General features: G+C 60.0%; 41 protein-coding genes (1 of these 41 only partly in view). 17 read left to right on the forward strand and 24 right to left on the reverse strand.

Going from position 1 to position 47,448, the window contains the following annotated elements:
- Positions 1-861 carry the 3' portion of a lipoyl synthase gene (lipA, locus tag G5179_RS06105; RefSeq protein ID WP_139740976.1) on the forward strand. The gene continues 105 nt to the left of window position 1, outside the view, so the window shows 861 of its 966 coding nt (coding positions 106-966); its start codon lies off the left edge, out of view; it ends in the stop codon at positions 859-861.
- A 106-nt stretch (positions 862-967) separates the two neighbouring features.
- On the opposite strand, the gene G5179_RS06110 is transcribed toward lipA, so the two are convergent.
- The gene (locus G5179_RS06110; protein WP_216953012.1) at positions 968-1,528 is read right to left on the reverse strand and encodes an NUDIX hydrolase; all 561 of its coding nucleotides are present in this window, start codon (positions 1,526-1,528) and stop codon (positions 968-970) included.
- A 7-nt stretch (positions 1,529-1,535) separates the two neighbouring features.
- Positions 1,536-2,336 (reverse strand): DUF2989 domain-containing protein, encoded by an 801-nt coding sequence (locus tag G5179_RS06115; RefSeq protein ID WP_216953011.1) that lies wholly within the window; start codon positions 2,334-2,336, stop codon positions 1,536-1,538.
- A gap of 211 nt (positions 2,337-2,547) precedes the next feature.
- Here G5179_RS06115 and G5179_RS06120 point away from each other — a divergent pair, with 211 nt between their 5' ends.
- Both G5179_RS06120 and G5179_RS06125 read left to right on the forward strand, forming a co-directional pair.
- Positions 2,548-3,981 (forward strand): glyceraldehyde-3-phosphate dehydrogenase, encoded by a 1,434-nt coding sequence (locus G5179_RS06120; RefSeq protein ID WP_421258052.1) that lies wholly within the window; start codon positions 2,548-2,550, stop codon positions 3,979-3,981.
- 72 nt (positions 3,982-4,053) lie between these two features.
- Entirely contained in the window at positions 4,054-4,347 is a 294-nt protein-coding gene (locus G5179_RS06125; protein WP_005335194.1) for a YeaC family protein, read from the forward strand.
- Between the two features lie 135 nt (positions 4,348-4,482).
- On the opposite strand, the gene ansA is transcribed toward G5179_RS06125, so the two are convergent.
- Positions 4,483-5,490 carry an asparaginase gene (gene ansA, locus G5179_RS06130; protein ID WP_005335195.1) on the reverse strand — a complete coding sequence of 336 codons (1,008 nt, stop codon included), beginning with the start codon at positions 5,488-5,490 and terminating at the stop codon, positions 4,483-4,485.
- Positions 5,491-5,936: 446 nt separating this feature from the next.
- Here ansA and gltS point away from each other — a divergent pair, with 446 nt between their 5' ends.
- Positions 5,937-7,136 (forward strand): sodium/glutamate symporter, encoded by a 1,200-nt coding sequence (gltS, locus tag G5179_RS06135; RefSeq protein ID WP_108614086.1) that lies wholly within the window; start codon positions 5,937-5,939, stop codon positions 7,134-7,136.
- A 240-nt stretch (positions 7,137-7,376) separates the two neighbouring features.
- Here gltS and G5179_RS06140 read toward each other — a convergent pair whose 3' ends face one another.
- A complete protein-coding gene (locus tag G5179_RS06140; protein ID WP_421258071.1) occupies positions 7,377-9,248 on the reverse strand; it encodes a methyl-accepting chemotaxis protein in 1,872 nt (623 codons plus the stop codon).
- Positions 9,249-9,504: 256 nt separating this feature from the next.
- Here G5179_RS06140 and prfB point away from each other — a divergent pair.
- Together prfB and lysS are read left to right on the forward strand one after the other, a co-directional pair.
- Positions 9,505-10,603 (forward strand): peptide chain release factor 2 gene (gene prfB, locus G5179_RS06145; protein ID WP_100645262.1). Its coding sequence is split into 2 segments (ribosomal slippage): positions 9,505-9,579 and positions 9,581-10,603, totalling 1,098 coding nucleotides; the frame shifts between segments, so codons are not numbered across the junction.
- Between the two features lie 16 nt (positions 10,604-10,619).
- Entirely contained in the window at positions 10,620-12,155 is a 1,536-nt protein-coding gene (gene lysS, locus G5179_RS06150; RefSeq protein ID WP_005335201.1) for a lysine--tRNA ligase, read from the forward strand.
- 120 nt (positions 12,156-12,275) lie between these two features.
- On the opposite strand, the gene G5179_RS06155 is transcribed toward lysS, so the two are convergent.
- Positions 12,276-13,082, reverse strand: a complete 807-nt coding sequence (locus G5179_RS06155) for a PhzF family phenazine biosynthesis protein (protein ID WP_421258053.1) — start codon at positions 13,080-13,082, stop codon at positions 12,276-12,278.
- Between the two features lie 189 nt (positions 13,083-13,271).
- On the opposite strand from G5179_RS06155, the gene G5179_RS06160 reads away from it, so the two are divergent.
- The 3 genes from G5179_RS06160 to G5179_RS06170 are packed head-to-tail and all read left to right on the forward strand — an operon-like array spanning position 13,272 to position 17,570.
- Positions 13,272-15,062: an assimilatory sulfite reductase (NADPH) flavoprotein subunit gene (locus G5179_RS06160; protein ID WP_421258054.1), complete on the forward strand. Its 1,791-nt coding sequence runs from the start codon at positions 13,272-13,274 to the stop codon at positions 15,060-15,062.
- On the forward strand, positions 15,062-16,786 hold the full coding sequence (gene cysI / locus G5179_RS06165; RefSeq protein ID WP_421258055.1) for an assimilatory sulfite reductase (NADPH) hemoprotein subunit: 1,725 nt from the start codon (positions 15,062-15,064) through the stop codon (positions 16,784-16,786). The genes G5179_RS06160 and cysI overlap by 1 nt, the downstream gene beginning before the upstream one ends.
- Positions 16,776-17,570: a phosphoadenylyl-sulfate reductase gene (locus G5179_RS06170; protein ID WP_421258056.1), complete on the forward strand. Its 795-nt coding sequence runs from the start codon at positions 16,776-16,778 to the stop codon at positions 17,568-17,570. Before cysI ends, G5179_RS06170 begins: the two co-directional genes overlap by 11 nt.
- A gap of 93 nt (positions 17,571-17,663) precedes the next feature.
- On the opposite strand, the gene proX is transcribed toward G5179_RS06170, so the two are convergent.
- From proX to G5179_RS06205, 7 genes are all read right to left on the reverse strand, one after another.
- The gene (gene proX, locus G5179_RS06175; RefSeq protein ID WP_227342055.1) at positions 17,664-18,662 is read right to left on the reverse strand and encodes a glycine betaine/L-proline ABC transporter substrate-binding protein ProX; all 999 of its coding nucleotides are present in this window, start codon (positions 18,660-18,662) and stop codon (positions 17,664-17,666) included.
- Positions 18,659-19,813 (reverse strand): glycine betaine/L-proline ABC transporter permease ProW, encoded by a 1,155-nt coding sequence (gene proW / locus G5179_RS06180; RefSeq protein ID WP_421258057.1) that lies wholly within the window; start codon positions 19,811-19,813, stop codon positions 18,659-18,661. The genes proX and proW overlap by 4 nt, the downstream gene beginning before the upstream one ends.
- Complete coding sequence (proV, locus tag G5179_RS06185) at positions 19,810-21,006, reverse strand: glycine betaine/L-proline ABC transporter ATP-binding protein ProV (protein ID WP_421258058.1); 1,197 nt, start codon at positions 21,004-21,006, stop codon at positions 19,810-19,812. Before proV ends, proW begins: the two co-directional genes overlap by 4 nt.
- Positions 21,007-21,561: 555 nt before the next feature.
- Positions 21,562-22,053: a type 3 dihydrofolate reductase gene (gene folA / locus G5179_RS06190; protein ID WP_421205079.1), complete on the reverse strand. Its 492-nt coding sequence runs from the start codon at positions 22,051-22,053 to the stop codon at positions 21,562-21,564.
- Between the two features lie 18 nt (positions 22,054-22,071).
- Positions 22,072-22,539: a threonine/serine exporter family protein gene (locus tag G5179_RS06195; RefSeq protein ID WP_026035076.1), complete on the reverse strand. Its 468-nt coding sequence runs from the start codon at positions 22,537-22,539 to the stop codon at positions 22,072-22,074.
- A complete protein-coding gene (locus G5179_RS06200) occupies positions 22,536-23,333 on the reverse strand; it encodes a threonine/serine exporter family protein (RefSeq protein WP_421258059.1) in 798 nt (265 codons plus the stop codon). The genes G5179_RS06195 and G5179_RS06200 overlap by 4 nt, the downstream gene beginning before the upstream one ends.
- 235 nt (positions 23,334-23,568) lie before the next feature.
- Positions 23,569-23,904 (reverse strand): DUF3135 domain-containing protein, encoded by a 336-nt coding sequence (locus tag G5179_RS06205; protein ID WP_421205075.1) that lies wholly within the window; start codon positions 23,902-23,904, stop codon positions 23,569-23,571.
- A 393-nt stretch (positions 23,905-24,297) separates the two neighbouring features.
- Here G5179_RS06205 and mog point away from each other — a divergent pair, with 393 nt between their 5' ends.
- Entirely contained in the window at positions 24,298-24,828 is a 531-nt protein-coding gene (gene mog / locus G5179_RS06210) for a molybdopterin adenylyltransferase (protein WP_005354170.1), read from the forward strand.
- 83 nt (positions 24,829-24,911) lie between these two features.
- On the opposite strand, the gene G5179_RS06215 is transcribed toward mog, so the two are convergent.
- The 7 genes from G5179_RS06215 to trmB all read right to left on the reverse strand — a co-directional run bounded on the left by G5179_RS06215 (position 24,912) and on the right by trmB (position 30,570).
- Positions 24,912-25,313 carry a DUF2541 family protein gene (locus G5179_RS06215; protein ID WP_129503427.1) on the reverse strand — a complete coding sequence of 134 codons (402 nt, stop codon included), beginning with the start codon at positions 25,311-25,313 and terminating at the stop codon, positions 24,912-24,914.
- A 169-nt stretch (positions 25,314-25,482) separates the two neighbouring features.
- Complete coding sequence (locus tag G5179_RS06220; protein ID WP_129503426.1) at positions 25,483-25,692, reverse strand: YgdI/YgdR family lipoprotein; 210 nt, start codon at positions 25,690-25,692, stop codon at positions 25,483-25,485.
- Between the two features lie 113 nt (positions 25,693-25,805).
- Positions 25,806-26,981, reverse strand: a complete 1,176-nt coding sequence (locus G5179_RS06225) for a S8 family peptidase (protein ID WP_421258060.1) — start codon at positions 26,979-26,981, stop codon at positions 25,806-25,808.
- A gap of 126 nt (positions 26,982-27,107) precedes the next feature.
- Positions 27,108-28,403, reverse strand: a complete 1,296-nt coding sequence (locus tag G5179_RS06230; RefSeq protein ID WP_421258061.1) for a sulfurtransferase — start codon at positions 28,401-28,403, stop codon at positions 27,108-27,110.
- A 29-nt stretch (positions 28,404-28,432) separates the two neighbouring features.
- On the reverse strand, positions 28,433-29,353 hold the full coding sequence (gene glsB, locus G5179_RS06235; protein ID WP_421258062.1) for a glutaminase B: 921 nt from the start codon (positions 29,351-29,353) through the stop codon (positions 28,433-28,435).
- A gap of 122 nt (positions 29,354-29,475) precedes the next feature.
- Positions 29,476-29,808 (reverse strand): YggL family protein, encoded by a 333-nt coding sequence (locus tag G5179_RS06240; protein ID WP_005348158.1) that lies wholly within the window; start codon positions 29,806-29,808, stop codon positions 29,476-29,478.
- A 48-nt stretch (positions 29,809-29,856) separates the two neighbouring features.
- Entirely contained in the window at positions 29,857-30,570 is a 714-nt protein-coding gene (gene trmB / locus G5179_RS06245) for a tRNA (guanosine(46)-N7)-methyltransferase TrmB (protein ID WP_005335228.1), read from the reverse strand.
- A 274-nt stretch (positions 30,571-30,844) separates the two neighbouring features.
- On the opposite strand from trmB, the gene G5179_RS06250 reads away from it, so the two are divergent.
- Both G5179_RS06250 and G5179_RS06255 read left to right on the forward strand, forming a co-directional pair.
- Positions 30,845-31,912, forward strand: a complete 1,068-nt coding sequence (locus G5179_RS06250; protein WP_216953001.1) for a M28 family metallopeptidase — start codon at positions 30,845-30,847, stop codon at positions 31,910-31,912.
- Between the two features lie 206 nt (positions 31,913-32,118).
- Positions 32,119-33,300: a PLP-dependent aminotransferase family protein gene (locus tag G5179_RS06255; RefSeq protein WP_144714308.1), complete on the forward strand. Its 1,182-nt coding sequence runs from the start codon at positions 32,119-32,121 to the stop codon at positions 33,298-33,300.
- Positions 33,301-33,375: 75 nt separating this feature from the next.
- On the opposite strand, the gene G5179_RS06260 is transcribed toward G5179_RS06255, so the two are convergent.
- Positions 33,376-34,905 carry an EAL domain-containing protein gene (locus G5179_RS06260; protein ID WP_144714306.1) on the reverse strand — a complete coding sequence of 510 codons (1,530 nt, stop codon included), beginning with the start codon at positions 34,903-34,905 and terminating at the stop codon, positions 33,376-33,378.
- Positions 34,906-35,157: 252 nt separating this feature from the next.
- On the opposite strand from G5179_RS06260, the gene G5179_RS06265 reads away from it, so the two are divergent.
- Complete coding sequence (locus tag G5179_RS06265; protein WP_421258063.1) at positions 35,158-36,063, forward strand: TIGR01777 family oxidoreductase; 906 nt, start codon at positions 35,158-35,160, stop codon at positions 36,061-36,063.
- Between the two features lie 129 nt (positions 36,064-36,192).
- Here the strand turns inward: G5179_RS06265 and G5179_RS06270 are convergent, their stop codons facing one another.
- Both G5179_RS06270 and G5179_RS06275 read right to left on the reverse strand, forming a co-directional pair.
- On the reverse strand, positions 36,193-38,640 hold the full coding sequence (locus tag G5179_RS06270; protein WP_421258064.1) for an ABC transporter permease: 2,448 nt from the start codon (positions 38,638-38,640) through the stop codon (positions 36,193-36,195).
- 36 nt (positions 38,641-38,676) lie between these two features.
- Positions 38,677-39,372, reverse strand: a complete 696-nt coding sequence (locus G5179_RS06275) for an ABC transporter ATP-binding protein (protein ID WP_216952998.1) — start codon at positions 39,370-39,372, stop codon at positions 38,677-38,679.
- Positions 39,373-39,428: 56 nt separating this feature from the next.
- Here G5179_RS06275 and G5179_RS06280 point away from each other — a divergent pair, with 56 nt between their 5' ends.
- A complete protein-coding gene (locus tag G5179_RS06280; protein ID WP_216952997.1) occupies positions 39,429-40,040 on the forward strand; it encodes an arylesterase in 612 nt (203 codons plus the stop codon).
- Between the two features lie 17 nt (positions 40,041-40,057).
- Here the strand turns inward: G5179_RS06280 and G5179_RS06285 are convergent, their stop codons facing one another.
- Positions 40,058-43,513, reverse strand: a complete 3,456-nt coding sequence (locus G5179_RS06285) for a NahK/ErcS family hybrid sensor histidine kinase/response regulator (RefSeq protein WP_421258065.1) — start codon at positions 43,511-43,513, stop codon at positions 40,058-40,060.
- A gap of 344 nt (positions 43,514-43,857) precedes the next feature.
- Here G5179_RS06285 and G5179_RS06290 point away from each other — a divergent pair, with 344 nt between their 5' ends.
- From G5179_RS06290 to G5179_RS06300, 3 genes are read left to right on the forward strand one after another with little or no spacing between them, the layout of a single operon-like run.
- Positions 43,858-44,469, forward strand: a complete 612-nt coding sequence (locus G5179_RS06290; RefSeq protein WP_421258066.1) for a DUF2975 domain-containing protein — start codon at positions 43,858-43,860, stop codon at positions 44,467-44,469.
- A gap of 7 nt (positions 44,470-44,476) precedes the next feature.
- A complete protein-coding gene (locus G5179_RS06295; protein ID WP_005335250.1) occupies positions 44,477-44,686 on the forward strand; it encodes a helix-turn-helix domain-containing protein in 210 nt (69 codons plus the stop codon).
- A 7-nt stretch (positions 44,687-44,693) separates the two neighbouring features.
- Positions 44,694-45,911: a hypothetical protein gene (locus G5179_RS06300; RefSeq protein WP_421258067.1), complete on the forward strand. Its 1,218-nt coding sequence runs from the start codon at positions 44,694-44,696 to the stop codon at positions 45,909-45,911.
- 77 nt (positions 45,912-45,988) lie between these two features.
- Here the strand turns inward: G5179_RS06300 and G5179_RS06305 are convergent, their stop codons facing one another.
- Entirely contained in the window at positions 45,989-47,134 is a 1,146-nt protein-coding gene (locus tag G5179_RS06305) for a 3-phenylpropionate MFS transporter (protein ID WP_421258068.1), read from the reverse strand.
- Between the last annotated feature and the right edge of the window lie 314 nt (positions 47,135-47,448).

Consider the following 47,448-nt stretch of genomic DNA (forward strand, 5'->3'; position numbering starts at 1 on the left):
CGCAAGCCGGACTGGATGCGGATCAAACTCCCCCCTTCCAGCCAGAAGATCGAACACATCAAGAGCACCTTGCGCAAGAACAAGCTGCACTCGGTCTGTGAAGAGGCTTCCTGCCCCAACCTGGCGGAGTGTTTCAACCACGGCACGGCCACCTTCATGATCATGGGCGCGATCTGCACCCGTCGCTGCCCCTTCTGCGACGTGGCCCACGGCCGCCCGCTGGCACTCGATCCGGAAGAACCGAAGAAGCTGGCGCTGACCATCAAGGAGATGAACCTCAAGTATGTGGTGATCACCTCGGTGGACCGCGACGATCTGCGCGACGGCGGTGCCCAGCACTTCGCCGACTGCATCCGCGAGATCCGCGAGCACAGCCCGCAGACCCGCATCGAGATCCTGACCCCGGACTTCCGTGGCCGGATGGAGCAGGCCCTTGAGGTGTTCCGCGAAACGCCGCCGGACGTCTTCAACCACAACCTGGAAACTGCGCCGCGCATGTATCGCGTCGCTCGCCCGGGTGCCGACTACAAGTGGTCGCTGGAGCTGCTGCGCCGTATCAAGGAGATGCACCCCCATGTACCGACCAAGTCCGGTCTGATGATGGGCCTTGGCGAGACCAACGAAGAGATCGTCGAGGTGCTCAAGGATCTACGCGCTCACGGCGTCAACATGCTGACCCTGGGTCAGTATCTGCAGCCAAGCCGCCACCACCTGCCGGTCAAGCGCTACGTGCCGCCAGCAGAGTTTGACGAGCTGAAAGATGTCGCCATGGAGCTGGGCTTTACCCACGCCGCCTGCGGTCCTTTCGTGCGCTCCTCCTATCACGCGGATCTGCAAGCCAAGGGCGAAGAGGTCAAGTAACCTCGCACGATAGAGCGGCCAGTAACCGCCACCCTCGCAATGAGAAAGAGCGCCTATTGGCGCTCTTTCTGTTGGTGTCACTGACCGTTGCAGCTTGATCTACTCATCAGCCGTGGTCGAAGACCCCCTGCTGATGCCAGCGTTGCAACTGGGCCAGCACCCGGGTCTCTCGCGCCGTCCACTGGGGACAGGGCCCCGCCAGCTGGGTCTTGTTGGTCTGCAGCGCTTCGTCGAGGGCAAACCAGCCGGGCACGAAGCCAAGGCGGATCTCGTAGGGCTGTGGCTGTGGCTCCACCAGTTGATCACCAATCCGGCACAAGTAGTAGAGCGAGCGGATGCAGTAGGCATCGAACCCCGGCTCGCGGGCGGCGCGGTATTCCCGGGTCTCGCCAAGCAGGGTCCCTACTTCCAGCAACTCGGCACCACACTCCTCCTTCAGCTCGCGGGCCAGCGCCACATGGTGGTTTTCCCCCGCTTCAACGCCGCCGCCAGGAAACATCAGATCACCGTTGACCCGGGAGTGAACCAGCAGCAACTCGTCGCCACGGAGTACTACGGCACGTACCGTAAGGCGTTCCAGGGTATGGCCATCGGTGATCACCTCGCCATGGACAAACGAGAGGGAAAAAGGTGCGGGCCAGCAGCTGGCCGGGGATAGTGCAATCATCAGAGCCTCAGTGCCGATAGCTGCCATGTTTCAGTTGATCGACTATTTCAGCCGCTCGCACGTCGTAGGCATCCTGATCTGTTTTGCTCAGGGTGTGATAAATACCAAAACGCCTGGCAGAGACCTCTGGCGCATCCTGAAAAGACTCACTCACCTTGCCCCACAGATAGGCCAGCCCGTACTGCTTCTGGCCCATATAGAGGGTGCTGAGGGAGGTGAGCAGGCGGCTGTTTATCTTGTCACCTTCCCGATAGAGGGAGAGACCGTGATGCATGATGGAAATAGCTTTCTCGGGGTCGCTCTTGGCGTAGGCTCCGCCTAGGGCCAGCTGAAGTTCCGGTTCGTCGAGCACCTTGTTACCTTCCAGCGCCATAAACTGCTGACGGGCCAGCTCGTTGGTGTTGTTGGTCCAGTGCCAGAGCAGCAAGTAGGGATCCTGCGAGTTGCGGGTGGCCACATCGAGCTGGGCCAGCTGTTCGCCAGCCGCCAGCATCCCCTCCACCCGTGGGCTCTTCTGCTCGCGGGCATTCTTATACTCGATGTTGGTAGAGCGCTCGGCACACTTAAGATAGCGCTCAAGGTTGCGCATCAGCTCGTACTTGCGCCGATCCGTTCTCTCCTCCTTGAGATAGAAGCGGCTGCGGATCACATCGGTACGCTCGTAGCGACACCAGCCATCGTCCACCAGATCCTGACAGAGCTCGGCATGGTTGCTGCAGATATTGTGGATCCGATCGTCATTGCAGCCAGCTACGGCAAGGCCGACTGAAAGCATGATGAAGGTCTGTCGCAGGAGGAAATTGGCCATGATTCACATCTTGTTGGTAACGCGGGTTGGTAACAACTGAAGCCTCTGTCGGCCACCACCGGCTAGCAAACCGCTTACATATCCATTACAATGCGCGCGCCATATAAGGCCGCGATTGCAGAATAATATAACGAAATATAGACCCCTACACTGATCTGCATTCGACGAATTTTCTATTTACACCAACAACGTGAAATAAAGGATCTGGTCAATGACCCACGAGCACTACTTGCAAGCGTGGCAGGAGAGCCAGGAGCTCGCCGAAGCCATGCAGCCCTTGATTGGTCGCCTCTACCGACAACAAGGGGTCGAGATCACCCTCTACGGCCGCCCGCTGCAAAACGCCTCCACCATCGATATCCTCAAGGCCCACCGGGTCGTCCGCCGCCACCAGGGCGCGCCCCTCCCCATCCAGCAAAGCTTCCCCCTGCTTCAGGCCATCGTGGCCCTCAAACCCACCTCCGCCGAGGTTGACCTTGGCAAGCTGGCAGTCGGCTACTGGCAGGATCATCAGGATGAAGCGGGGATCGAGGACTATATGCAAGCGCGACTGGCACCGGCCCTTGGCCGCAACCAGATGCCGCAACCGACCGACGTGGTGCTCTACGGCTTTGGCCGTATCGGCCGCCTGCTAGCCCGCCTGCTGATCGAGCGCACCGGCGCTGCCAATCCGCTGCGTCTGCGCGCCATCGTGGTACGCGGTGGTCGCAACGGGGATCTGGAGAAACGCGCCAGCCTGCTGCGCCGCGACTCGGTGCACGGCCCCTTCAACGGCTCCATCGAGGTGGATGTGGAGCGCAGCGCCATCATCGCCAACGGCACCTTCATTCAGGTGATCTACGCCAATAGCCCGGCCGACATCGACTACACCGCCTACGGCATTCACGATGCGCTGATCGTCGACAACACCGGCGTCTGGCGTGACGAGGCAGGCCTCTCCGAGCACCTGAAAGCGCGCGGTGCCGGCAAGGTGTTGCTGACCGCCCCCGGCAAAGGGGAGATGAAGAACGTGGTGTTCGGGGTCAACCATGAGGTGATAGGCCCGGATGACAGGATCATCTCCGCCGCCTCCTGCACCACCAATGCCATCACTCCGGTACTCAAGGTGATGCAGGAGCGTTACGGCATTCGCCACGGCCACGTGGAGACGGTCCACTCCTACACCAACGATCAGAACCTCATCGACAACTACCACAAAGGCGAGCGCCGCGGTCGCAGCGCGGCCCTCAATATGGTGATGACCAGCACCGGCGCCGCCAAGGCGGTGGCCAAGGCGCTGCCGGAACTCAAGGGCAAGCTGACCGGCAACGCCATCCGGGTGCCGACCCCCAATGTCTCGCTGGCCATCATCAACCTGTCGCTGGAGCAGGCCACCGATCGGGAGAGCCTCAACGCCTATCTGCAGCAGATGGCGCTAAGCTCGGCCCTCCATCGCCAGATCGACTTCAGCGCCAGTACCGAGCTGGTCTCCTCCGACATGGTGGGTTCCCGCTATGCGGGCATCGTCGACTCCCAGGCGACCATCGCCGAGGGGGATCACTGTGTGCTCTACGTATGGTATGACAACGAGTTCGGGTACAGTTGTCAGGTAGTGCGGGTGATGGAGCAGATGGCTGGCGTAGTCCGCCAGGATCTGCCGGCATAGACCGATAGAGTCTACCTGCATGACCCGTCAGATCCCGCAGTTTATGGCTCAATAGTTCAAGGAGAAGGCCGGATGTCGTTTCAACAGGGTGAGTTTTTGCAAGCAATCAGGCAGATGCCCGAAGAGGTGTACGAGCGGCTCAAGACCGCAGTCGAGCTGGGCAAGTGGCCCGATGGCAAGCCCCTCACCGACGAGCAGAAGGCCACCTCCCTGCAAGCCGTGATGGCCTGGCAGGCGATGCACCTCGACAACCCGGAGCACATGAACATCGGCCGCGACGGCGAGATCGTGATGAAGAGCAAGAGCGAGCTCAAGCGCCAGTATCGCGATGAGGAAGAGATAGTGCGGGTCGACCTCAACCACTGAACCTGACCCGGCAGGCCGTTCGCGGCGGCCACAACAGAGACGGGAGCCATGATGGCTCCCCTCTTTTTTCCTAACTTATCACCCCTCGTCACCGGTGCAATGCGCTGCGCTTATTGCCCCCGACCGCGAGGGTTATCAGGGAGTCAGCTCCCCACGCAGGGACTGCTGCATCAACTCGCGAATTCTGTGGGAGGGCAAGTCCTGACTCAGCAGGAAGTGGAGCTTGGTGAGCGCCGCTTCGGCGGTCATGTCAAAGCCCGAGATCACCCCGGCCCGCGACAGGGCATTGCCGGTGGCATAGCCCCCCATATTGACCTTGCCGTGCAGGCACTGGCTCAGGTTGACGATGATGACGCCGCGGGCCGAAGCCTCGGAGAGCAGCGCCAGCATGGCCGGGTTTTGCGGCGCATTGCCGACCCCGAATGACAGCAGGATCAGCGCCTTCACCGGCTGTTGCAGGATGTTGGCGATCACCTCGCTGGAGATCCCCGGATAGAGGGTCACCACGCCGATGGGCTGGGGGGTGATGTCGTGCAGCACCAGCGGCCGCTCGGAGGGCACGCCCAGCTCGCCCGCCTCCAGGGAGATGGCGATCCCGGCATTGAGCAGCGGCGGATAGTTGGGGGAGTCGAAGGCGTGGAAGCCGTCTGCATGCACCTTCTTGCTGCGGTTGCCGCGATAGAGCTGGTTGTTGAAAAAGAGCGTCACCTCGTGGATCGGGTAGTTGGCCGCGATATAGAGGGCGTTGAGCAGATTCTGCTGACCGTCGGAGCGCAACTCGGCCAGCGGGATCTGGGAGCCGGTGATGATGACCGGCTTGTGCAGATCTTCCAGCATGAAGGAGAGCGCCGAGGCGGTGAACGACATGGTGTCGGTGCCGTGCAGGATCACGAAACCATCGTATTTCTCGTAGTTGTCGCGAATATCCTCGGCGATGCGCTGCCAATCCGCCGGGGTCATGTCGGAGGAGTCGATGAGGGGCGCATATTCGTGGATATGGTAATCCGGCATCTCGGGGCGGTGGAACTCGGGCATCCGCGCCAGACAGTCTTCCATAAAGCCCGCCATCGGCACGTAGCCGTGATCGGAACGCTGCATCCCAATGGTGCCGCCTGTGTAGGCAATGTAGATAGACTTCTTCACACCCTCTCCTCTTGATGAAGTGAACACCGCCGGAACATGAACCATGTCGGGGTGAACCACAATGTCAACGCCCGCCAGCGCCTCTGCGTGCAGCGGAAACCGGCGAATTATAGAGACTGGCGCCCCAAATGACAGCCGTTCCATGCACCCTTTTCGGCTTTTCTGCCCTCTACCTACATAGTGTTAAATGTCACAATAAACCACTAAAACGAGCATTAATACGACAAAGATGGAATTAAACGATGCTTTTTGCTACAATCCGCCGGATTTTACTAAAATCTCATCTGGATGCCTGAGCATTTCAGGCCCGCACAAGCCCCATCTTTCCTGGGGCGGGGAGATGTTTCCCCTTCTTTGTTGGCGCATGAGCCACACTGTTTTCATCCCGGCTGAATCTGTAAGTCTTTTGCTATGAAAGACACAGCCAATCAACATGGGAGTACTGAATGTTACAACTTGATTCCTACGCAACGCTGGTCGCTGCCACTCTGGTATTGCTGCTTGGCCGGGTGTTGGTTACCCGAGTCGGGCTGCTGCGTACCTTCAACATCCCCAAACCGGTAGCCGGCGGCCTGGTGGTCGCGCTGGTACTGCTGCTGCTGCGCTCCACCCTGCAGATGGAGCTGCAATTCGATACCAGCCTGCAAACCCCGCTGATGCTGGCCTTCTTCGCCTCCATCGGTCTCTCCGCCGATCTCGCCAGCCTGAAACGCGGCGGCAAGGCGGTGGTTACCTTCCTAATGGTGGTCACCGGCCTGCTGCTGGTGCAGAACAGTCTGGGTGTCGGTCTGGCGACCCTGCTCGGTCTGGATCCCCATATGGGGCTGCTGGCCGGCTCCATCACTCTCTCCGGCGGCCACGGCACCGGGGCGGCCTGGAGTGCCACCTTCTCCGAGAAATACGGCGTGCAATCCGCTGCCGAACTCGCCATCGCCTGCGCCACCTTCGGTCTGGTGCTGGGCGGCCTGATCGGTGGCCCGGTCGCCCGCTATCTGGTGAAGAAAGTGCAAGTGCCCGGTGAGGAGCACAATCAGGATGAGGCCCCCCAGGGCTTCGAAATGCCAGATATGGAGCGCCCCCTCACCACTTTCAGCGTTATCGAAACGCTGGCATTGATAGCCATCAGCCTCAAGGGTGGCGAGCTGCTCTCCGCCTCGCTCAAAGGGGGCGCCTTCGAGCTGCCGATCTTTGTCTGCGTGCTGTTTGTCGGCGTGCTGTTGCGCAACGTCCTGACCCTGCTGAACTGGCATGAGGTGAGCGATCGCGAGGTCTCCCTGCTGGGCAACGTCAGCCTGTCGCTGTTCCTCGCCATGGCACTGATGAGCCTGAAATTGTGGGATCTGGCCAGCCTGGCCCTGCCCATCTTCATTCTGCTGGCCGCCCAGACCGTGGCAATGGCGCTCTACGCCATCTTCGTCACCTTCCGGGTCATGGGCAGCAACTATGATGCAGCCGTGCTGGCGGCAGGTCACTGCGGCTTTGGCCTCGGGGCCACCCCGACCGCCATCGCCAACATGCAGGCCATCACCCAGCGCTTCGGTCCCTCCCACCTGGCGTTTCTGGTGGTGCCCATGGTGGGCGCCTTCTTTATCGACATCATCAACGCCATGGTGATCAAGCTGTTTATGGCGATGCCATTCCTGTAATTCTCTTTCCGTCAGACGTATATGATCAGAGCCCACCTTTCGGTGGGCTCTTTGTTTGTTATCGACTCGCCAGGTGACGCAGGCAGAGCCGGGGCTCGTATCCGCCACCAGGGTGACCCGCGAGCAACCTAGACAGCCCGAAATCACCAAGCCCGCACTCCCCCCGAACAACAAAAAGCCCCGCACTCGACAGAGGGCGGGGCTTGTTTATCTCAGCCGGAACAGGCCGGGACGTGCACTTTACAGGATAAAGGTCGACACCTGCTGGTTCAGGTCAGCAGCACGCCCTTTGAGGCTGTGGGCCTGATCCAGATCGCGCATGGCGGCGGCGGTGATCTCGTCACTCACATCCTTGATGGCGGTGGTGTTCTGGGTGATCTCGCCGGTCACCTGAGTCTGCTCCTCGGCGGCAGTGGCGATCTGACCCGCCATGTCGGAGATGAGGGAGATGGCGCTGGTGATCTCTTCCAGCGCACGCACCGCCTGATCGGCATCCTGCACGCTGTTGTCCGCCAGCCCCTGACTGGTCTGCATCAGGCTCACCGCGCGGGCAGTGGTCTGTTGCAGGGTCTCGATGGTGGACTGGATCTGCTGGGTGGAGTCCTGAGTACGGCGCGACAGCACCCGCACCTCATCAGCCACCACCGCAAAACCACGACCCTGCTCACCGGCGCGGGCCGCTTCAATGGCTGCGTTCAGCGCCAGCAGGTTGGTCTGCTCGGCAATCCCCTGAATGGTGGAAAGGATACTGGTGATCGCCTGCGCGTGGCGGCTCAGCTCGCCGATCACCTCGGTCGCCTGCCCCACCTCTTCGGCCAGACCATTGATGGACTGGCGGGTCTTGTTGACCAGCATCTTGCCCTGCTCACTGCTCTGGGCAGATTGCTGGGCAGCGGCGGCGGTGTTCTCGGCGTTACCGGCGATCTCCATGGTGGCGCTCGCCATCTCGGTGACCGCAGTGGCGACCATGGTCACCTCCTGCTGCTGACGCTGCAGCTCGTCCACCGCAGCCTGGTTGGTCACCAGACTGCGCTCGGCATCGGCGTTCAACTCGTTGGCCAGCTGGCGGATATTGCCGATCAGCTGATGCTGACTACCGACGAAACGGTTGAAGCTGTTGGCCAGTTGGCCCACTTCGTCGTTGGCGTCGATCTTGATGCGCTGGGTCAGATCGCCATTACCATCGGCAATACGAGCCAGTGCCTGGGAGACCTTCGTGAGCGGGCCAAGCAGCATGCTGACCAGCCAGGAGATAGCGAGGATGCTCCCCACCAGCACCAGCAGCGCCATGCCCAGCTGGGTCATCAGCAGGGAGGAGAGCGGCGCTTCCAGCGCGGCCTTGTCCAGCACCAGCACCAGCTCCCAATCCGTGTCGGGGATATCAGCCGCCCACAGCAGCTTGTCGCGACCTTCGCTGTCGAAGTAGGCCGGAACCAGATCCTTGCTCGACTTGCTCTGCTCGATCAGCGCATTGGTCAGATCGTTGTCGATCTCGGTGGCCGGTTTCATCGCCTTGGCGGCATCCTTGTAGGCGATGATGGTGCCATCCTTGTGCATCATGATGGCGAAACCATCGGCAGGCAGCTGCATCTTGGTCACGTCTTCCACCAGCGAGGCGATGGAGAGGTCACCACCGACTACCCCGCCAGAAACCGGCTGGGCCAGGGTCACCACCATGATGTTGTAGGCCACGTCGAGATAGGGCTTGGTGACAATCAGGCCACCTTTGCTCATCGCCTCCTGATACCAGCCACGAGAGCGCGGGTCGTAGCCATCGCGGTTGATGGAGGGATCGGAGTCATTCATCTTGCCGCTGCTCTCACCGAAATAGGTGAGCTGGAAACGGCCGGAGACTTGTGCCTGTTGCAAGGCATTGAGGGGGTCGGCACCGGCCTTGCTGCCGAGCGCCTGGATCACGTCGCGACGGGCTGCGAGCCAGTCGCTGACACGCTCGGCCTGCTGGGTACCCAGCCGTTGCAACTGCTCCTGGCTGCCTTGCAGCAACAGGGACTTCTGGCTGCTATAGCTCTGCCAGGAGAGCAACAAAATCACCAACGAAAGGGCGATCACCACTGACAACAGTATCTTCTGCTTGAGTGACAGGTTTTTCATCATGTGTTCTTCTTATTGAGGTGAGGAGCGGGTTTTTCCCTAAATTGCACAACACTACACGTAGTCATTAGCGACCCGAATGGCCAAAACTGAACCTGAAAATGGGTCGGCGGGCGATATTTTCTACCGAGGTGGAGAAAAGTGCACCAGAAATTGACGGCATGAGCCGCACAAGCCAAGGCAACCCTGTTTATTCCTTCCACAATTGGCTAGAATATCCCGTTTTTAAATCACATCGACCCTGAGAGTTTTCACGATGTTCGAAGTTAATCCCGTATTAAATAAACTTAAGGAGCTGTCTGAGCGGACCGAGCTTCTTAGGGGGTACCTTTGACTATGACGCCAAGAAAGAGCGTCTAGAAGAGGTCAACGCCGAGCTGGAACAGCCGGACGTATGGAATGAACCCGAGCGCGCACAGGCGCTGGGCAAAGAGCGCGTCGCGCTGGAAAACGTGGTCGGCACCATCGACACCCTGACCCAGGGCGTGGATGACGTCGAGATGCTGGTGAGCCTGGCCGTGGAAGGGGAAGACGAAGAGACCTTCAACGAAGCCATCGCCGAATCCGAACAGCTGGAAGCCAAGCTGGTGGATCTCGAATTCCGCCGCATGTTCTCCGGTCAGCACGACGGCTCCGACTGCTATATCGATATTCAATCCGGCTCCGGTGGTACCGAAGCACAGGATTGGGCCAACATGGTACTGCGCATGTACCTGCGCTGGGGCGATGCCCACGGCTACAAGCCCGAGCTGATTGAATGCTCCGAAGGCGACGTGGCCGGCATCAAGTCCGCAACAATCAAGTTCACCGGCGAATATGCGTTCGGCTGGCTGCGTACCGAAACCGGCGTACACCGTCTGGTTCGCAAGTCCCCGTTCGATTCCGGTGGCCGTCGTCACACCTCCTTCTGTTCTGTGTTCGTCTACCCCGAGATCGACGACGATATCGATATCGAGATCAACCCGGCGGATCTGCGGATCGACGTCTACCGCGCCTCCGGTGCCGGTGGTCAGCACGTTAACCGAACCGAATCCGCGGTGCGTATTACCCACGTTCCGACCGGTGTCGTGGTACAGTGCCAGAACGACCGTTCCCAGCACAAAAACAAAGACCAGTGTATGAAGCAGCTGAAAGCCAAGCTCTACGAGCTGGAAATTCAGAAGCAGAACGCTGAGAAACAAGCCCTGGAAGAGACCAAGTCTGATATCGGTTGGGGCAGCCAGATCCGTTCCTATGTGCTGGATGACTCCCGTATCAAGGATCTGCGCACCGGCGTCGAAACCCGTAATACCCAATCGGTGCTCGACGGTGACTTGGACAAGTTTATCGAAGCCAGCCTGAAATCAGGTCTGTAAACAAGCAGGAATCACCATGTCTGAACAAACCATCACTCCGGAAGTCGACCAAACTCTCGAACTCAACAACGAGATGACCGAGCGTCGTTCCAAGCTGGCCGCCCTGCGCGCCCAGGGTAATCCTTTCCCCAACGACTTCCGTCGCGACAGCCTCTCTGGCGATCTGCACGCAGAGTTCGACGACAAAAGCGCCGAGGAGCTGACGAGCCTGGGTAAACGGGTGAAGATTGCCGGTCGCATCATGACCCGCCGGATCATGGGCAAGGCTTCTTTCGCCACCCTGCAGGACATGGCCGGCAAGATCCAGGTCTACGTCACCCGTGACGACCTGCCGGAAGGTTTCTACAACGAGCAGTTCAAGAAGTGGGATCTGGGCGACATCGTGGGTGTCGAAGGTACCCTGTTCAAGACCCAGACCGGTGAGCTCTCCGTTCACGTTTCCGATATCCGCCTGCTGACCAAGGCGCTGCGTCCGCTGCCCGAGAAGCACAAAGGCCTGACCGACCAGGAAGCTCGCTGCCGCCAGCGCTACCTGGATCTGATCGCCAACGAAGAGTCCCGCAAGACCTTCATGATCCGCACCCAGGTGGTTGCCGGTATCCGCAAGTTCTTCAACGAAAAGCGCTTCATGGAAGTGGAAACCCCGATGATGCAAGTCATCCCGGGTGGTGCCTCCGCGCGTCCGTTCGTCACTCACCACAATGCGCTGGACATCGACATGTACCTGCGTATCGCTCCGGAGCTCTATCTGAAGCGTCTGGTGGTCGGTGGTTTCGAGCGTGTCTACGAGATCAACCGCAACTTCCGTAACGAAGGTATCTCGGTTCGTCACAACCCCGAGTTCACCATGATCGAGTTCTACATGGCCTACGCCGACTACATCGATCTGATGGACCTGACCGAAGAGCTGCTGCGCACCTTGGCACAGGACATTCTGGGCGACACCAAGATCCGTTACGCCAAAGAGGGCGAAGAGGGTCTGACCATCGATTTCGGTCAGCCGTTCCAGCGCCTCACCATGGTCGAGTCCATCCTGAAGTTCAACCCGGATGTAACTCTGGACGATCTGGCTACACTCGAGAGCGCCAAGGCCGTTGCCAAGCGTCTGCACATCGAGCTGATGAAGGGTTGGGAGCTGGGCCACGTGATCACCGCGATCTTCGAAGAGACCGTGGAGCACATGCTGCTGCAACCGACCTTTATCACCGAGTACCCGGCTGCCGTTTCTCCGCTGGCTCGTCGCAACGACGTGAATCCGGACGTAACCGACCGCTTCGAATTCTTCATCGGTGGCCGCGAGCTGGCCAACGGCTTCTCCGAGCTGAACGATGCAGAAGATCAGGCCAAGCGCTTCCAGGATCAGGTTGATCAGAAAGAAGCAGGCGACGACGAAGCCATGTTCTACGACGCCGACTTCGTCACCGCACTGGAACACGGCCTGCCGCCGACTGCCGGTCAGGGTATCGGTATCGACCGTCTGGTCATGCTGTTCACCAACAGCCACACCATCCGTGACGTCATTCTGTTCCCGGCCTTGCGTCCGCAGAAGTAAGGCCCACAGAAGTCAGCTACATCCCTTGGGTCAATCCCGAGCGTGATAGCCCATAAAAACGCCCCGCGACTGCGGGGTGTTTTTTTATAATGCTCACAACAATTGACGAATGCTTACCGCTTATGAGGCTGGCGGTAGCAGCCAATCTCCCTGCCACAAGGTGACGGCCTGACCGGCCATCAGTACCCGCGCCTCCTGCAGTTCAAGCCGCAACTCACCACCACGGGCCGAAATCTGACGGGCCCGCAGTTGCCGTTTACCAAGCCGTTCGGCCCAAAAGGGCGCCAGAGCGCAGTGGTTGGAACCAGTAACCGGATCCTCATCGACGCCCACCCAAGGGGCGAAATAGCGGGAAACAAAGTCATGGTTCGGGCCGTTTGAGGGTGCCGTAACTATCACCCCCCGTCCCGGCAAAGCACGCAGAGCATGAAAATCTGGCAAAAGCGCACGGATCTCCTCTTCACTTGCCAGCTCCAGCAAGAACTTGGCCCCGACCGCCAAGGTCTGTCGTGGCTGGCAACCAAGCACGGCAGCATAGGCGGGATCCAGCGTCAGTGGCGTCAACGCGATACGCGGAAAATCAAGCCAAATCCACTCCCCTTCGCGCCGGGCCAGCAGCTCACCACTACGGGTCTCGAAGTGGATAGTCTCGTGTGCAGCTACCGCCCCTGTATGCCACAACACATGAGCAGCCGCCAAGGTGCCATGACCGCAGAGATCAACCTCGACTTTCGGCGTAAACCAGCGCAACTGATAATGGGCCCTGCCAAGTTGCACCAGAAAGGCCGTCTCGGAGAGATTGAACTCGGCCGCCATCGCCAACTGGCTGGCATCAGGCAGGGCTGCTCCCAATACGACCACCGCGGGATTGCCACCAAGGGGCTGCTGACTGAACGCATTGACATGAAACAATCGGATATTCGACATGGCACTTCCTGTGTTATCAAGTGGCTCTCATTTAACGCTCTTTATACCACGCCCCTCTTTTGCTGCGGGAACAGGCGTACCTCTGCCCCTTTAATGCATTAATAGAATAAAGAAGATATTTTTATTCTTTGTTGTTAGCCAACACGCCCTTTAATCTGGCCAAAAATCAGACCATGGAAGACGCGTGTGATGCAATTGAAGGATTCCCCATTCAACCTCTCCCCCCTCTCTGACGAGCAGCAACGTCAGCTGGGTCAGGTAATCTCGACCCTCAATACCCAGCAACTGGCCTGGGTGAGCGGATATCTCTACGGCCTCTCCCAGAGCGGTCACCAGAACGTTGCTGCCAGCGCCGCCGTGGCTGCGCCCAGCGGCAGCCTGACCATTCTCTACGGCTCCCAGACAGGCAACGCCAAAGGGGTCGCCACTGCCATCAAGGCGCAGGCCGAGGCCCGCGGTCTACCGGTCACCCTAGCGTCGATGACCGACTATAAACCCAAGCAGCTCAAGAAAGAGAGCCATCTGCTGGTGGTAGTGAGCACTTACGGGGAGGGTGAACCGCCGGAGAACGCCGTCGATCTGTTCGAGCAGCTTAAAAAAGGCAAGCTTGGCAAGCTGGACGGCCTCAAGTTCGCGGTGCTGGGGCTGGGTGACAGCTCCTACGAATTTTTCTGCCAGACCGGCAAAGATTTTGATAACTTCCTCGCCACCGCAGGGGCCGAGCGCATTTATGAGCTCGCCAGCCTCGATGTGGATTATCAGGATGCCGCCAAGGCGTGGGGCGAGCAGGCACTCAATGCCATTGCTGCGACCCTCTCTACCGGTGTGGCCAGCAGCTGCGTGGCAAGTGCGGTGCAGCAGGCGGTTGGCCACAGCCAATACAGCAAGGAGAACCCCTTCCCTGCCCACCTGTCGGTCAATCAGAAGATCACCGGCCGGGATTCCACCAAGGATATCCGCCATATCGAGATCAATCTGGCCGACTCCGGCATCACCTATCAACCGGGTGATGCCCTCGGCATCTGGTTCGACAATGACGCCGAACTGGTGGGCGAAGTGCTGGCCCTGACCGGCCTCTCTGGCGATGAAGCCACGGCCCACGGCTCCTTGCGCGCAGCCCTGACCAGTCACTTCGAACTGACCCGGCTGCACGGCAGCTTTATCACAGGGCTCGCTGACATATCGGATAATGCGGCGCTGAAAGATCTGGCTGGCGACAAGGCCCAGGTCAATGCACTGGTCGCCTCTGCCCAGGTGGTGGATGTGCTGAAACGCTTCCCGACCGCCCTCACGGCCGAGCAGCTGATCGGGTTGCTGCGCCCCCTCACCCCGCGCCTATACTCCATCGCCTCCGCCCAGAGCGAAGTGGAAGAGGAGGTGCACCTGACCGTCGGCGTGGTGCGCTACCGCCAAGAAGATGGCACAGTGCGCAGCGGCGCCGCCTCCTCCTATCTGGCGGATCGGCTGATTGAGGATGGCGAGGTGCGGGTATTCGTGGAGCACAACGACAACTTCCGCCTGCCTGCCAACCCAGATACCCCCGTCATCATGGTGGGTCCGGGCACCGGCATCGCCCCGTTCCGTGCCTTTATGCAGGAGCGGGAAGCCCAAGGTGCCGAGGGCAAGAACTGGCTCTTCTTCGGCAACCCCCACTTTACCCAGGATTTCCTCTATCAGGTGGAGTGGCAGCGTTATGTGAAATCGGGGCTGCTGTCGAAGATCTCCCTAGCCTTCAGCCGGGATCAGGCCAACAAGATCTATGTGCAGGACCGTCTGCGTGAAGCGGGCCAGGAGCTCTACCAGTGGCTGGAAGCAGGCGCTCACTTCTATGTGTGTGGTGACGCCAACAAGATGGCCAAGGATGTGCAGGAGGCCCTGCTGGATGTAATTGCCGAACACGGCCACAAGAGCCGTGAGGAAGCAGAAGAGTATTTGAGCGAATTGCGTCGTGCCAAACGTTATCAAAGGGATGTCTATTGATGAGCAAACAACCTATTTCTCACCCAAAAGCGGGACCGGTCGAAGGGCCGCTGGCCGACAACGAGCGCCTCAAGCGTGAGAGCAACTTCCTGCGTGGCACCATTGAGCAAGATCTGCAGGATCCACTCACCGGCGGCTTCAACGGCGACAACTTCCAGCTGATCCGCTTTCACGGCATGTACCAGCAGGATGACCGCGACATCCGCCCGGAGCGCGCCGCCCAGAAGCTGGAACCGCTGCACAACGTCATGCTGCGTGCCCGCCTGCCGGGTGGGATCATCACCCCGGCCCAGTGGCAGATCATCGACAAATTTGCCGAAGAGCACAGCCTCTACGGCAGCATCCGCCTGACCACCCGTCAGACCTTCCAGTTCCACGGGGTATTGAAACGCGACATCAAGCTGATGCACCAGATCCTCAACAGCACCGGCATCGATTCCATCGCCACCGCCGGCGATGTGAACCGCAACGTGCTCTGCACCAGCAACCCGGTGGAGTCCGAGCTGCATCAGGAGGCCTACGAGTGGGCCAAGAAGATCTCCGAGCACCTGCTGCCCAAGACCCGCGCCTACGTGGAGATCTGGCTGGACGGTGAAAAGCTCGGGGGCGATGAGGAGCCGATCCTGGGTTCCAACTACCTGCCGCGCAAATTCAAGACGACCGTGGTGATCCCGCCTCACAATGACGTGGATATCCACGCCAACGATCTCAACTTCGTGGCGATTGCCGAACATGGCAAGCTGGTAGGCTTTAACGTGCTGGTGGGCGGCGGGCTGGCCATGACCCACGGCGACACCAGCACCTACCCGCGCAAGGCGAGCGACTTTGGCTTTATTCCGCTCTCCCACGTGCTGGAGGTGGCGGCCGCCGTGGTCAGCACCCAGCGCGACTGGGGCAACCGGGTCAACCGCAAGAACGCCAAGACCAAGTACACCCTGGAGCGCGTTGGCGTCGAGGCTTTCAAGGCAGAGGTCGAGAGCCGCGCCGGCATCCAGTTCGGGCCGGTTCGTCCCTATGAGTTCACCAGCCGTGGCGATCGCTTCGGTTGGGTCGAGGGGATCGACGGCAAGCATCACCTCACCCTGTTTATCGAGAATGGCCGCCTGCTGGACTTCCCGGGCAAGCCGCTCAAAACCGGCATGCTGGAGATCGCCAAGGTGCATCAGGGGGATTTTCGCCTGACCGCCAACCAGAACCTGATCATCGCAGGGGTGCCTGCCAGCGAGAAAGCCCGCATCGAAGAGCTGGCGCGCCAGTACGGCCTGCTGGATGACGGCGTGAGCGAGCAGCGCAAGCAGTCCATGGCTTGTGTGGCACTGCCTACCTGCCCGCTAGCGATGGCCGAGGCGGAGCGCATGCTGCCAGCGTTTGTCACCGACATCGAGGGCTTGCTCACCAAGCATGGGCTAGCCGATGACGCCATCGTCTTCCGGGTCACCGGCTGCCCCAACGGCTGCGGCCGCGCCATGCTGGCGGAAGTAGGTCTGGTGGGCAAGGCACCCGGCCGCTACAACCTGCATCTGGGGGGCAATCTGGAAGGCACTCGCATTCCGCGCCTCTATCAGGAGAACATCACCGAGCCGCAGATCCTGGCCGAACTGGACGCGTTGATCGGCCGCTGGGCCACCGAGCGAAATCAGGGTGAGTGCTTCGGCGACTTCGTGATCCGGGTTGGGGTAATTGCCCCCGTTATCGATTCTGCGAGGGACTTCTATGCCGCTTAATCTGCCGCTTAATGTCACTGAAGATGGCCGCCTTGACCTGCAGGCGCTGCTGGCCCTCGGCCGTGAGGAGCAAGTCGAGGCACTCGCGCCCCTCAACCAGGAGCTGGATACCATGAGTGCCCCCGAGCGGGTGCGCTGGGCCCTGGCCAATCTGCCGGGGGAGCATGTGCTCTCCTCCAGTTTCGGTATTCAGGCGGCGCTGATGCTCCATCTGGTGAGCCGCGAGCGGGCCGACGTGCCAGTAGTGCTGACCGATACCGGTTATCTCTTCCCCGAGACCTACCGTTTCATCGACGAGCTGACCGGGCGCCTCGCGCTCAACCTGAAGATCTACCGGGCCGAGCTCAGCCCTGCCTGGCAAGAGGCTCGCTTCGGTCTCCTATGGGAGCAGGGGGTGGAGGGGATCACCCGCTACAACCAGCTCAACAAGGTGGAGCCGATGGACCGCGCCCTGCGTGAACTGGGGGCCCAGACCTGGTTCTCCGGCCTGCGCCGGGAGCAGTCCGGCAGCCGTGGCAAGCTGCCGGTGCTGGGCATCCAGCGCGGCCGCTTCAAGTTCCTGCCGGTGATCGACTGGAGCAACAAGGATGTCTTCTACTACTTCAAGGAGTTCGACCTCCCCTACCACCCGCTGTGGGAGCAGGGTTACCTGTCGGTGGGCGATATCCACACCACCGCCAAGTGGGAGCCGGGCATGAGCGAGGAGCAGACCCGCTTCTTCGGCCTCAAGCGCGAGTGCGGCCTGCACGAGGAAAATGGCGAGAACGACGGCTCAGGCATCTGAGCCAAGCTGTCCACCCGCACGGCTTTCATAAAAAAACGCCCGGCAACAGCCGGGCGTTTTAATTTGCGCAAAAGGGTGGCATTCCACCCCTCATTACTTGGCGGCGCGCGCCTGGGTCAGCCAGTCGTTCACCAGCACCTCGTGGCCCTTGAGCCAGGCGTCGGCGTGACGCTCCACATCCGCCGGCTTGTTCTGCCCCTTGTTCATCAGGCCGTTCTGCACGTTGATGTCATTGAGCGGAAGCTTGACGATGGAGAACAGCCTGGCGGCTGCCGGGTTGGCCTCGGCGAACTGCTTGTTGGCCACTATATGCATGGTGTTGACCGGGAAGCCATAGTTCTTGCCGTTCGGCAGCCGGGTCTTGGCCGCATCAGGGCCGTCGGCTGGCACCTCCAGCCACACCACGTCCTTGCCCGGCACCAGCTCGCTGCTGAGCCAGTAGGGGGTCCAGGTGTAGTAGAGCACCGGCTTGCCGGCCTGGTAACGGGCACGGGTATCGGCGATCAGCGCCGCGTAGTTGCCCTGCTTGTGGGTGACGGTCGGGGTCAGGCCGAACCCGGCCAGATGACGGTTGATCGCCTCTTCGCAGCCCCAGCCCGGGTTGCAACCCACCAGGTCGGCCTTGCCGTCGCCATCGCCGTCAAACAGCGCCGCCAGCTTGGGATCCTTGAGCTGACCCAGATTGGTGATGCCGTAGCGAGTCGCGGTCTGCTTGTCGATGAGATAGCCCTGGGCGGCCCCGGCCACATAGGTGCCCTCACGGAAGAACACCTTGTCGCCGCCAGCCTGCTCATACTTGTTGTTTTGCAGCGGTATCCAGTTGAAGGCGAGGAAGGTGCCATCCCCCTGCGCCACCGAGGCGTAGGCCACGTTGTAATCCACCTCCTGGGCCGGCTGGACGTCATAGCCGAGGCGCGCCATCAGCTTGCTGACCAACAGGGTCTGAAAACTCTCCTCCGGCAACGAGCTCTGCAGGGGCTGGACGCGCACTCCCTCCCCCGGCAGCTCGGTGCTGGCCATGGCGAGCGGGCCGAGCAGTTGGGAGCTCAACAGCAGGGAACCCAGGGTCAGCGTCTTGGTAATGAGCCTCATGCATTTACTCCTTTGTAATCGATAGACTTGTCGCGGCCGAGCAGGCGCAGCAGCAGGGCGGCGGGGCCGCGCTGATACCAGCGGCCGGTACGACTGCGATCCGGCTGTCCCATCGCCTGGGTCAGGCGGTCGAGCACGATGGCCAGCAATACGATGCCGAGGCCGCCGATGGAGGCGAGCCCCATGTCGAGCCGGCCGATGCCGCGCAGCACCATCTGGCCGAGGCCCCCCACCGCAATCATGGAGGCGATCACCACCATGGAGAGTGCCAGCATCAGGGTCTGGTTGACCCCAGCCATGATGGTGGGCATGGCGAGCGGCAGTTGTACCTTGAACAGCAGCTGAGAGGGGCTGGCACCGAACGAGTGGGCCGCCTCAACCAGATCCGCAGGCACCTGGCGAATGCCCAGCATGGTCAGCCGGATCATCGGCGGCAGCGCGAAGATGACGGTCACCACCACCCCGGGCACGTTGCCGATACCGAACAGCATGACGATGGGGATGAGGTAGACGAAGGCCGGGGTAGTCTGCATCGCATCCAGCAGCGGCCGGGTCCAGCGCGACAGTCGCTCGCTCCTCGCCAGCAGGATGCCGACCGGCAGCCCGATCAGCACGCAGAAGAACAGCGAGGTCAGCACCAGCGACAGGGTCACCATGGCATCGGACCAGGCGCCGATAAGGCCCACCACCACTAGCGAGAACAGGGTTCCCAGCGCCATGCGAGCGTTCACCAGTTGCCAGGCGATCAGGGTCAGCAGACCGATCATCAGGGTGGAAGGTACCGTCTGCAGCAGATGGGTCATGCCGCCCAGCGCCAGCTCCACCGGTGCACGGATCAGCTGAAACACGGGACGCAGGTTGTCCACCAGCCAGCCGATGCCATCCTCGACCCAGCTGTCCAGTGGCACCAACGCCTGCTGGAAGGGATCCAGCCAGTCGACGGCAGCTGTGGTATCCACCGTCTCGATCTGGTTCTGCCAGTCGGTGGCGGCGGTGGCGGTATCACTCCAGGGATCGGCCACCTCGATGGCACTAGAAGCCGTGGCGCCCCAAGGGTCGGCCGCCACCTCATCGGCACGCAGGGCGGGGCTCGCTAGCAGCACCAGGGCCAGCAGCCCGCTCAGTAAAAAATTGGGATTCATCAGCTTCATGCCGGGGTACTCCTGTCCAGGGTGTTCAGCAGGTTGGCCTTGGAGATGAGGCCAAGATAAGTGCCATCCTCCTCGACCACGGGCACCTGACAGGGGGCGGCCGCCACCTGGCTGATCAGTTCGTTGAGGGCGGTGTCCGCCATAATGGGCCGGATGTCCGCCAGCAGCGCCTGCTCCAGGCTGCCTTTGGCCCTGACTGCATGACCGAGCGACTCCACCGAGACGACCCCGATGAAGCGACGCCGGCGATCCACCACGTAACCGAACTCCCGCTCCTGCTCCTTGAGCTGGCGCAGGGCGTTGCCCGGCCCGTCGGTGGTGTGCTTCTTGATGAGCGGCATCTGCTTGCGGCTGGCCACGTCGCGGGCGCTGAACACGTTGGCCAGATCCACCCCGCGAAAGAAGGCGCGCACATAGTCATTGGCGGGCTGGTTGAGGATCTCGTCCGGGGTGCCGACCTGCACCAGCTGGCCGTCCTGCATGATGGCGATGCGATCGCCGATACGCATCGCCTCGTCCAGATCGTGAGAGATGAAGACGATGGTGCGCTGCTGGCTGGCCTGCAGCTTGAGCAGCTCGTCCTGCATCTCGGTGCGGATCAGCGGATCCAGCGCCGAAAAAGCCTCGTCCATCAGCAGGATGTCAGGGTCGTTGGCGAGTGCGCGGGCCAGGCCGACCCGCTGCTTCATGCCGCCGGAGAGGGCATCGGGGAAGGCATCGATCCACTGACCCAACCCCACCTGATGGAGCGTCTGGCGGGCGCTCTGCTGGCGCTCCGCCAGCGGCACACCGGCCAGCTCCAGCCCGAAGGCGGTGTTTTCAAGCACGCTCAGGTGCGGCATCAGGGCGAAGGACTGGAATACCATGCTGATCTTCTTGCGCCGCACCTGACGCAGCTCGCCGTCGGAGATGGCGGCGATGTCCTCGCCATCGATCAGTACCTGGCCGCGGGTCGGCTCGATCAGCCGGTTGAAGAGACGCACCAGGGTGGATTTGCCCGAGCCGGAGAGGCCCATCACCACGAAGATCTCCCCTTCGTCGATGGCCAGATTGACATCCTGGACCCCCAGGGTCTGCCCGGTTTTTTGCAGGATGCTGGCGCGGTCATGCCCTTTCGCCAGCAATTTGAACGCTTTTTCCGGCTGATCGCCGAAGATTTTGTAGAGTGATTTAACCTCGAGTTTGACTGTCATACTGTCCTTTTTTCATGGTCGACATCTTGGTGATTAACCTGCCGAACGCGAGCCAACTGCTTTTTACACTAAGCAATAAACACCCAAAACAAAAGAACCAATAGAGTCCCCAAAAGCAAACCACAAAATAAACAATTGATTTTAAAAAGTTATTTTTATCAATAAAAACCGAACAAAGCCTGGTCTTATCCATAAAATCTTCCATATAAAACGAAGATGCACTGGGAAAAATCATTCAAAAACAATCAAAAAAGCGCAAGAAAATGCAGGTTAATGACGGTAACTGTGTGACGCGCCATCCAAATAATCAACAGCGACCAAATAATTACACATCTAACTATTTATTGGTCACAATGAGGACAGATTGGGGGACAAGAAAAGGAGCAGAGGAGGGGCAGAGCAGAGGATGAAGGTGCGTTCACACGCCGCGATGAGATCGCCCTGCCACCTCTGGACAATCGGCCTGCTGGCACGGAGCTTCTGGCAAATAGCCCGTGCGAAAAAAGCCCCTTGTGCAACACAAGGGGCTATCAGCCAGAGCGGTAACGCCGCCCGTCAACGCCGCTGCCAGGTTTCGAAACAGTAGAAGTGGGGATTCTTCTCGTCAGGCTGATGTGACTCGCGCTCGATGCACGACCAGTCGCCCTCGTCGAAGGCCGGAAAGCGGGTATCACCCTCCACCGCCAGATCGATGCGGGTCAGATAGAGCCTGTCGGCCCGTGGCAGCAGCTGGCCGTAGAGATGACCGCCTCCGATCACCATCAGCTCGGCCACGTCACTGCCGGCCAGCAGCGCCAGCGCCGCGTCCACCGAGTCGATCACCTCCACGCCGTCGGCCCGGTAGTCGGGGTTGCGGCTGATCACCAGATTGCGCCGTCCGGGTAGCGGTCGACCGATGGATTCGAAGGTTTTGCGCCCCATCAATACCGGTTTACCGAGGGTGACACGCTTGAAGTGAGCCAGATCGGCAGGCAGATGCCAGGGCATCTGGTTGTCCTTGCCGATCACCCTGTCGTGGGCCATGGCGGCAATCATGGAAATCTTCATGGGGCCTCTCACCGTCTGTCAGATTATGGGGCGGTTACGGTACACGACCAGAGAGGGGATCGCCAAACCGAAACTGAGGGCACCGACGATAAAGAGCGCCTTGAGGCCGTTCTCCACCGCACTCTGGATCAACTCCATGGTCACGCCATTGATGTTGAGCTCCACTACCGCAATCATGGTCTTGAAGGCATAGCTGCCCGGGATCATCGGAATAATGGAGGCAACGCTGAACACCGGACGCGGCGCCAGCAGACGGCGCGACCAATAGACGCAGACAAAGCCGACCGTGGTCGCTGCCGCCAGCGTCGCCCACTCGATGGGCATGCCGTAGTGGATCAGCAGGGTACGCAAGCTGTGGGCCAGTGCGCCGCCCATGGCGCAATACTTCAGCATCCGTGGCGGCACGTTGAACAGCATGGCAAACCCCACCGCTGGAATGGAGGACCAGAAGGCATCCTTGGCCAGTAGCCAGAGCAAATCCATCATACTTTCCACCCCCAGATCCCGGTGACCGACATGGCCAAAATGATACCTATGGCAGCGCTGATGGTCAGCAGGGTCGCGGTCCCCCAGCGGGCCAGCCCCATGTTGAAGTAGCCCTTCACCATGTCGGAGACGGCATTGATCAGCGGAAAGCCCGGCACCAGCAGCAGCACGCTGGCCGCCATGGCGAGATAGGGCTGGTCACCCCAGTTAAAGAAGGTGGCGCTGGAGGAGAGCAAGGTGGCAATAAAGCCGGTGGCGGCAAAGTTGATGAGCGGGCTGTGGTGATGGCGGGCCATCAGCTGGCGCACCCGCATCGCCACGGCAGACGAGAAACAGGTAACCAGGAAGATGGGCCAGTCACCGCCAAACAGCAGGCTGAAGGCGCCGCAAGAGAGCCCTACCATGGGGACCACCAGCCAGGGGTGATAGTGAAAGGGGGCGATGGCCTCGAGCCGCTGGCGCACTTCACGGGCACCGATCAGCTCTTTCTCCGCCATGATGCAGATCCGCTGGATCTCGCACACCACCTGCATGTTGATGCCATGCTCGCGCACCCGCCGAGTGGTGGTGACACAGCTGCCCTGATAGAGACTGGTGAGCACAATGGCGCTCGACGAGATAGCCATTTCGACACTCTCCAACCCCAGCGCCATCCCCAGTCGCACCGTGGTCTGTTCGATGATCCGGCTCTCCGCCCCGAACTGGGCCAACAACTGACCCACCTTGACGATAATGCGGGTGATCTCTGTCTGTTGCTCCCGCGACAACACCCGTCTTGGTGTGATACTTCTCATAATCCCTTCGAGTCGTAGCAATAAAAATTTCGGCCATATTAGCCTAACTTTTACCGTTATTCACCCACCTCAATCACAACCTGACTAATAATTTATTACAAGAAGGAGAAAAGAGATTACAGCACAAATACATTACGACCAACATTAAAAACCATAACAATCAGGTCGTCAGCAATTCCCTTTATTATGACCTCACCGATTTGGCTGAAATATCAACCAAGGAGTTTCTTGCAGATTATTTACGACGTCGATAGTCCGCCAGACGGATTATTTTACCACTGCCATCGTTTTCAGGCGGAGGCTCTCCCTCTTCTCTGAACTGGATCATTTCGCTGCGCATCAGATAAAAGGATTCCCGCATCATGTTGGCAATCCGGATACAGCTGTCTAGATTGTTTTTAGCCAGCCGACGCTGACCATCAATCTTGAACTGCAATCCGCGCAGACGGCGCTGCTGATCGGGGCTCGCACGGGCCATCAACTGGTCGATCTGCTGCTCCAGGATCGCATCCAGCCGGGAAGGCTCTCTCGCGGCCAACTCCTTCAGGGTGTCAAAATCAGGCAACTCCATATGCCCTCCTTGGCGACTATTGCTGGCAACACACTGCGGTACCACACCATCACGTCCCAGCCATATAAATCTGTATATACGACGCGGCTAAAAAGGGTTCAATCCATCCACTGGGGACTAAACCGGACAATGGTCACTACGAGGGTGTCTATCTATTTTAATTGTGTTTGGAAACAAGCGATTGTTTTTAATTCAGGCGAGATAAAACACTTATACATTTTAGGTTGTGATTTTCTGTTTTTTATTGCAAATAAAAATCCGGGTGGCCTTATTTTGCTTCATTCGACACTTTATTCTTCCCTCACCGACCCGCGTCATCTCCTGACGGTTTAACATATCCCACTGATTATGTTATTTTAATTGCCACTTTTATCGGACATTCAAGAGCAGACCATGAGCAAGGCAAAAATCGGTATCGTCACCGTCAGCGATCGCGCCAGCGCGGGTATCTATGAAGACCTCTCCGGCAAGGCCATCATCGACACCCTGAACGCCTATCTGACCTCGGAGTGGGAACCTGTCTATCAGGTGATCCCCGATGAACAGGATCAGATTGAAGCGACCCTGATCCGGCTGGCGGATGAAGAGCAGTGTTGTCTCATCGTCACCACAGGCGGCACCGGCCCGGCCAAGCGGGATGTCACGCCGGAAGCGACCGAAGCGGTGTGTGATCGCATGATGCCGGGCTTTGGCGAGCTGATGCGGGCCGAATCCCTCAAGTTTGTGCCGACCGCCATTCTGTCGCGCCAGACAGCCGGACTGCGCGACGACACCCTGATCGTCAATCTGCCGGGCAAGCCCAAATCGATCCGCGAGTGTCTGGATGCAGTATTCCCCGCCATCCCCTACTGCATCGATTTGATGGAAGGGCCGTATCTCGAGTGCGATGAAACTGTCATCAAGCCATTTCGGCCGAAAAAATAGCAAAGCCGACCATAAAAAATAATGGCGAGCCACGGCTCGCCATTATTTTTAGCTCATCTGTTCGTGCAGACAAAATGCATCGATTATTTACGGCCGAATACTTTTACGCCCGCTTTGCTGCGCTCTGAATTACCGTACACTTCGATCTTTTTCACACAACGACGCGAACCCAGTGATTTCCACTCGGTCTCTTTATCACTGCTCATCTCCCGATCGAAGCGAATGGTTTTGGTACGATCACCACCATAGGTCACCACCACCCGATCCAGGGTCAAATCACGTTCCGCCTTCACCTTGATATATTTGGTCTGACGGCAAATCACCAAAGGAATTGTCGCACCATGATCACCGGCCCCCAGCAAAATAGTCCGCCCCAGCGTGAACTGATCATCGCCAGCATGGCTGGCTGACGCCACCACCAGCAAGACACCACCCAGCAGGGTGCGCGCGGAAAAACGGGAATTCCAGATAGACATCAGGGACATAACACCTCCAATAAAAAACGGAGTGCAATAATACGGACCGAACCATAACGGAAGCTGTACCCGAACGCGCATTTGCGGCGAAAGAGGGGCGATTGCCTGAGAAAATGGAGGAATTTGCCGGTAAAAATGTGAAGGGCCGCATATTGCGGCCCTGACTGCATATGAGCGCTCAACGCTCCATGATCTGGGTCACATCTTCTTTATTGATCATCACCTCACGCCCTTCATGATCGTAATAGCGATACATACCGGTACTCTCGTCCAGCTTGGGCTTGCTCTCTGTGGTGATCATCTTGCCATCCTTGGTGCTCATGATGTATTGGGAGCTGCATGCTACCAGCCCCAGGGCGCACACCAGGATCATCATCAGTTTTTTCATAGGCGCACTCTTCTCCTTTCACCCTCACCACGAGGGTGTCATATCCAGCCTACTCCAATCCGGCAGGCAGTCGGAAAATTGCACAATAAAGTGAGATCACCATCAAAAATCAGTTACTTGCGACCACCCGGTTTGCCACTGCTACCGGTACCGGAACCACAGCCAAGTGCCAGCCGATCTGCCGCGACTCTGGCCTGCACCAGACCATAGCCATAGCTGTTGTCCCGTCCGACAGCCCCCAGATCCTGGGCGCTGCTGCGCAGGGTCTGGCGCAGTTGATCATTGCTGCACTCCAGCCGCTGTGACCAGGCCAGGGTGGCGACCCCGACCACATGAGGGGTCGCCATCGAGGTACCGCTGTAGCTGGCGTAACCACTCGGCACGGTCGACAGCACAGCAACACCGGGGGCCGCCAGCTCCACCTGATCGTTGCGTTGCGAGAAATAAGCCAACTGCTTGCTGCCATCGATAGCAGCCACGCTCACCACACTGCTGTAAGAGGCGGGATAGGACTTGCTGGTGTTGCCCGCATTGCCCGCCGCCGCCACACTCAACACATTCTGGCTGTAAGCCTGATTGAACGCCTGCTCTTCCGTCTTGCTGGGCACATTGCCCCCTAGGCTCATATTGATGACCATGCGAGTAAAGCCACGACTGCTCATCCCCTGCTTGCAGGCATTGAGAGCCCCCACCAGGTTGGAGGTATAGGCCCAGCCGTTGGCGCCAAACACCTTGATGATGTGCAGCGGGACACTCTGATTCGGCAAGACACCGACCACGCCTATGTCGTTCCCCCCAATGGCAGCTATGGTGCCTGCCACGTGGGTGCCGTGACCGTTTTCGTCACTGCTCCAGCTGCCTGTACCTGCGTTGTCACTACCCTGCACCTGCGCCCCATGGGGCAGATCCGGGTGATTGCCGCTATAGCCAGAGTCAATGATGCACACCAGCACCTCTCCGGCCATACCATCGCTCAGTTGTGGCGCCTGTACCATGGGAATGCCATAAGGCAGGGTCTCGGCACTGGCATAACGCTTGGCATCCGGCTCCACCCACAGCACGTTGGGGTTGCGCGCCAGCGCTGTCGCTGCAGCAGCTGGCAACCAGAGCGCCAGCGCATGCTGCTCGGGCAGTTGCAGGGCCAGCTCGCCCCCCATCCCTTTGCTTTGGGCCAGCACAGCGGCCTCCGCCCCCGGCTTGAGTTGCACCAGATAACGAGCCCGTTCGGCAGCCATTACCCCCTGTGCCAGTACGCCTGCCACCAGCAGGCCTGTCCATATCCGTCTCATCAGTCACTCCTTCCATCGACCTGATAGCCACCAGCAAAGTGTAGTGGCAGGCTGGCGCAGGTCCGAGCGGATACAAAAAGGCCGGACATCTCTGTCCGGCCTCTTCTTTCAAGCGCAAGAACGCAATCATGACTTGGCAGGCTGACGCTCACCGGTCACGGTCGGGTTCTTGGGATCAGAACTCCACTCGTACCAACCGCCGTCGTAGACGCTGATCTGTTTCCAGTCCATCAGCCAGGCGTAGAAGAAGGCCTCGGAGGCGCGCCAGCCGGTACCGCAGTAGAATGCAGCCTGCTGGGTCGGCTCGATATTCCACTGCTCCCACATGGCGAGGATCTCGCGGGCCGGCTTCATGGTGCCGTCCGGGTTGTGGAAATCACTCATGCTGTTGGCATCCACCCCACCGTGACCCCACTTGGCCCCCGGGATATCGCCCTTCGGCTTGATGTAGCTGTAACCTGAGGTGTTGCCGACAAACTCGTCCCAGGTACGCACGCTGACCAGTGCGCTATCGGGCTTCTTGAGCAGCTCTTTTGCCTGACTTAACGTGGTGTAGTACTCGGGGTGAGCGGGAATGGCCACGCCAAACTCCTTCACCGGCTCATATTTGTTGGGCAGACCGGTTTCGGTGCGCAGGTGCTGGATAAACCAGGCATCCAGACCACCGTCCAGCAGGCGTACATCTTCCACCCCCGCATACATCATCAGGTGCGCGGCACGGGCGGCCGCCATGGTGTTGCGACCGTAAAGGATCACTGTGGTGTCGTGACGGATGCCGTTATCCAGCAGCAGCTTCTTGAGCGCTTCGTCAGAGACCTTGTTCCACAGCGGCTCCTCTTCGAGGCTGTTGGTATCGATATAACCGGCCCCCGGGATGTGGCTGATGAGGTAGGCCTTGGGTGAACCCCAATCCACTTCAAACAGCTTCCAGTCGCCCTTGGGCGCCGCGGCAACTGGCTTGCCCTCTTGCAGATCCGCCAACCAGCGCGGATAGACCAGCTGCTGCCAGCGTGCCAGCGACTCGCGCGGTGCGGCTTGCCACCCTTGCAGCTCGAACAGCTGCTTGATCCCCTGCTTGCGCAGCAGACGGGCCACCTCGGCCACTTCGCGGGACGCACCGTAGAGGGCAACCGGACGATCGGCCTTCAGCCCCTTGATCTCGAGCGCCTTTGGCCACTCTTCATCGCTGTATTTCCACTCGGCAGAGAGGTTCTCGGCACCCGCCACATGGCCGCCCTGCTTCTCCCCTTCCATCGGCCACCCCTGATAGAAGTAGCTGGCGCGGGTATCCAGGATGACCGCCTGTTTGGCCTTGGCATCGGCCAGCGAAAGCGGCGGCAACTCCCCAGCCACGGCGGGCAGGGCACACCAGAGCAGTAAGGTCGCCAGCACGGCCTGCAGGAAGCGAAGATGTCGTTTCATGGTGATTTCTCGATTCATAGTGAACAAGGTTAAAAAATGGAGCGACCCAGCCGCTCGGCCAGCAGCTCCAGCGCCGCCGTGCCCGCCAGCGAGTTGCCGGCTTTGTTGAGCTCGGGCGACCAGACACAGACGCAGAGCTCGCCCGGGATCAGGGCGATGATACCGCCGCCGACCCCCGATTTGCCCGGCATGCCGACCCGATAGGCAAAATCGCCCGCCTCGTCATAGAGGCCGCAGGTGGCGAGCAGGGCGTTGACCTGTTTGGTGGTGCGGGCGGGCAGCAGCGGCACGCTCTCGCCCAGTGGCACACCACGGTTGGCAAGATAGATGAATGCCCGCGCCAGATCGACGCAGCTCATGCGAATGGCACAGGCATTGAAGTAGCTTTGCAGCACCTTGTCCACTTCGTTTTCGAAGTTGCCATAGGCCTTCATCAGATAGGCGATGGCGGCGTTGCGGGCAGAGTGCTGATATTCGGAGCGGGCGACCACCTGATCCGCCATGATGGCCGGATTGCCGGAAAGGCGGCGAGCCAGCTCCAGAGTACGCTGACGCGGTGCAGTGAGGCGGGTCTCCAGCAGATCGCTCACCACCAGCGCTCCGGCATTGATAAAGGGGTTGCGGGGGATCCCCTGCTCGAACTCGAGCTGTACCAGCGAGTTGAAGGGCTGGCCGGAGGGCTCCTTGCCCACCCGGGCCCAGATCTCCTCCTCCTGATAGAGAGTGAGTGCCAGGGTCAGGCTCAGGGCCTTGGAGATACTCTGGATGGAGAAGGGTTCGAAAGAGTCACCGGCGGTGAACAGCTCCCCCTCGACGGTACAGACTGCGATACCAAGCCGATCGGCCGGTACCTGAGCCAGTGCCGGAATGTAGTCGGCCACCTTGCCTTGTCCCAGCAACGGGCGCACCTCTTCAAGGATGCTGGCCAGTAATTCGGATGACAACACCATAAGCAATAAGCGATTCCATGACTAAAACAGCGGTGGAGATCCCATCCCCACTGACAAAAATCCCGCCAGCGGCGGGATTTTTCAGTTACCCACAACAAGGCGCCAGATGCGGCAGCCTTGTATCAGGCCGGTTCACCGTACCAGAGATCGAACAGCTCGGTAACGACCACGGCTTCCATCCCCTTGCCTTCCAGCCAGGATTTGACGGCGGCGCGGTCTTCTTCGGTACACTTGCCCAGTTGCTGGGTGCAGATCATCCCTTCCCAGGCCAGGTGACCGGAGCCGGCAAAAGCCAGTTTACGGGGTTCAACAACCTCATCGATCATCGCATCGACTACCGCATCGATGGTCTCTTCGGCAGTGCCGACCGGGAAGTTGAAACTGATGTCGAAGCCCATTTCCTGGAATTCATCGACGCGCAGTTTCTTGCGCAGGCGGCGGCTACGATTGGCCATGATAGCTCCTCAAGTTAGTTGATACGCTAGGTGTGTTGACGTGCCAGCTTAGCTGACACGCTTGAAAATCAGATCCCAAACCCCGTGGCCAAGACGGTGGCCACGTTGTTCAAATTTGGTCAGCGGACGCCAGTCCGGACGAGGCACCCAGTTGCCGGTGGCAGAGGTATTCTCGTAACCCTCGGCGGCGCTCATCACTTCCAGCATATGCTCGGCATAGTTTTCCCAGTCGGTCGCCATGTGGAACACGCCACCGATGGCCAGCTTCTGGCGAATATCCTGGGCAAACGCAGGCTGTACGATGCGGCGCTTGTGGTGACGGCTCTTGTGCCAGGGATCCGGGAAGAAGAGCTGCAGGCAGGAGAGTGAACCGTTCGGGATCATGTGCTCCAGCACCTCGACCGCATCGTGGCAGATCACCTTCAGATTGGTGACGCCCGCTTCCTGAGCGGTACCCAGACATGCACCCACGCCCGGGGAGTGCACTTCGATGCCAATGAAGTTCTTCTCGGGGGCATTCTTGGCCATCTCCACCAGAGAGGCGCCCATGCCAAAGCCGATCTCCAGCACCACAGGTGCCTCGCGGCCAAACAGTGCGACCAGATCGAGCTGCTTTGGCTCGAAATCGATGCCCATGACCGGCCAGAGCTCTTCCAGGGCCTTCTCCTGCCCTTTGGTCAGGCGGCCTTCGCGACGGACAAAGCTGCGGATCTTGCGCATGAACTTGCCGTCTTCGTTAAATACATCTTGGGTCACAGGCATAATGGTCTCGTTATTTCATCAATCCGGGTAATAAATCTTGTGTCCGATCCCGAGCGGGACCGCGCGCGGCTCATCATTTCATCAACCCGCGAAAACAGGGGAGCGAATTATCCCAAGATAGGCCCAAGGCGCAAGTGTTTCGCGAAACAAATCCCTCATCTCTCTCCATTTCATTGACAACAGTTGACAAATGCCGACCCGTTCACAGAATCGGTCACGCGTCGAGTACATGCTGCCTGCGCAAATAAAACCATACACAACAAAGGATTGCAGTATGAAATACAGAGCATTGGCGTTTGCCATCACCACTTTGCTTGCGGGATGCGACACATCAACAAATAACTCACAAACCCCTGCTGCCGCCGAGCAGGCCTATGAGTATCTGGTGCAGTTGAGCTCAACCGCAGAAGGGATTGGCGCGCGCCCCACGGGGACAGAGGCAGAAACTCGTGCCGCGGCATGGATCCAGGACCATCTGACCGGTTGGGGCTACGATGTGCAACGCCAACCCTTCACCTACACCAAAAGCGGCGCCAGTAAAAACTCCCAAAACCTGATCGCTGAGCTCAAGGGCACAAGTGACAAGGTGATCCTGATCGGCGCCCACTACGACAGTACGGGCGACAAGAAAGGTTCTGAAGGAGCCACCGACAACGGCGCTGGCGTCGCAGCCCTGCTGGCAGTGGCTGAGGCGCTTAAAGGACAAACCTTGCCCTACACGGTTCGCTTTGCATTCTTCGGGGCGGAGGAGAACGGTCTCAACGGCTCCAAAGCCTATGCCGCCAGCCTCGACAGCACCGCCGTCGCCAAGCTGCTGGCGATGGTGAACTACGACACCATCGCCGGGGGCGACATCGTCTACGTCCACTCAGCCCACTCGGACGTCGCCGAATACAACTGCACAGATCCGAGCCGCTACAGCTTCGATCCCAAGGTGCGGGATCGCCTGCTTACCCTCTCCAAACAGACTGCGACCCCGTTTGCCATTCATCCCAGCTACAGCGGTTATCCGGAAGGGGAGACTGGCAGCTGGTCAGATCACGCTCCCTTTGCCTGCCTGGGGGTGCCGATCGCCTACGTTGAAGCGACCAACTTCACCATCAACGGCGCTGATGGCTATGACGGCTACTCCCAAAGCACCAATCCAGCGCTGTGGGACTGCTATGACGCCACCACCAAGAGCGCCTGCGATCGTGACAGCGAAACCCAGTGGGGAAAAATCTGGCACACCCAGTACGACCGCCTCGACAAGATGGCGGAACTATTCCCAGGCAGAGTAGAAAGCCAACTTGGCGCCAACACCGATCTGATGATCCGCTTCCTCAAGGAACCGGGTTTGTAAGGTCAGTTGCTTGTCCACAAAACAAGATCGCCCTAACTCATTTCAATTCATGGGAGCCATACGGGCAGGTAAAATTCGGGAAGGTGCCAAACCTGCCCTTTTTGGGCGATTTTTGTGACAATCATTGCCTCATTTCTGAAATCTGATACAAACGGATAACCTGGCGGTCGAATGGAGCGACCGCCCACATGCCGAGAGAATTGTCTATGCAGCCGTTTTTTGCCCAGCGCTTCGAGAAGGTTGAGCCTTCCTTTATCCGTGAAATCCTCAAAGTTGCCGCCAATCCGGAGATCATCTCCTTCGCTGGTGGCCTGCCCAATCCCCACCTGTTTCCGGTCAAGGCGATCGATCAGGCCTGTCAGGATGTGCTACGCGAGCAAGGGGCTGCCGCCCTGCAATATGCGGCGACCGAAGGCTTCGCCCCGCTGCGCCAATATATTGCCGACCGCTATCTGACCCGCCACGGCATGCAGGTCAATCCGGACAACATCCTCATCACCAGCGGCTCCCAGCAGGCGCTGGATCTGCTGGGCAAGGTGCTGATCGACGAGGGTCAGGATCTCATCATCGAAGAGCCGGGTTACCTTGGCGCCATTCAGGCTTTCTCTGTCTATCAACCCACCTTCAAGCCGATCACCCTTGAAGAAGAGGGTCTGGATCTGGCGGCGCTGGATGCGCTGCTGGCAAGCGGATCCAATGCCAAGCTGCTCTACGGCGTGCCCAACTTCCAGAACCCGAGCGGTGTCTCCTACAACCGTGCCAACCGCGAGGCACTGGCCGAGCGACTGGTGCGCCACGAGCTGTTGATGGTGGAAGATGATCCCTACGGCGAGCTGCGCTTCGAAGGGGAGCATCTGCCCCCCATTGCCAAGCTGGCGCCAAACAATACCGTGCTGCTCGGCTCGTTTTCCAAAACCGTGGTGCCCGCCTTCCGTCTGGGCTGGATGCTGGTGCCGGAGTGGCTACGCAAGAAGGTGACCATCGCCAAGCAGGCAACCGATCTGCACAGCAACGCCTTCAGCCAGCAGGTGCTGCACCGCTTCCTGACCGACAATTCACTGGATGCCCATCTGGAGAAGATCAAGGAGGTCTATGGTCGCCAGCGTGCCGCCATGGAGGCTGCACTGGCCCGTCACTGCCCGCCCGGCGTCAGCTACACCAGACCGGAAGGGGGCATGTTCCTCTGGCTGACTCTGCCAGCCCACATCAGCGCCATGGCGCTGTTTGACGAGGCGATCAAGGAGAAGGTAGCCTTCGTGCCCGGCGCCCCCTTCTATGTACGCCCCGAAATCAAGAACACCCTGCGCCTGAGCTTCTCCTGCGTCGATGAGGCGACCATCGAGGAGGGGGTCAAGCGGCTGGCCCGCGCCCTCCAGCGGATGCTCTGAACGCCCAAGCCAAACCGTATTAACAAAAAACCAGCGAGCGCTCGCTGGTTTTTTTTATGCTCCCCATTCACCCGTTCAGCCAAACAGGGTCTTGCAAAACTGCTTCATCGGAATGGGGCGGCCGTAGCGATATCCTTGCAGATAGTCAACGTGGCGAGCCCGCAGGTAGTCCGCCTGCGACTGCTTCTCGACCCCCTCCGCGATCAGGATCAATTCAAGTCGCTTCGCCAGATCAATCACGTTTTCAACGATATGGCTGGAGAGTGCATCCGTACCGATCATCTCTACAAAGCTACGGTCAATCTTGATTGCATCGACCTGAAACTGCTGCAGATAGGTCAGACTGGAGTGACCGGTGCCAAAGTCATCTATAGCGATCAACACGCCCAGTTTGCGCAACTCGGCAAACATCCGGGCGGTTGTCTCATCAGCCACCAGCAGCTCCCGCTCCGTCAGCTCCAACCCCAAATCAACGGGATTGTCCTTAAACGCGTCGAGAAAGGCCTTGCAGTCAGCCAACAGGTCGAGATCCTGGAAGTGCTTGGCGCTGATATTGAAGCAAAAATGAAACTTTGCCGGCAGCTTGCGGGCATAAGGGGAGAAGTGGTCACGCACCTCGGCCATCAACAGGCTGGTCATGGGCACGATCAGGCCGCTATCTTCCGCCAGCGGGATAAAGCGATCCGGCGAGATCATCCCCTGCTTGGGATGCTGCCAGCGCATCAGCACCTCACAGCCACGCCACTGCTCATCCTCACCGGAGACCACCGGCTGCAGGTAGGGGATAAACTCCTCCTCGATCAACGCCCGCTTGAGCTCCTCCGCTGGTGAGCTGCTACGCCCCATCAGCCTGAAGGTGCCGAATCCAATCAGCAGCGCCAGCAGTGGAGAGAGGATCAAGGTATCTCTGGAGTAGCGCCATGCGTGGCTCAAGTAATCATGCACCGTGATCCGGGTGACGACCTGATAGGGGAAATCGGCCGAAGCGAGGGCAATATAACCCTCTTCTGCCGGAGAGGGCGCCGCCCCGAACTGACCTGAGCCAAACAGTGCCCTCTGCCCCACCACCAGAGCCATCGGGGAGTTCTTGCTGGAGATCTCCAGGGTATTGCGCAGGTAGTAGCCATCCACACCGATCAGCACACTCCCCTTGTCCGTTTCGTGGCGCAGCACGATCAGGGGGCGATCCGGTGTGACCTCATTGCCTGGCAGCAGTTGCAGCCTGCCATCCACATAACTGTCAGGGTTGAAGGGGCCATCGTAGTCACCATAGAGCGAGGTGCAATAGATACGATTTCCTATAGCCAGATTGGCAGAGCGGACATCAGGCACAGTGGCCACCTGTTCGCGCAGCAGTTGTGCCGCCTCCTTGCAGGAGTGACCAAGCATCCCCTCCACATTGATGGCCGCTTGCCGGGCATGGCCGATGGAGCGATCAAACATCATCCGGGCATGCTGCAAGCGTGAATCGGAATCATGCTCTATCTCGGTCACTGTCTGCCAGATAACGGCAACAACCCCCAGCAGCAGGATCCCGCCCCCCATCAGTAGTGCCACCAGAATCCTCGAGTAAAGCTGGCGAAGTTTCAAACGACGAAATGGCATGGCGGCCTCTTTGATGCTCGGATGGTGGGTGACAGCCCCGGTGGACAGGCGAAAGGGTCGCCATAATAGCGATTGAACAACAAATGTCCACCCGACAAAAATCAATCAATTCAAACTATTGTTCAACAATATGTCGCAAGAAGAGGATAGAGTTAACATCAGTCGAATGAACAAAACGTGTCAAACTCGTCCACTTGTTGAAGGAGGACGACGCCATTAGAGTAGAGCAAACGGCAGCAGGAGCGTGCAACGATGAAGATTCTGATTACCGGAGGAACCGGCTTTATCGGCCGCAAGCTGGTTGCCCATCTCAAGGTCAATCACGAGGTCGTGGTATTGAGCAGGCAGGGGAGCCGCGCCTACTCCCTGCTCGGTCACGATATCAAGGTATTGGATAACCTTGACCGGCTCGATGACCTCAATGACGTGGACGCAGTGATCAATCTGGCGGGTGAACCCATCGCCGCCGGACGCTGGAGCGAATCGCGTAAACAGCTGCTCTGCGACAGCCGCTGGCTGCTGACCGAGCAGCTGGTTGATCTCATCAAGCTCTCCACAACGCCGCCCAAGGTGCTGATCAACGCCTCCGCCATCGGCTGGTATGGCAGACAGGGCACCGAAACCCTCGACGAGCAGTGCCGCTCTCCCAACGACGAGTTCACCCACCAACTCTGCCAACAGTGGGAGACCCTGGCACTGGAAGCACAAAGCAAGCAGACCCGGGTCTGTATCGTGCGGATCGGGCTGGTGCTCGGCATGGATGGGGGAGCGCTACCCAAAATGCTCCCCCCATACCGACTCGGACTCGGCGGCCCCATGGGGTCGGGCAGCCAGATGATGAGCTGGATCCATGTGCAGGATCTGGTGCGCGCCATCCTGTTCATACTGGAGCACGAAGAGTGCAGCGGCATCTTCAACGGAACCGCCCCCCATCCGGTCAGCAACCGGGAGTTCAGTGAGACTCTGGCCGCGACCCTGCACCGTCCACACCTCTTCTTCGTCCCGACGCCGCTGTTGCAACTGGTGATGGGGGAGGCGGCAGATCTGCTGCTGACCGGACAAAAGGTGATACCAACAAGGCTGCAACAGGCCGGTTTTCACTTCAGCTATCCCGAGCTGCCGAGCGCCCTCACCAATCTTCTGCGTGAGCCCCGCTAACTACTAACAACAGCTCACAGCGTCCGCTCGTCAGCACCTCGTATAGCAAGCAGCCCGACCAATGGCCAGGCTGCTTGTTTATTGTGGATACTCGATTGCACTTGGTCGCATCGGCTCGCGCTGGCGGGATTACAACAGTCCCTGACCCAGCCCCCGCAGCCGATCGCTCAGGGTGCCAGCCAGCAGCTGGCGCTGCATCCCCTGCCCCGCCAGCGTCACCAACAGCGCGCCCAGAGTCGGCAGACCGAGCCAGATGGCCCAGTGGAACTGCCACAACCCCTCGAACCACCACCACTGCAGGCCAAAGGAACAGAGCTCCACCACCATGGCGGCGCAGAGCCCCGCCAGCGCACCACTGGCCACCAGCTCCCAACGCAGCATCTTTTTCAGCAGTTCGCTGCTGGCACCCAGGGTGCGCATCAGCAGCAGTTCGCGCCGACGCTGAGCCATGCTGGCTTGGGTCTGGGTCAGCAGCACCAGCAGCGCGGCCACTGTCACCAGCCCCAGCATCAGCGCCAGTGCACGGCTCACCTGCTCCGATACCTGAGTGAGCCGCGCAATCAGGTCATCCACATCGATAAGACTCACCGTGGGGTGGCGGCGGATCAACTCCACCTCGGCAGTGCGCCCCGCCTCGGGCAGCCGGTAGCTGCCAAGCCAGGTACGGGAGAAGGGTGCCAGCAGATCCTCGGAGAAGATCATGTAGAAGTTGGGGCGCATATTGTCCCACTTGATGCTGCGCAGACTGGTGACCCTGGCGCCGAAGCTGCGCCCCTCGATGGTAAAGGCGAGCATGTCCCCCAGCTTGATATCGAGCCGCTTGGCCAACTCGCTATCCACCGACACCTCGCCGGACCCGGCAAGCCACTTCCCGGCCACCAGCTTGTTGTCGGTTGGCAGGGTAGCCGTGGTGGTGAAGTTGAGCTCCCGATCTACCCCCTCGCGGCCACTGCTGGCCCCCTCGCCCACCGCCTCACCGGCAATATGGGTCAGCCTGCCGCGCACCATGGGATAGAAATCGGAGGTGGTGGCCCCGGCCGCCGCCAGTTCGCTCAGGATCCCCTCCCGTTCGTTCTCGGTCACATTGACCAGAAAACGGTTGGGTGCATCAACGGGGAGACGGGCCGAAAACTCATCCAGCAGATCGACCCTGGCCGCCCAGAGCAAGCCAAACAGCATCAATGCCAGCGCAAAGCCCGCCAACTGAAACAGGCCGCTGCTGCGCTCGCGCGACAGGTGGGCCAGAGCCAGCCGCAAGGCATGAGGCCCGTTCACTCTTGCTCCCAGCCGCAACATCAGCGCCGCCAGCAGGGCCAGCAGCCCCATCAGCAAGCCCATACCACCGACCAGACCCAGCGCCAGCCGCACATCGGCGGTAAAGCCCCAGACCAGCGCAAACAGCCCGAGCAGACCGACCGGCAGGGCCAGCCAGGGGGGAATCCCCGCCTCCAGCTCGCGACGCAACACCCGTAGCGGCGGCACCTTCAGCAGCCGCAAGAAGGGCACAAAAGCGAGCAGCAGGGTGATAAAGAGCGCCACTGCCACGCCCAGCACAAAGGGGCGCCAAGAGGGGGGCGGCAGATCCGGCGGCAGCAGGTCCCCCAGCAGTTGCAAGGTGATCCACTGCATGGCAGTGCCCGCCACCAGACCCAGCAACGCGCCGATCAGCGTCAACGACAGCAGCAGGGTTCCCATCAGTTGCCAGAGCGAGCGACGGGATGCCCCCAGGGTTTTGAGCAGCGCCACCATATTGGTCTGGCGCTCGGCAAAGTGGCGCACAGCGATCCCCATCGCCAACGCCCCCAGCAATACCCCGCTTAGGGAAGCAAGCCGGAAGAAACGCTCGGCATTGGCCAGCGAGCGGCCGACACGGGATTCGCTGTCATCCGGTTTGATCCACTTCTGTCCGGCCTGCAACTGCGGCAATAGCCACTGTTCGTAACGAGCAAGCGACTCTCGCGGCCCCTTGAACAGATAGCGCCACTGCTGGCGGCTGCCGGGGAGCAGAGCGCCGGTCGCCTCGATATCAGCGCTATGGATCAGTGCACGCGGCGCCAGCAAGAAGGGGCTGAAACCCTGATCCGGTTCCTCGCCAAGCAGACCGGCCACCTTGAGCACCGTATTGCCCACCTCCAACTCATCCCCCGTTTTGGCCTTAAGCAGCTGCATCACCCGGGCGGAGAGCCAGATCTCGCCGGGGGCCGGGGCGCGGGCAGGTTCCAGAGTGAGCTTGCCATAGAAGGGAAAACCATCGGGCACCGCCCGAATGGAGGCGAGCTGCAACGCATCGCCATGAAACAGCATGCTGTTGAAGCTGACGGTGATCTGCACCGCCAAGCCATCCTGTTTCGCTCGTTCCAGCCAACCATCCGGCAGGGCGGCGGCGGTGCGCAGCACCCGATCCGCTCCGATAAAGTCGCGGCCAGACGCCTTGAGTCCGGCATCGAGCCGATCCGCCACCAATGCCACACTCAAGACACACGCCACGCTAAGCGCAAGCGCCAGCACAAACCAGCGCAGCTCGCCGCTGAAACCTTCCCGGCGCAGCAGTCGCCATCCCAATCGCCACGGCATCATCCCTTGCATCTCCCGCCTGACCCGCAGCTCACCCCGTTACACCACATCATGGGCCACCTCGAGATCCAGTCTGCCCGCCGTCATGACCAGTTGCCGCTGGCAACGCTCGGCCAGCTGATGATCATGGGTCACTACCACTAGCGTGGTGCCGTGCTTGCGATTGAGTTCAAACAGCAGCTCGATCACCTTCTCGCCGGTCTTGCTGTCGAGGTTGCCGGTCGGCTCGTCTGCCAGCAGCAGGCTGGGACGGGTCATAAAGGCGCGAGCGATGGCCACTCGCTGCTGCTCGCCGCCAGAGAGCCGAGGCGGCAGATGGTGCAACCGCTCGCCAAGCCCGACAGCCGCCAACAGCTCGCGGGCCCTCGGCTCGCAGTGGCGCTCGCCACGCAGCTCGGCAGGCAGCATCACATTCTCCAGCGCAGTCATGGTCGGGAGCAGCAGAAACGACTGGAACACAAAACCGATCTGTTCGGCGCGCAATCGGGCCCGCCCCTCTTCATCCAGCTCGCCAAGGGATTTGCCGAGGATTTCTATATCCCCCTGACTCGGCAGATCGAGTCCTGCCAGCAATCCCAGCAGGGTGGACTTGCCGGAGCCTGAGGCGCCGACCAGGGCCACCGTCTCGCCGCTATTGACTTGCAGATCGATCCCTTCAAGGATGGTGAGGCTTTCCTGGCCGAGGCGAACCGATTTGCCGAGGCCCTTGACGACAATAATGGGGGTTGAACTCATGCTCTGTATCCTTTGTTCCAATCCCTTGATGACAATCCATAGCGGGAGTTGAATTGATGGTGCGTATTCTGTTTGCCTTTTTGGTTGGCCTCGGCAGCCTGCTCTCGTCGGCTCAGGCCCAGACCCTACTGGTGCTGGGTGACAGTCTGAGCGCCGGCTATCAAATGCAGGCTGAGCAGAGCTGGCCTGCCCTGCTCAACCAGAAATGGCAGGAGGAGGGGGGCAAACACACCCTGCTCAATGCCAGCATCAGCGGTGAAACGACACAAGGGGCGCTGGCCCGTCTGCCTGCGCTGCTGAAGGAGCACAAGCCAGACTGGCTTCTGATCGAACTGGGGGGCAACGATGGCCTGCGTGGCTTCGCGCCGACCATTACCCGCCAGAATCTGGCCAGCATGATCGCGCTCGCCAAGGAGCAGCAGACCCGTGTGGTGTTGACCCAAATCCAGCTGCCCCGCAACTACGGTGCCCGCTATCTGCGCCAGTTCGAACAGATCTTTCCCGAGTTGGCCCAGGCTAACGATCTGCCCCTGCTGCCCTTCTTCATGGATGATATTGCGCTGCGCCCTGAACTTATGATGAACGATGGTATTCATCCCACCCCTGCGGCCCAGCCCAAGATCCGCGACAAGGTAGCCGGTTTTATTGAGCCCCTTATGGAGCCATAAGAAACATCTCCCCCTGTTTAACTCAGCAGCAGGCTGTTCATCAGGGCCCGCAGTTTGAGTGGTTTGACCGGTTTGCTGATGTAGCCATACCCCCGCTCGCGGATCTGCGCCTGCAACTCGCTCTTGCGATCAGCGCTGATGATGATGCCTCCCAGCTCGTCGCCACACACCCGCTGCAGGGCAGCGAGCGCCTCCAACCCGGTCTTGCCGTCGTCGAGGTGGTAGTCAGAGAGCACCAGCCGCGGCACAAACCCTTCTGTCACCAGCGCCTCGGCTTCGGCCAGATCGACGGCGCAGCGCACCTCGCAGCCCCAACGGCAAAGCAGGGTGCTCATGGCGGTCAGAATGTCCCGCTCGTTGTCGATGCAGAGCACGGCCACCCCCTCCAGCTGGCTGTCGCGCGCCACCGGCGCCGCCAGCTGATGGGCCGTGACCGGCCGGGTCGCCAGATTGAGGGTCACCGCAAAGACCGATCCCTTGCCCGGCCAGCTCTGCAATGTGAGCTGATGACCGAGCACCTGCGAGATGCCACGGGCGATGGCGAGCCCCAGACCCAGCCCCTGCTCCTTGGCGGTGCGGGAGTGATCGAGGCGGGAGAACTCGTCAAAAATAGCCTCCTGCTTGTCCTGCGGGATGCCGGGGCCGTTGTCCCATATCTCGATGCGGATCTTCTCCCCCATCCGGCGACAACCGAGCAGCACCCGGCCACCCGGGTTGTAGCGAAACGCATTGGTGAGGAAGTTCTGCAGCACCCGACGCAGCAGCCGCACATCGCTGTGTACCGCATGCTTGCTCTCCACCACCGAGAAGTGGATCCCCCCCGCCTGCGCCAGCACGCCAAACTCCGCCTTGAGGTTGTCGAGCAGATCGCGCAGGGCAAAGTCGAGCTTCTTGGCCTTGAACTTGCCCGCTTCGAGCCGCGAGATATCGAGCAGATCGGTGATGAGATCCTCGGTCGCCCCCAGCGCATCGTCGATATGGCGGGCGATGCGGGCCTGCTCGCCAGCATCTGGCAACATCTCCAGCAGGGAGGAGGTAAACAGCTTGGCAGCATTGAGGGGCTGGGTCAGATCGTGGCTGACCGCCGCCAGAAAACGGCTCTTGGATTGATTGGCCCGCTCCACCTGCTGGTTCACCAGCAGCAGCTGGCGGTTGAGTTCGGAGAGCTCACGGGTGCGCTCGACCACCCGTGCCTCCAGATGTTCGTTCGCTTCGCGCAGCACCCGCTCCGCATCGCGAAACGGGGTGATGTCGGTAAAGGTCATGACGAAACCACCGGCGGGCATGGGGTTGCCCTGCATCTCGATCACCCGCCCGTCCGGGCGCTCCCGCGCCGAGATATGGGCGCTGCCGCGTTTCATAAAGGCGACGCGCCGCGCCACGTGATCCTCGATATCGCCGGGGCCGCAAAGCCCCTGCTGCGCGTTGTAGCGGATGATCTCTTCAATGGGGCGCCCAGCCTGAATAAGCCCCGGCGGATAGTGGAACAGCTCGATGTAGCGGCGGTTCCAGGCCACCAGTCGAAGCTCCCTATCCACCACCGAGATCCCCTGCCCGATATGCTCGATCGCCCCCTGCAACAAGCCTCGGTTGAAGCGAAACACGTCGGAGGCCTCATCGACTATGGTGGCGATCTCCTCGAGCTGCATGTTGCGCCCCTGCAGGGCAGAGGCAAGCACCAGCCGTGCCGACGAGGTGCCAAACACCCCCGCCAGCAGCCGTTCGGTGTGGGCAATCAGCTCGGCCGAGGCCTGCATCTGCGGAGCAAGGGTGCCGCCCCGCTCACCGGCGAAGCGACCAAAAGCGCGCTTGACCCGGCTTGAGCCGACAAAACGAGCCGCCAGCATCTCCAGCTCCTTGACCGAGACCCGCGCCTGATAGAGGGCGGCGGTATCGCGGCTCGGCTTGCCGACAAAGTTGGCCGCCTGCAGCCGCTCGCTCACCGCAGGGCGCGACAGAAGCGAGCCTGCCACATAGCCGAGCAGGTTGAAGAGCAGGCTCAGGAAGATGCACCAGGCCCCGAGACTCAGCTCGCGAAACGCGGGCCAGTCCGGCGGCGCCAGCAGCTCGGCCAGCGGTGAACCGGCCAGCAGCCCGCTCTCCACCAACAGGGTGACGAACCAGAGGCTCACCCCGAGGCTCAACCCAAGATAGACCCCCTTGCGATTGCCGTGACGCCAGTAGAGACCGAGCAGCAGGGCCGGCGCAAACTGGGCCACCGCGCCAAAAGAGAGGTAACCGATGCGCGACAAGCTGGTGAGATCGCCGAGCCAGAGGTAGAGCCCCCAGGCCGCCAGCAAGATCAGCAGGATGGCGCCACGGCGCACCTGCAACAGCAGCCGTACCAGCCGCTCGTCACGCCCCTGCCGCCAGAAGCGGCGCAGCAGCACCGGCAGCACCAGATCGTTGCTCACCATGATCGCCAACGCGATGGTGCAGACGATCACCATGCCGGTGGCCGCCGAGGTGCCGCCGAGAAACGCCAGCATCGCCATGCCATCGAACCCGAGTGCCATCGGCAAACTGATCACATAGGTGTCGGAGGCCATGTCGGCCCCCACCCACTGCTTGCCCGCCAGCGCCAGCGGCCAGATAAAGAGCCCCATCACGAACAGGTAGAGCGGGAAGATCCAGCGCGCCCAGTGCAGATCCTGCCCCTGATTGTTCTCCACCACAGTCACATGAAACTGGCGCGGCAGGCAGATGACGGCGCACATCGCCAGCACCGTATAAATGGCAAGCTCCAGCAGGTTGCCGGGGCTAACCGCCATCACCTGCGCAAAAAAGTCGCGGGTCACCTGCTCGTGAGCCTCGCCCGGTTTGCTCAGGATCAGCCAGAGGGCGAAGCCCCCCACCGCGATAAAGGCCAGCAATTTGACCACCGACTCGAAGGCGATGGCTACCACCATCCCCCTGTGGTGCTCGGTGGCATCGAGATGGCGGGTGCCGAACAGGATGCTGAACAGCGCCAGCAGCAGAGTGACCCCGAGCGCCAATTCGCTGGTGTTGCTGGTCGGGCTGATGCCGCCGCTGTTGACCATCAGCAGATCCAGCCCGGTAACGATGGCTTTGAGCTGCAACACCAGATAGGGGAGGATCCCCATGATGGCGATGAGGGCGATCACCATGGCAAGCCGCTGGGATTTGCCGTAACGGGCGGCGATAAAGTCGGCTATGGAGGTGATGTGCTCGCGCTTGGCCACCAGAATAAGGCGGGCCAGTAGCCGCCAGCCAAACAGAAAGACCAGCATGGGGCCAAGGTAAATGGGCACCGGTGACCAGGGGGATTCACTCGCCTGCCCCACTGTGCCGAAGAAGGTCCAGGAAGTGCAGTAGACCGCCAGCGACAGGCTGTAGAGCAGCGGTTGCCCCTTGAGACGGTGCCGTTTGTGCTTGTCTGCCACGAAGGCGATCAGAAACAGCAGCCCAAGATAGGTGAGCGACAATCCGATCAGCAGCCATCCCTGGTGCATCGATAACCCCTTGTAGATGTTGAGATTTTGTATACAACCTCGCCAGTCTAGAGAGGCGACAGCCAAAAGTCATCCCCCTGCAGTCAGATTGAATTTATCGTTTTTCAATAAATTTAGCCTTGACACTATATCGCAAAACGATAAACACTAGCGCCGGTTTATTGATAAACAATAATTTCATGCGCGCACGCTCCATCTTTCTCTTTCAAGCAAGAGGTGAAACGATGAAACACCACACGCTCGGACACATCAGCGACCTCATCGAATGGTTCCTGCTGCTGACCCTGCTGGCAGCACCGTTCATGGCCCTAATCTTTCTGTCACATTCCATCTGGAGATAAACGATGAAACACAACAAGCTCGAACGAATGAGCGGCCTGATCGAGTGGGTTCTGCTATTTGCACTGGTGGCCACACCACTTATGACCGTCATGGGAGCCTGGTCACACCTGTTGGGTGGCAACGACTATCTGCATCAGGAGCTGGTCGATGCCCTGGCAGTGAATGACGGTTCCACACTCAGCAATGTCCCACTGAACATGCCCTCGCCAGTAGTGACCACTCCGGCCCCCTCGATTGCCGACTACTCCCTCAGTATGGGAACCCGCCTGCTGGCGACCCTGGTCATGCTGCTGCCTGATGTAGTTTTCATGCTCATCCTGTGGCAACTGCTCCAGCTGTTTCGTGGCTATCGACGCGCTATGCTGTTCACCTTCGGCCAGATCCGTCGTTACAAGATGATCGGACTGCTGCTGTGTGCCAGTTTCATCGCCGAGATCATCACCACGCCACTGCTGGATATAGTGCTCACTCTGCATGGCCCTGAACTGTACTGCACCATCAATATCAGCTCCTCAAACTTTCAGCTGCTGCTGGGTGGATTGATCGTCTCGGCGCTGGCACTGGTGATGCGGGAGGCAAAGCAGCTGGCCGATGAACAACAACTGACGGTGTGAGGATCCCATGCCCATTATCATCCGGCTCGATGCCCTGCTGGCCGAGCGCAAAATGACCGCCCGCGAACTGGCCCAGCGCATCGACATCACCGAGGCCAATCTCTCGATCCTCAAGAATGGCCACGCCAAGGCGGTGCGCTTCTCCACTCTGGAGGCCATCTGCCGTGAACTCAAATGCCAGCCCGGCGATCTGCTGGGCTATGAGCAGGAGCGCTAACCCTCTTATGAGTCGTCATATCACCCTGTTTGCCCTGTGGCTGCTGCCACTGTGGGCCTGTGCTGGCAATGACGCGAGCGGCCCCCGCTACCTTATCGAGCAGGGCGCCAGCGCCAATGTGCTGCAAGTGCGCCTCACCATGCAGGGCAAGCCCCCTTTTACCCTGCTCCCCGCCCGCCAGTTGCCGAGCCGTGCTGCGCCGGTTTCCCCCGCGCTGGTCTGCCTTGCAAACAACCAGCCGGTTGCCCTCAACCAGCCCTTCTCCTGCAAGGAGATCGGCTGGCAGATCACGCTCACACCCGCTCCGGCACTGGGTGCAGATGCTTCGGCCCAACAGTCGCTTTTGTTCGCACCCAATCTGTGGCTATTGACCGAGTGGGGTAACTTTGTGCGCCAGATGGGGAGTCGCCAAGGGAAGGTGTGTCTGCCGGATGGCAGCTGCCAACCGTTGCCGGATGTCAACCAGCCACCGCTGATCCTGCCATTTGGTCTGCAAACTGTGCCCGTCACCAAGCCGGATCCGCGGCTGGTGCTGAGCCATGACGAGACCGCCAACCAGCTCGATCTGCCGGCCTTGCAGCAACAACTGAATGAGATCATCGACTATCTGGCCTTTCAGCTCGACGTGGCCCCGCCCACTCACCCGTGGCAACTGGTGTGGCTGGGGCGAGATGTGGCGACCCGCTCCCTTGGCGGCGCAGCTGGGGATCAGGTGTTTGTCGCCAACTACCCCACCGAGGCTGGCAAACCGACGCCACAGGCCCCCTTGCGCCTGCTGCGCACCTCGGCCCACGAGGCGGTACATATCCTCAGCGCTCGCCGCGCAACTCCACAGCCCACCTGGATCAACGAGAGCCTCGCCGAATACCTTGCCATCAAAGCGCTGCGCCGCTTTCGGCTGCATCAAGTCACGGCGGTCAACGAGCTGGCCGAGCGGGGCAAACTGCTACCCCATAGCGAGAGCGGCCTCTATCGGGCAGCTCGCGAGGTGCTGGCGGGCGATCGCTCCTACTACCCGCTCTTTTACGTCAAGGGGAGCGCCTTCTGGGAAGCGCTGGAGCGGGAGTTGCAACAAAATGACGTGACGCTGGCGCAACTGCTGCCCCAACTGGGCTGGCTACCGGATGGCCGCTTTGATGCCGCCTCCAATGAACTGCTTGCTGGCACCATCGGCTCGGACACCTGGCGCCGCCTCAGCCGCCTCTATCTTGGCGAGCAACAGTAACGCCGCAAACCGCAGCAACGAATAAGGGAGAGCCGTGGCTCTCCCTTTTTCCAGGTGATTGTTCAAATAGACAGATATCAGGCTGGAGCACTCTCCTGCGCAAAGGGGCGCAACCGCAGGAAGAAAACCGGCAAGACCACCAGCACCATCAGGAAGAAGATGCCGCCGCCAAGGGGCTCGAACAGCACGCCGCAGAGTGCCATCAGAGCCGCCACCGTCATGCCAAGACCCAGCGCAGCGTAGAGGGACTGGGTCGGGATCAACTGCTCGGCGGGCAGCTGGCGAGTCATGAAACGCACTGCCCCCAGATGGCTCATACCGAAAGTGACCGAGTGGAGCAGCTGCCCCAGCACCAACACCCACAGCTCTGTCGAGGATCCCAGCAATACCCAGCGCACCACACAACCGATGGCACCAGCGATAAAGAGACTCTGCGCCCCGAAGCGTTGCAGGAAGCGCTTGTCGGCGGCGAACATGCAGATCTCGGCCACCACCCCGATCGCCCAGAGGTAACCGATGATGGTGCCGCTATACCCTTGCGCCTTCCAGTAGATGGCACTGAAACCGTAATAGGCAGCGTGGCTCCCCTGCAGCAGCGCGGTCAGCAACAGGAAGCGGCGCACCGGCGCGCTGCGCAGGGTTGCCAGCAAGGACGCCTTAGCGCGCTCGCCCTGACTATCCTGTGGTGCCGGATAAAGCGGCAGCCAGCTGAGCAGCAGCATCAGCACCAGCCCCGCCACCATGGTGTGCAAAATCCAGTCACTACCGAAGTTGCCCACCAACGCCCCCACCAAGGTCGAGGCGACAATAAAGGCAAAGGAGCCGCACAGCCGCACCTTGCCGTAATCGAGGTGCGCCTGCACCACCATGCGGGTCGCCAGCGCCTCCCCCACCGGCATCAGGGTCGGATAGATAAAGTTCGCCAGCAGGGTCAAGCCCACCAGCCACCAGAGGTTATGACTGAGATAGAAGCCGAGAAACGCCAGCAGACTGAGCAGGGAGAGCAACCGGGTAACCGGCAGCAGATGGCCCGCCCCCTTGATCTGCCCCATCACCATTAGGTTGCCGGCAAAGCGGATCGCCATCCCCGCCCCCAGCAACAGACCAATCATCTCGGCGCTGACGCCCACCCCTTCCAGCCAGAGCGACCAGAACGGCAAGTAAGCGCCGTAGACAAAATAGAAGGCGCCGAAAAAGAGCGCTAACCAGGAAAACGCGGGCATAGATCCTCTGCAACCGGATGACGGGAGCAGAATGATAACCCATCCTCCCCCGCAGATCCCGATGGAAACCCCGCGAAGAAAACGAAAAAACTTCAATAAAATTGAACTATTACCGAAGAGGTGGGGTCTACCTGGTAACACCTCCTCCTGGTTAGTGTTGCAATCCTTCCACCCGCCCATGGCGGGTTTCTTTTTTTAGGCAAACATCTGCTCTGCGCCATCGTCACAACATGGCGGTGTCTAGTCCTGAAATAGGTTTACACATTTTCAACTAGCATTTTTCTACTCAGAACCCTCTATGTACCGCATCGGGG

It is taken from the genome of Aeromonas sp. 600886 (assembly GCF_049174935.1).
Taxonomy (GTDB): Bacteria; Pseudomonadota; Gammaproteobacteria; order Enterobacterales; family Aeromonadaceae; genus Aeromonas; species Aeromonas veronii_A.

Coding starts and splice junctions, on each gene's coding strand:
- folA (WP_421205079.1), bottom strand. CDS start 22,053: ATGAAGATTTCCATGATTGCCGCCATGGCCCACGACAGGGTGATCGGC.
- G5179_RS06260 (WP_144714306.1), bottom strand. CDS start 34,905: ATGCCATTTCGTCGTTTGAAACTTCGCCAGCTTTACTCGAGGATTCTG.
- G5179_RS06295 (WP_005335250.1), top strand. CDS start 44,477: ATGCCCATTATCATCCGGCTCGATGCCCTGCTGGCCGAGCGCAAAATG.
- G5179_RS06160 (WP_421258054.1), top strand. CDS start 13,272: ATGCAATTGAAGGATTCCCCATTCAACCTCTCCCCCCTCTCTGACGAG.
- proW (WP_421258057.1), bottom strand. CDS start 19,813: ATGAAGCTGATGAATCCCAATTTTTTACTGAGCGGGCTGCTGGCCCTG.
- G5179_RS06300 (WP_421258067.1), top strand. CDS start 44,694: ATGAGTCGTCATATCACCCTGTTTGCCCTGTGGCTGCTGCCACTGTGG.
- G5179_RS06170 (WP_421258056.1), top strand. CDS start 16,776: ATGCCGCTTAATCTGCCGCTTAATGTCACTGAAGATGGCCGCCTTGAC.
- G5179_RS06230 (WP_421258061.1), bottom strand. CDS start 28,403: ATGAAACGACATCTTCGCTTCCTGCAGGCCGTGCTGGCGACCTTACTG.
- G5179_RS06240 (WP_005348158.1), bottom strand. CDS start 29,808: ATGGCCAATCGTAGCCGCCGCCTGCGCAAGAAACTGCGCGTCGATGAA.
- G5179_RS06270 (WP_421258064.1), bottom strand. CDS start 38,640: ATGATGCCGTGGCGATTGGGATGGCGACTGCTGCGCCGGGAAGGTTTC.
- G5179_RS06265 (WP_421258063.1), top strand. CDS start 35,158: ATGAAGATTCTGATTACCGGAGGAACCGGCTTTATCGGCCGCAAGCTG.
- trmB (WP_005335228.1), bottom strand. CDS start 30,570: ATGCCTGTGACCCAAGATGTATTTAACGAAGACGGCAAGTTCATGCGC.
- proX (WP_227342055.1), bottom strand. CDS start 18,662: ATGAGGCTCATTACCAAGACGCTGACCCTGGGTTCCCTGCTGTTGAGC.
- gltS (WP_108614086.1), top strand. CDS start 5,937: ATGTTACAACTTGATTCCTACGCAACGCTGGTCGCTGCCACTCTGGTA.
- G5179_RS06115 (WP_216953011.1), bottom strand. CDS start 2,336: ATGGCCAATTTCCTCCTGCGACAGACCTTCATCATGCTTTCAGTCGGC.
- G5179_RS06215 (WP_129503427.1), bottom strand. CDS start 25,313: ATGTCCCTGATGTCTATCTGGAATTCCCGTTTTTCCGCGCGCACCCTG.
- lysS (WP_005335201.1), top strand. CDS start 10,620: ATGTCTGAACAAACCATCACTCCGGAAGTCGACCAAACTCTCGAACTC.
- G5179_RS06120 (WP_421258052.1), top strand. CDS start 2,548: ATGACCCACGAGCACTACTTGCAAGCGTGGCAGGAGAGCCAGGAGCTC.
- G5179_RS06280 (WP_216952997.1), top strand. CDS start 39,429: ATGGTGCGTATTCTGTTTGCCTTTTTGGTTGGCCTCGGCAGCCTGCTC.
- G5179_RS06225 (WP_421258060.1), bottom strand. CDS start 26,981: ATGAGACGGATATGGACAGGCCTGCTGGTGGCAGGCGTACTGGCACAG.
- G5179_RS06110 (WP_216953012.1), bottom strand. CDS start 1,528: ATGATTGCACTATCCCCGGCCAGCTGCTGGCCCGCACCTTTTTCCCTC.
- cysI (WP_421258055.1), top strand. CDS start 15,062: ATGAGCAAACAACCTATTTCTCACCCAAAAGCGGGACCGGTCGAAGGG.
- G5179_RS06155 (WP_421258053.1), bottom strand. CDS start 13,082: ATGTCGAATATCCGATTGTTTCATGTCAATGCGTTCAGTCAGCAGCCC.
- G5179_RS06285 (WP_421258065.1), bottom strand. CDS start 43,513: ATGCACCAGGGATGGCTGCTGATCGGATTGTCGCTCACCTATCTTGGG.
- G5179_RS06195 (WP_026035076.1), bottom strand. CDS start 22,539: ATGATGGATTTGCTCTGGCTACTGGCCAAGGATGCCTTCTGGTCCTCC.
- G5179_RS06275 (WP_216952998.1), bottom strand. CDS start 39,372: ATGAGTTCAACCCCCATTATTGTCGTCAAGGGCCTCGGCAAATCGGTT.
- mog (WP_005354170.1), top strand. CDS start 24,298: ATGAGCAAGGCAAAAATCGGTATCGTCACCGTCAGCGATCGCGCCAGC.
- G5179_RS06140 (WP_421258071.1), bottom strand. CDS start 9,248: ATGAAAAACCTGTCACTCAAGCAGAAGATACTGTTGTCAGTGGTGATC.
- G5179_RS06250 (WP_216953001.1), top strand. CDS start 30,845: ATGAAATACAGAGCATTGGCGTTTGCCATCACCACTTTGCTTGCGGGA.
- glsB (WP_421258062.1), bottom strand. CDS start 29,353: ATGGTGTTGTCATCCGAATTACTGGCCAGCATCCTTGAAGAGGTGCGC.
- G5179_RS06200 (WP_421258059.1), bottom strand. CDS start 23,333: ATGAGAAGTATCACACCAAGACGGGTGTTGTCGCGGGAGCAACAGACA.
- G5179_RS06255 (WP_144714308.1), top strand. CDS start 32,119: ATGCAGCCGTTTTTTGCCCAGCGCTTCGAGAAGGTTGAGCCTTCCTTT.
- proV (WP_421258058.1), bottom strand. CDS start 21,006: ATGACAGTCAAACTCGAGGTTAAATCACTCTACAAAATCTTCGGCGAT.
- G5179_RS06125 (WP_005335194.1), top strand. CDS start 4,054: ATGTCGTTTCAACAGGGTGAGTTTTTGCAAGCAATCAGGCAGATGCCC.
- G5179_RS06205 (WP_421205075.1), bottom strand. CDS start 23,904: ATGGAGTTGCCTGATTTTGACACCCTGAAGGAGTTGGCCGCGAGAGAG.
- G5179_RS06290 (WP_421258066.1), top strand. CDS start 43,858: ATGAAACACAACAAGCTCGAACGAATGAGCGGCCTGATCGAGTGGGTT.
- G5179_RS06305 (WP_421258068.1), bottom strand. CDS start 47,134: ATGCCCGCGTTTTCCTGGTTAGCGCTCTTTTTCGGCGCCTTCTATTTT.
- G5179_RS06220 (WP_129503426.1), bottom strand. CDS start 25,692: ATGAAAAAACTGATGATGATCCTGGTGTGCGCCCTGGGGCTGGTAGCA.